Source organism: Cyanobium sp. ATX 6A2 (assembly GCF_024346355.1).
GTDB lineage: Bacteria > Cyanobacteriota > Cyanobacteriia > PCC-6307 > Cyanobiaceae > NIES-981.
Window position 1 is genome coordinate 1 of sequence record NZ_JAGQCU010000002.1, and the last position, 54,349, is coordinate 54,349.

Here is a 54,349-nt window from a genome sequence, read left to right on the forward strand (position 1 = left end):
CGCTTCTTGGCGGTGGCCTGCTCGTAGTCACCGAATCCGAGCTGCTTGCTGCCCATCATCCCAGTGCGTACCAGCGATTGCAGAGGTATTTTCGCGCGGATGGCGCGGGTTTTCCAGAGCCTCCCTAACAACTGGCACTTTCTCACGCATGCTGACGTGCTGAATCCTGATGGCGCATACTTATGCGAATGGAAGAGGGATAGTCGATGACCTTCTGGCAGAACAAGAGCGTCGTGATCACAGGTGGCGGTTCGGGCATCGGCAAAGCCTTGGGCGCAGGGCTCGCGCAACGGGGCGCCAGGGTCTGGCTGAGCGATGTCAACGGCGACTCCGCAACTGAAGCCGCCAGCGAGATCGGCGGTGACGCGGAGTCCCTGGCACTGGATGTCACCGACGCGGACTCCATGGCAGCGCACATCGATGAAGTCGCACGTGTGCATGGCCGCATCGATGCGGTATTCAACAATGCTGGCATTGGTGTTGGAGGTGACATTCGCGAGTTGAATCTGGCTCACTTCAACCGTTCGATCGACGTGAATATTCGTGGCGTAATCCACGGCATCATGGCTGCCTTCCCTCACATGAAAGCGCAAGGTGGTGGCATCATCGTCAACACGGCCTCGGCCGCTGGCCTTCTGGGATTGCCCCTACTGGCGCCTTACTCCATGAGCAAGCACGCCGTCGTCGGCTTGAGCAGTGCGCTGAGATTCGAGGCGGCCGAGCACGGCATTCAACTGAATGTTCTGTGTCCGATGGCCATCGAAACTCCGCTTCTCGAGACGGATATTTCCCGCGATCTCGGTGCGTCGTGGCGCCCCGACATCAGGTCGTACCTCACTCAAGTGGGTGGGCCGCCCTACCCTGTCCACAAGTTCATCGACTATGCGTTACGACAGATCGAAAAGAACAAGGGCATTGTCGTTGCGCCTTTCGGGGGTCGGGTGCGCGTCGCCCTCAGCAAGGTGCTGCCCGGTGTCATTGAGCATCTCACGAGGAAAGCCTATTTGGAAGCGCTCACGACCCGGCCGAAGGACTCTCCATGATCTCGCCGCGGTGCTCGGAGAGACGTAGCCACCGCCTGGCTTGAGCAGCCACGGCAGATGCCCTTGATCAGCCCTGCCCCGCCGGCTGATCGGCAGGCTCGCCCAGCCGCGGCAGCAGCGCCACCAGGTTGCAGGGGCGGGTGGTGGCGTCGAGCTGGGCGCGGATCAGGCGGTCCCAGGCGGTTTCCACCGCGTCCAGCGAACCGGGCAGCACGAAGATCACCGTGCCGTTGGCCACCCCGGCCAGGCAGCGGCTCTGCAGGCTGCTGGTGCCGATCGTGTCGAAGGAGAGCACCCGGAACAGCTCGCCGAACCCCTCGATCGTCTTGTCCAGCAGAGGGGCCACCGCCTCGGGTGTGCCGTCGCGGCCGGTGAGGCCGGTGCCGCCGCTGCTGATCACCACCTGCACCACCGGATCGGCAATCCAGCGGCTCACCTCCGCCCGGATGCGATAGCGGTCGTCGGGCACGATCAATCGCTCCGCCAGCCCATGGCCGGCCGCCTCCAGCCGCGCCTGCAGGGCAGCGCCGCTGGTGTCATCGGCCAAGGTGCGCGTGTCCGACACCGTGAGCAACGCCACCGTCAGTCCCACCGCTCCGCCGCCGCTGCAGCCATTGTGGGGGCGATCGGCACCGCCACCTCCACGAGCCATGGGCCACACCCCGGAGCTGCGCGTGCTGCTGTTCGCCGCCCTGCGCGAGCGGGCCGGCTGGCGGGAACGCCAGCTCGCCGCGACCCGCGGCGCCACCCCCACCACGGTGTGGGGCCAGTTGGGGCTGGAGCCCGCCGATCCCGCCGCCACCATCCGCGTGGCGATCAACCAGCGCTTCGCCCGCTGGGACTCACCCCTGGCCGGCGGCGATGAGCTGGCCTTCCTGCCACCGATCAGCGGCGGCTGACCCCCCAGTGCCCATGGCCGCGCCGCTGCTCACGATCGAGCTGGACCCCGGGCCCTTCCAGCCACTGGGGGCTCTCGAGGGCTGGCAGAGCCTGGTGTGCTCCCGCCTGGGCGGCCTGCCGGCCGCCGAGAGCAGCTTCGTGGGCCGGGTGCGGCCCCACACCAGCGCCGGCCAGCCCCTGGCCGCCCTGGAGCTCGAGCACTACCCCGGCATGACCGAAACCCAGCTGCAGCGGCTGGCGGCCGCGGCGGCCAGCCCCCCCGAAGTGGCCGCCGTGCTGGTGCGGCACCGGATCGGCCGGGTGCTGCCGGGCGATCCGATCGTGCTGGTGGCCGTGGCCGCCGACCGCCGTGGCCCCGCCCAGCGCTGCTGCCAGGAGCTGCTGGAAGCCCTCAAGCACGAGGCGCCCTTCTGGAAGCGGGAGTGGCTGGCGGATGGCAGCGGCCACTGGCTGGGGGGCAACACGCCGCTCTGAACGCCAGGCTCTGAACGCCAGAGGGAGACACCACTCAGAAGATCGGCAGCCGCAGCAACTGGGCCCAGAGCTCGGTGCCGGCGTCGAGCGCGCCCAGCTCGGCGGGGATCTCCAGCAGCAGGTCGGCCCGGTGCAGCGAGCCGATGCGCGAGGAGGCCTGGGAGCCGCTCACCCGGGCCAGCAGCGCCCCATCGGCAGCCACCACCAGCTGGGCCCGGGCCAGTTCAGGCCGGCCCGCACCGCGACGCAGCGCCTCCTCCAGCCGCACCTTCAGGCGCGGCAGCGGCACCGGCTCAGTCCCCTCCAGCCGCTGCAGCGCCGGCCAGAGCAGCTGCAGCGCCGTGATCGCCGCCGCCACCGGGTTGCCCGGCAGCCCGAAAAACGGCAGCCGCCGCTCCCCCTGCTCCAGATGTCCATAGGCAAAGGGCCGGCCCGGCTTGAGAAACAGCTTCCAGAAGCCCACCTGCCCCAGTTCCGCCACCAGAGCGCGGATCCAGTCGCTGTCGCCGGACGACACGCCGCCGGTGCTCACCACCACATCGCAGCAACCGGCCAGCTCCAGCAGGGCCTGGCGCAGCGCTTCCGGCTGATCGGCCACCACCCTCCGCTGCGCCACCCCGAAGCCGAGCCGCTCCAGCAGGGCGGCCAGCAGGGTGGAATTGCTCTCCCAGATCAGGCCTGGGGCCCGCGGCAGGCCCGGCAGCAGGAGTTCATCGCCGCTGATCAGCAGCCCCAACCGCGGCCGCCGCCACACCGCCAAGCGCTCCACACCACAGCTGGCCAGCCGACCCAGCTCCGCCACCCCCAGCCGCTGGCCCGCCACCACCAGCTCCTGGCCCGCGGCGGCCTCCTCCTCGGGCCCGCGGATCCAGGGGTTGGGGCCGCAGGCGCCCACCAGCTCGATCGCCACGCCGTCGGCCTCCTCCAGGGCGCGCACCAGCTCCTGGGGCAGCACCCGCCCACTGCCCTCCGGCACCACGGCCCCGGTGAGGATGCGCACCGCCTGGCCGGGCTCGAGAGCGCCCGCGAACGGCTCGCCCGCCGCCGAACGGCCCACCAGCCACCAGCGATCTCCCGGCCGAGGCCCCCCCGCACCGGCGATGGCGTAGCCGTCCATGATCGAGGCCCGAAAGCCCGGCACCGCCGTCGCGGCAGGCACCGCCGCAGCGGTGACGCGGCCGGCACAGGAGGCCAGCGGCAGCTCTTCACTCACCCCCAGCGGCTGCAGCGTCTCGAGGATGCGGGTCAGGGCCTGATCGAGCGGCAGACCTTCGCGGCCGTAGGGCTCCTGGGAGGTGGTGTCAGCCATCGGGGTGGCGCCAGTCACCCTGGCGGCCGCCGCTCTTGCGCAGCACCCGCACCGGCCCGATGGTCATGGCCGGGTCCACGGCCTTGAGCATGTCGTAGAGGGTGAGCAGCCCCACCTGCACGGCGGTGAGCGCCTCCATCTCCACCCCCGTCGGACCGGTGGTGCGGGCCTGGGCCCAGAGCCGCAGACCACTGCCATCGGCGGCGGGATGGATCGCCACCTCCACACCCGTGAGCGCGATCGGGTGGCAGAGGGGGATCAGCTCCCAGGTGCGCTTGGCGGCCTGGATCGCCGCCACCCGGGCCACCGCCAGCACGTCCCCCTTGGGGGCCCCACCAGAACGCACCAGGGCCAGCGTCTGCGGCGCCATGGCGATCAGGCCCTCGGCCTCGGCCTCACGCCTGCTGGCCGGGCGATCCCCCACCTCCACCATGTGCGCCTCGCCGGCGGCGTTGAGATGGCTCAGCTCCGGCACTGCAAACCCATCCGCGGCGTGCCTCCAGCATGGTCGACGGCTCCGGCTCTCCAGGCAAGGGGGGTGGCGGCGATGATGCCCTCTCCCCCCCAGTCAGCGCCTGACCATGCCAACCGCCGGCACCAGCTCCGCGGCGCCGGACGCCACCCTGGCCCCGCCCAACTGGGCCGACGACAGCACCCCGCTGGGGCGACTGATCTCGGCCGTGCTGGCGGTGGAGCCCCTGCGCCAGCTGCTGTTTCAGCAGGCCCGCAGCATGATGATCCGCACTGCCGAGCAGCGGGGCATCCCCTGGCGTGCCCGCCGCGACGAGCTGCGCCGCCAGGCCGAACCGCTGCTGGCCGCCTGCACCAACCCGGCCACCACCACCCCCCACTACTACCGGGCCCGCTTCCACGCCTACAACCAGGGCAATCTCTGCTGGCAGGCGGCCTGCGAGGCGGAGCAGGCCACCGCTTCAGTGGCGCTGCGGGTGTGGAAGAACGAACCGCTCACGCCCGAAGCCGCCGAGGCGCGCATGCGCGAAGCGATCTTCGCGGCGATCGCGCCCAGCCTCACCAGCCCGGTGCGGGATGCGCTCGATGTGGGCTGTTCGGTGGGCATCAGCACCCTGCTGCTCAAAACCTGGATCGAGGCCCGCCAGGGCCACCCCGTGCGCGTCAGCGGGCTCGACCTCTCCCCCCAGATGCTGGCGGTGGCGACGGTGCGCGATCACCAACACCGCATCCACGCCTGGCACCACGCCGCGGCCGAGGCCACCGGCCTGCCGCCGGCCAGCGTCGATCTGATCACCCTGCAGTTCGTGTGCCACGAATTGCCGGCCGAGGCCATCGCCGCGGTGCTGCGCGAGGCCGCCAGGCTGCTGCGCCCCGGCGGGGTGCTGGCGATGGTGGATCAGGATCCGCAGTCACCCACCATCCGTGCCATGCCAGCCCCCCTGGCCACCCTGCTCAAGAGCACCGAGCCCTATCTGGCCGAGTACTTCGCCCTCGACATGGAGGCCGCTCTCCGGCAGGTGGGCTTCACGGACATCCGCTGCGTCGCCTCCGACCACCGCCACCGTGTGCTTGTGGCCCGTTGAACCGCCAGTCCCTGACCCTGGCCCAAGGTCAGTCGCGCCGCTCCGCCCTCCTCTGCGCGTTTCTCACGCTGCTCAACGACCGCCTGAGCGAAACGCTGATCTTTCCCCTGCTGCCCTTCCTGCTGGCCGGCTTCACCGGCGACGGGCGCGTGCTGGGCCTGCTCACCGGCAGCTATGCCTTGGCCCAGTTCGCGGTCACCCCCTTGATCGGGGCCCTCAGTGATCGCTTCGGCCGCCGACCGGTGATCTCGGTGTGCGTGGCCGGCTCGGTGCTGGGCATTGGCCTGTTCGCCCTCACGATCACCACCGACTGGCAGAGCCTGCCCTGGGCCGCCGGGTCCAGCCTGCCCCTGGCGCTGCTGTTCGTGGCCAGGCTGATCGATGGTGTGAGCGGTGGCACCGCCGCCACCGCCGGCGCCGTGCTGGCGGACATCTCGCCGCCGGAGCAGCGGGCCCGGGCCTTCGGGCTGATCGGGGTGGCCTTCGGGCTCGGCTTTATCCTCGGCCCGGCCCTGGGGGGCGTGCTGGGGCGGGTGCACGTGAACCTGCCGGTGTTGGTGGCCGTGGCCATCGCCCTGCTGAATCTGGTGCTGGTGCTCACGCTGCTGCCTGAAACCCATCCGATCGATGCCCGCATCCCACTGCCGCGCAAGCGGGAGCTGCAGCCCTTCACCCAGCTGGCCCGGGTGTTCAGCAATCCCCAGGTGCGGCGGCTGTGCGCGGCCTTCTTCCTGTTCTTCCTGGCCTTCAACGGCTTCGCCGCCGTGCTGATTCTTTACTTCAAGCAGCAGTTCGGCTGGGGGCCTGGCCTGGCGGGTGCCGCCTTCGTCGTGGTGGGGGTGGTGGCCACGGTGGTGCAGGGGGGCCTGATCGGTCCACTGGTGACGCGCTTCGGCGAGTGGCGCCTCACCCTGGCAGGGATCGGCTTCGTGATCAGCGGCTGCGCCCTGATCCTGCTGGCCACGGCCGAGACCTCCCGCGCCGTGGTGTTTCCGGCGGTGGCGATCCTGGCCCTGGGCACGGGTCTGGTCACCCCCTGCCTGCGCTCCCAGGTGTCGCGCCGCCTTGATTCCAGCGGCCAGGGAGCGGCCCTGGGCAGCCTGCAGGGCCTGCAGAGCCTGGGCAGCTTCATCGGTCCGGCGCTGGCCGGGCTGGCCTACGAAACCCTGGGACGCACCAGCCCCTTCTGGCTGGGCCTCAGCCTGCTGCTGTGGGTGGCGGCCATGGTGGCCGGCGGCGCCCGGCGCATGGGCGCCGCCCCCTGAGCCCACAGCGGGTTCACACGGCGTCAAGCAAGCGGGGCACCGGACACAGCGCCCGTGATTGCTACGGTCGATCCATGAGTAAAGCCGCCCCCAAGGTCTCCCCCGAGCTCTACATCAACAGGGAGCTCAGCTGGATCGACTTCAACTACCGGGTGCTGGCCCAGGCGCTCGACGAGCACACGCCGCTGCTGGAGCAGGCCAAGTTCAGCGCCATCTTCAGCAACAACCTCGACGAGTTCTTCATGGTGAGGGTGGCCTCCCTGAAGAGCCAGCTGGAGGCCGGCGTCTCCACCCTCAGCGACGACGGCCTCACCCCGCAGCAGCAGCTGGAGGCGATCCAGCACAAACTGCGGCCCCTGCTCGACCTGCAGCAGCAGCACTACCGTCATTCGCTCAAGGGTCAGCTGGCTGACCAGGGCGTTCACCTGATCGATTACGCCAACCTCCAGGAGGATCAGCGGCAGTGGGTGGACGACTACTTCCGCAACGCCGTGTTCCCGGTGCTCACACCGCTGGCGGTGGACCCCTCCCATCCCTTCCCCTACATCAGCAACCTCAGCCTCAATGTGGCGGTGCTGGTGCGCGACCCCGACAGCGGCCGGCAGCAGTTCGCGCGGGTGAAGGTGCCCCAGAAGATCCTGCCCCGCTTCCTGCCCATCCCGCCCAGGCTCAGCGGCCGGAGTCCGGATCCGGTGTTCACGGCCGTGCCGCTGGAGCAGGTGGTGGCCTTCAACCTCAGCCTGCTGTTCCCCGGCATGAGCGTGGAGGGGCACTACTTCTTCCGCGTCACCCGCGACGCCGACCTGGAGCTGCGGGATCTCGAGGCCGACGACCTGATGGAGGCCCTTGAGGCGGGCCTGCGCAAGCGCCGTCGCGGCGGTGAGGTGTTGCGCCTGGAGGTCACCGATGAGATGCCCGAATCAGTGCTCCAGCAGCTGATGGAGGGGGCCGATGTGGAAGTCGATGACGTCTATCGGATCAATGGCCCTCTCGGTCTCGACGACCTCATGGGCCTGCTGGGCGTGCCCCTGGCCCGCCTCAAGGACCAGCCCTTCAAGGGCCGCACCCCGCCCGCCCTGGCGCGCACCCAGAAGAGCCAGCTCCAGGATGGCTCGATCAAGGAGGAGGAGTTCGAGAGCATTTTTTCGGTGATCCGCCGCGGCGATGTGCTGCTGCACCACCCCTACGACCTGTTCGCCGCCTCGGTGGAGGAATTTCTCAACCAGGCCGCCGACGACCCCTCGGTGCTGGCGATCAAGATGACGCTCTACCGCACCTCCAAGGATTCCCCGGTGGTGGCAGCCCTGATCCGGGCAGCCGAGAACGGCAAGCAGGTGATGGCCCTGGTGGAGCTCAAGGCCCGTTTCGATGAGGACAACAACATCCAGTGGGCCCGCCAACTGGAGAGTTCAGGCGTGCATGTGGTGTATGGGGTGATCGGGCTCAAGACCCACACCAAGATCCTGCTGGTGATCCGCCGCGAGAAACGGGGGCTGAACAGCTATGTGCACATCGGCACCGGCAACTACAACTCCAAAACCTCCAGCCTCTACACCGACCTGGGCCTGCTCACGGCCCGTCCCGAATTCGGCGCCGATCTGGTGGAGCTGTTCAACTACCTCACCGGCTTCTCCAAACAGCAGAGTTTCCGGCGTCTGCTGGTGGCCCCGGTAACGCTGCGCAAAGGCATGGAGGATCTCATCCGCCGTGAGATCAGCCACGCCCAGGCCGGCCGTGGCGGCCACATCCGCGCCAAGATGAACGCCCTGGTGGATCCGGCGATCATCGCCCTGCTCTATCAGGCCTCCCAGGCCGGTGTGCAGATCGACCTCGTGGTGCGGGGCATGTGCTGCCTGAGGCCAGCTCTGGAGGGCATCAGCGACCACATCCGCGTGGTGAGCGTGATTGGCCGCTTCCTTGAGCACTCCCGGATGTTCTGGTTCGGCAACGCCGGCGAGCCGGAAATCTTCCTGGGCAGCGCCGACTGGATGCCGCGCAACCTCGACCGACGCGTGGAGGCGGTGGCGCCGATCGATGATCCAGACCTGCGCCGGCAGCTCGAGGGCCTGCTGGATGTCTACTTCAACGACACCGGCGCCTGGCACATGGGTCCGGACGGGCAGTTCAGCCAGCCGCTGCAGGAGGGCGAGCCACAGCTGGTCCAGCAGGAGCTGATGGACCGCTGGCGCGGCGGGTTGGTTGATGCAGGCTGAGGGGGCAACTGCGGCGGCGGTTGGCATCCGTTGACACCAAACTGATGTCCAGCCAGTACCACATAGCTGGCGCCACTGAATCACAGACGATCACCGATCCGGAAACCGTTCAAGATCCGCCTCCTGTAACCATCGAGGGGTGCTACATTCCGCGCACAATTGATTTCGGGAGGCAAGGGTGTGGGGACGCCTGAGCAATCCGCTTCTGGCGTTTCGTCCAACAGCGCCGCGAAGCCTTCCAGCACAGCCAGATCCAGAACAAGCGCTACGCGTGGTGCATCCAGGCCCAGCACGCGCATCAACGCCGATTCCATCGGCTGGTATCTGAGCAACATCGGCCGCGTGCCGCTGCTCACGCCGGCCGAGGAAATTGAGCTGGCCCACCACGTTCAGGCGGGCAAACTGTTGCTGCAGCAGCCGGCCGAGCAGCTCACTCCCCAGCACCGCCGCCAGCTGCGCATGGCCCACCGGGCCCGCGAGCGGATGATGTCCGCCAACCTGCGCCTGGTGGTGAGCGTGGCCAAGAAATACCAGCACCAGGGCCTTGAGCTGCTCGACCTGGTGCAAGAGGGTGCCATCGGCCTGGAGCGGGCGGTCGACAAGTTCGATCCGGCCATGGGCTACAAGTTTTCCACCTACGCCTACTGGTGGATCCGCCAGGGCATGACCCGGGCGATCGACAACAGCGCCCGCACCATCCGCCTGCCGATCCACGTGAGCGAGAAGCTCTCGAAGATGCGGCGGGTGACACGGGAACTCTCCCACCGCCTCGGCCGCCAGCCCAACCGCCTGGAACTGGCCCACGCCCTCGGCATGAAGCTCCAGGAACTGGAGGAACTGATCTCCCAGACCGCTCCCTGCACCTCCCTCGATGCCCATGCCCGCGGCGACGAGGACCGCAGCACCCTGGGCGAACTGATCGCCGATCCGGCCAGCAATCAGCACTTCGATGCGATGGATCGCCATCTGCAGAAGGAGCACCTGGGGGCCTGGCTGTCCCAGCTCAACGAGCGCGAGCAGACGATCATCAAGCTGCGCTTCGGCCTGGAGGGCAGCGAGCCCCTCACCCTGGCCGAGATCGGGCGCCTGATCAACGTGTCGCGGGAGCGGGTGCGGCAGCTGGAGGCCAAGGCGATCATGAAGCTGCGGCTGCTCAGTAACGTGCACAAAGTGGCCTGACGGGCTTCTGGTTGCGGCGTTGACAGGGCCCGGGCTGAACTGGCCCCAGCAAGCCATCGGGGTGGCGGCGGTGGCCACGTGGCTGGCGTTGCTGGCAGCTGCGGCTGTGGCCGTGCGGCGGCGCTGGAACGGCGCCGACAGCCCGGCCCGGCGGGAATGGAGCCGCAAGCTGGTGCACATCGGCAGCGGCGCTGTGGTGCCGATCGCCTGGGCAACCGGTATCGACCGCCTGCTCGCCCTGCCGGCCGCCGCGGCCATCACCGTGGTGGCGGCCCTCAACCATCGGCTGCGGCTGCTGCCGGCAGTGGAAGACGTGGGCCGCCCCAGTTACGGCACCGTGGCCTATGGCGCCTCGATCACCCTGCTGCTCTGGCAGTACTGGCCCCAACAGCCGGCCCCGGTGGCGGCCGGGGTGCTGGTGATGGCCCTGGGCGACGGTCTCGCGGGCCTGGTGGGGCCTCTGGTGGCCAGCCCCAGCTGGCACGTGCTGGGCCAGCGCCGCTCCCTGGTGGGCACAGCCGTGATGGCCGGCGCCAGCCTGCTGATGCTGGTGCTGCTGCGCCTGGCCCTGATGGCGCTTGGCCCCGGCCTGGCAGCCCCCCCCTGGCCGTCCCTGGTGGCCATCGCCGCCGCCGCCACCCTGCTGGAGCAGGTGGCCATCGGCGGCATCGACAACCTCAGCGTGCCGCTGGGGGTGGCCTGGCTCTGGCAGCAGTTCAGCTGAACCACCAGCCACCGGCCCTAGGCCCGCAGCAGCTGCTCGCAGCGCCGCTCCCAGTCGTGGGGGGTGCCCAGACCGGCCACCAGCAGCCGGTCGTGCGGCTCGTGGTGCAGCCGCAGCTGCCATTGGCGGATCACGTCGGCCCGCTCCATCCAGGCCTCGATCACGGCCTGGTGGATCACCTCCAGATCCCAGTGCCGCTGCCGGCCGATGGCCTGGGCCCAGCCCAGCAGTCGATCGAGCTGAACGGGCCGGAAACCGGCGAAGGCCGGGCCCTCGCTCTGCTCGAGATAGAACAACTGCAAGGGATCCGAAAGACCACAGAACTGCAGGAGATAACTCATCACGCACCTTGGATTGATGTGCGATGACCCTATGAAGACCCCACAAGAATGCTGTTCAGAAAGAACAGTTCGTTGCAGGAAGTTGTCGTCTTCGTTGATTGGCACTCGAAGCACTCGAGTGCAAGAGGCTCATACCGTCAGGGCCATGCTGCCGGCGGTGACGCGCACCGCATCGGCCAGCACAGCCAGCACCTCAGCCGTGGTGGCCAGATCGATGCAGGCATCGGTGATGCTCTGGCCGTAGGCGAGCTGGCTGAGGTCGGCGGCAAGCTTCTGGTTGCCGGCCACCAGGTGACTCTCGAGCATCACCCCCATCACATGGCGTGAGCCGGCTCGCACCTGCCGTGCCACCTGGTCCGCCACCTCCGCCTGGCGGCGGAAGTCCTTGTTGGAATTGCCGTGGCTGCAGTCCACCATCACGCGGCTGGGCAAGCCCGCCGCCGCCAGATCGCTAGCCGCCTGTTCGATCGCTTCGGGGTGGTAGTTGGAGCCGTGCTTGCCGCCGCGCAGCACCAGATGGCCATCGGGATTGCCAGTGGTGGTCACGATCGAGGCGTGGCCGTCGCTGTTGATTCCGAGGAAGTGGTGGGGCCGGGCCGCGGCCTCCACGGCATTCACGGCCGTGGCGATGCTGCCGTCGGTGCCGTTCTTGAAGCCGATCGGCATCGACAGGCCCGAGGCCATTTCCCGGTGGGTCTGGCTCTCGGTGGTGCGGGCGCCGATGGCCGTCCAGCTGATCAGGTCGGCGATGTACTGGGGCACCACCGGATCCAGCAGTTCGGTGGCCGCCGGCAGGCCCAGTTCCGACACGTGCAGCAGCAGCGAGCGGGCCAGCCGCAGCCCGGTGTTGATGTCGTAACTGCCATCGAGGTGGGGGTCGTTGATCAGGCCCTTCCAGCCCACGGTGGTGCGTGGCTTCTCGAAGTACACGCGCATCACCACCTCGAGTTCGGCCGCGTGGCGCTGGCGGGCCTCGGCGATGAAGCCGGCGTACTCCTTGGCCGCCGCCACGTCGTGCACCGAACAGGGGCCCACGATCACCAGCAGGCGCTCGTCGCGGCCGTGCAGGATGTCCTGGATGCGCAGGCGGGTCTGCTGCACGGTGTCGGCGGCACGGCCGCTGATCGGCAGGTCGCGGCGCAGCAGGGCGGGCGGCACCAGGGGCCGCGTCTCCACCACATGGAGATCGCTGGTGGTGGCGTGCATGGGAAACAGGCTGCCTTGGCTGCCGCGCTCAGCCCATCAGCCTAGTCAGGGTGCCATCTGCTTCCCACTCTGCCCCGTTGCACTCGGTGGGATGGGGTGATGGCAGCGATCGCCACCAACAACCTGGGCCGCGGCCGAGAACAATGGGGGCAACGTGCAACGATCCGCGATGAACGCCACCACAGCCCTCGCCGACTACCGCGCCGCCGCGGCCGAACGCGAGGTCCTGGGAGTTCCGGCCCTGCCGCTCACCGCCGAGCAGACCGCCGCCCTCACCGAGCTGCTGGCGGCGCCCCCGGCCGGCGAGGAGGCTTTTCTGAAGCATCTGCTGAGCGAACGCATCCCCCCCGGGGTGGACGAGGCGGCCTACGTGAAGGCCAGCTGGTTGCTGGCGGTGGCCAAGGGGGAAGCCACCAGCCCCCTGGTGAGCGCGCTGGAGGCGGTGCGGCTGCTGGCCACCATGATCGGGGGCTACAACGTGGGGGCGCTGATCGAGCTGCTGGACAGCCCCGAACCCGCCATCGCCGAGGCGGCTGCGGCCGGGCTGAGCGGCACCGTGCTGGTGTACGACGCCTACCACGACGTGCTCGAGCTGGCTGAGTCCAACCCCTGGGCCCGCCGGGTGGTGGACAGCTGGTCGGCCGCCGAGTGGTTCACGGCTCGCCCCGAGCTGGCCGAGGAGATCACCGTGACCGTGTTCAAGGTGGAGGGCGAGACCAACACCGACGACCTCTCACCCGCCACCCACGCCACCACCCGGCCTGACATCCCCCTGCACGCCATGGCGATGCTGGAAACCCGCATGCCCGGTGGCCTGGAGCTGATCGCCGAGCTCAAGGGCAAGGGCCACCCGCTGGCCTACGTGGGCGACGTGGTGGGCACCGGCAGCTCGCGCAAATCCGCCATCAACTCGGTGCTCTGGCACATCGGCACCGACATCCCCCACGTGCCCAACAAGCGCGGCGGCGGTGTGATCCTGGGGGGCAAGATCGCCCCGATCTTCTTCAACACCGCCGAGGATTCCGGCGCCCTGCCGATCGAGTGCGACGTCACGGCCCTCAGCAGCGGCGATGTGATCACGATCCGCCCCACCGCCGGCACGATCGAGCGCGCCGCCGGGGAGCCCGACGCCGGCACGATCGTGGCCCGCTTCGAGCTCAAGCCCAGCACCATCGCCGATGAAGTGCGGGCCGGCGGCCGCATTCCCCTGATGATCGGCCGCGCCCTCACGGACAAAGTGCGCGCCCAGTTGGACCTGCCCGCCTCCGATCTGTTCATCCGGCCCACCCCGCCGGCCGACACCGGCAAGGGGTACACCCTGGCCCAGAAGATGGTGGGCAAGGCCTGTGGCCTGGCCGGCGTGCGCCCCGGCACCAGCTGCGAACCGCTGATGACCACCGTGGGCAGCCAGGACACCACCGGGCCGATGACCCGCGACGAGATGAAGGAGCTGGCCTGCCTGGGCTTTTCCGCCGATCTGGTGATGCAGAGCTTCTGCCACACCGCCGCCTACCCCAAGCCGGTGGACCTCAAGACCCACGCCGAGCTGCCCGACTTCATGGCCTCGCGGGGCGGCGTGGCCCTGCGCCCCGGCGACGGCATCATCCACAGCTGGCTCAACCGCATGCTGCTGCCCGACACGGTGGGAACCGGCGGCGACAGCCACACCCGCTTCCCCCTGGGCATCTCCTTCCCGGGCGGTTCGGGGCTGGTGGCCTTCGCCGCCGCCATCGGCGCCATGCCGCTGGACATGCCCGAATCGGTGCTCGTGCGCTTCAGCGGTTCCCTGCAACCCGGCGTCACCCTGCGCGATGTGGTCAACGCCATCCCCTGGGTGGCCATCCAGAAGGGCCTGCTCACGGTGGCCAAGGAGGGCAAGCAGAACGTGTTCAACGGCCGCATCATGGAGATCGAGGGGCTTCCCGATCTCAAGCTGGAGCAGGCGTTTGAACTGACGGACGCCACGGCGGAGCGCTCCTGTGCCGGCAGCACCATCAAGCTCTCGGTCGACACCATGAGTGAATACCTGCGCAGCAACGTGGCGCTGCTCAGGAACATGATCGCGCGCGGTTATGGCGATGCCCGCACCATGGCCCGCCGCATCCAGGCGATGGAAGCCTGGCTGGCAGATCCGGTGCTGATGGAAGCCGACGCCGACGCCGAGTACGCCGAGATCATCGAGATCAACCTCGATGCGATCACCGAGCCGATCCTGGCCTGTCCCAACGACCCCGACAACGTCAAGACCCTCAGCGAGGTGGCCGGCGCGCGGATCGATGAGGTGTTCATCGGCTCCTGCATGACCAACATCGGCCACTACCGGGCCGCCGCCACCGTGCTCAAGGACCAGGGCGAGAACGCCGCCCGCCTGTGGGTCTGTCCGCCCACCCGCATGGACGAGGAGACGCTCAAGGAGGAGGGCTACTACGCCATCTTCGAGGCCACCGGCGCCCGCATGGAGATGCCCGGCTGCTCCCTGTGCATGGGCAACCAGGCGCGGGTGGAGGACAACACCACCGTGTTCTCCACCAGCACCCGCAACTTCAACAACCGCCTCGGCAACGGTGCCCAGGTGTATCTGGGCAGCGCCGAACTGGCGGCGGTGTGCGCCCAGCTCGGCCGCATCCCCAGCAAGCAGGAGTATCTGGCCATCGCCGCCGAGAAGATCGATCCCTACGGCGACCAGCTCTACCGCTACCTCAACTTCGATCAGATCGAGGGCTTCGAAGACCAGGGCCGGGTGCTCAGCACCGAGGAGGAGGCCCGCATGCTGGCCGAAGTGAGTTGAGCCGGGAGTGATCAGCAAGGCCGGCGCCTCAACCCGGCACGACGAATGGCTGCAACTGCGGGCCATTCGTCAGCTGCTCGAGCAGCGCGGTGTGGTGGTGGTGCTGGGCCTGGCGCTCACGGGCCTGGCAGTGGCCAGCACCGTGCTGCTGTTCACCCTCGGCATCGACGCCCTGGGCAGCTGGCGCATCCGCAGCCTGGAGCGGGCCCCGCACTGGCTGGTGCTCCCCGGCATCGGCGCCGGCGGCGGCCTGCTCGCCGGTCTGCTGATCCAGACCCTGGCGCCGGCGGCGTCGGGGGCCGGCATCACCCAGGTGATGCTGTTTCTGCGCAAGCGGGGAGTGCCGATCGGCCTGCGCATCGCCGTGGTGAAGCTGGTGGCCGGCATCCTGGCCATCGGCAGCGGCTTTCCCCTCGGCCCCTCCGGCCCCGCCATCCAGATGGGCAGCTCCATGGGCTGGAGCCTGGGACGGCTGCTCAAGGCGCCGCGGCCGTTCGTGCGCCTGCTGGTGGCCGCCGGCGGGGGCGCCGGCATCACCGCCGTGTTCAGCGCCCCGATCGCCGGCTTCTTCTACACGCTGGAGGCGCTGCTGCGCGGCGGCCGGCCGGTGGTGATGCTGATCGTGCTGACGCTCACCTTCTGGACCGACATCTGGGCCGATCTGCTGGGGCTGGCCGGCCTGGGGGTGGACAGCACCCGGCTGATCGTGAGCGGCGAACTGCAGCTCAAGCGCACGATCTTCGTGTACGTGCAGGTACTGCCCATTGATCTGATCCTGCTGTTCGGCCTGGGCGGGCTTGTGGCCCTGGTGGGCGAGGCCTACTGCCGCTTTCTGCTCAGCCTGCAGCGGCTCAGCAACCGCTGGCGCAGTTCCCTGGCCCTGAAGCTCTGCGTTGCCGGCGCCCTGCTGGGCCTGATGGATGCCTTCCTGCCGGAGATCTTCATCAACAACGCCGGCGTGCGCCTGGCGGTGGCCAGCGGTGAGGTGGACGTGACCATGGCCATCAGCGTCACCGTGGTGCTGTTCATCACCACCGCCCTGGCCGCGGCGGTGGGAGCGCCGGGGGGCCTGTTCGCGCCCATGCTCAGCCTCGGCGGCGCCCTCGGGCTGGTGGCGGTGCAACTGGTGGAGCTGGTGGGCATCCAGGCCCCCAACACCGCCGTGTTCGCCGGTATGGGGGCCTTTCTCACCGCCACCGCCCGCACACCGATCACGGCCCTGTTCCTGGTGTTCGCCCTGAGCAAGCAGTGGCTGCTGCTCAAGCCGGTGCTCAGTGCCTGCCTGGGCAGCATCCTGGTGGCGCGGCTGCTGGCCAGCGAGTCGCTGTTCGAGCGGCTGATCGAACTGGCGCCTCCGGGCCACCAGGGCTGGGCGGGCGAGCCCCCCACGCCCACGCCAGCGCCCAGCTCGGTGCCGCTGCGGCCCCGGCTCGGCGAGGCTGCCGGCCGGCGGGCCGGCCCCGGGGGAAGCCCCTCCTGAAGTGGAGCCGGGCCTGGTTTCCAGCCCCGGCGCACTGCGGTTTTTTTCAACGCCCCCCTATTCGACTCGACGCCCCTCTGTTACGAAGCCACTTTGTCGTGAAGCGATCGGGACTGGCCACTGTGACCATGACTACCGCAATTCACCCTTGAGCCGGAGGCATCCATGGCTGCACTTCAACAGGCACGACGGCGGGCGGGCCGGCTGATTACGGCCGGCCTGGCCCTGACGGTGGCCGGAGGCCTCACCCTCAGCGGCTGCGCCCAGATGGGCCAGCGGGTTGACGACGCCGCCACAACCACGACCCAGGCCGCCCTCACTCCCACCGTCAATCCGGTGCTGGATCTGCTGCGTCAGGGCCAGAGCCAGGCGGAGGCGGGCAACCTCACCGGGGCCGTGGCCTCGATGAGCGGGTTCCAGACGCTCTGGTCCAACGCGGCGCCGATCATCCGTCCCGTTGCCGGTGACAAGTGGCCGGCGATCGAGGCGGCGGCGAACACGGTGCTCGAGACCTTCGGCGCCGAGAAGCCCACGCTGGATGAGGCCGGGAGCGCCATCGGCGGCCTTCTGGGCCCGCTCTCCGCCCTGGTCGGCCAGTAGGCCCCCAACCCGGCAGCCGGGTGAGACGCTGGAGGGACAGCCGTCCCCTCCCACTCCCCTGAACCAGGAAACCCTGCTGTTTGAGCCGGCCCAGCCCCAGGCCGGGGCGCTGCGGACTGTGCTGGCCTTCCCCAGCACCTACTCGGTGGGGATCACCAGCCTGGGCTATCAGGTGGTGTGGGCCACGCTCGCCCAGCGGGCCGACGTGGATGTGCGGCGCCTGTTCACCGACCAGGGCGATCCGCCGCACCGTGACTGCGACCTGTTCGGGCTGTCGCTGAGCTGGGAACTGGACGGCCCGGTGCTGCTGGATCTGCTCGAGCAGCAGCGCATTCCGATCTGGACCCACGAGCGCGGCGACGCCGACCCGATCGTATTCGGCGGCGGCCCGGTGCTCACCGCCAACCCCGAGCCCCTGGCGCCCTTTTTTGATGTGGTGCTGCTGGGCGATGGCGAGCTGCTGCTGCCCGCCTTCATCGATGCCCTGCAGGCAGGCCGCGGCGCCCCCCGCGCCGAGCGCCTGGGCCAGCTGGCCCAGCTGCCAGGGGTCTACGTGCCCAGCCTCTATGCCCCCCGCTACGACGCCGATGGCGGACTGCTCGGCGTTGAACCCAGCGAGTCCGGCATCCCGGCCACCGTGGCCAAGCAGACCTGGCGCGGCAACACCCTCAGCCACTCGGCGGTGATCACCCCGGATGCGGCCTGGCCCTCAATCCACATGGTGGAGGTGGCGCGCAGCTGTCCGGAGCTGTGCCGCTTCTGCCTGGCCAGCTATCTCACCCTGCCGTTTCGCACCCCTTCGCTCGACGACGGCCTGATCCCGGCGGTGGACAAGGGCCTCACCGCCACCCACCGCCTGGGTCTGCTGGGGGCCTCGGTGACCCAGCACCCCCAGTTCGCCGACCTGCTGGCCTGGCTGGATCAGGATCGCTTCGACGGCACTCGCGTCAGCGTGAGCTCCGTGCGGGCCGCCACGGTGACCCCCGAGCTGGGCCGGATCCTGGCCAAGCGGGGCAGCAAATCGCTCACGATCGCCATCGAGAGCGGCAGCGAGCGCATGCGCCAGGTGGTGAACAAGAAGCTCGCCACCGAAGAGATCTACGCCGCCGCCCGCTACGCCAAGGAGGGAGGCCTCACGGGCCTGAAGCTCTACGGCATGGTGGGCCTGCCCACGGAAGAGGAGGCCGATGTGGAGGCCACCGCCGCGCTCCTGCTGGCCCTCAAGAAGGCCACCCCCGGCCTGCGGCTGAGCCTGGGCGTGAGCACCTTCGTGCCCAAGGCCCACACGCCGTTCCAGTGGCAGGGGGTGCGCCCCGAGGCCGACAAGCGCCTCAAGCTTCTGGCCAAGCGCCTCAAGCCCAAGGGCATCGAGCTGCGCCCCGAGAGCTACGGCTGGAGCGTGATCCAGGCCCTGCTGTCGCGCAGCGACCGACGCCTGGCCCCGGTGATCGCCGCCGCCCGCGGCCGCCACGAGAGCCTGGGGGGCTGGAAACAGGCCTACCGCGCCGTGCTGGCGGGCGAGCACGATCCCGCACCGTCCCGCACCGCGGACACTCCTCTGCCGCCGCCCCCCCCCCCCTGGGAGGAGGTGGTCCACGCCACCTGGAGCGGCGAGCGGGTGCTGCCCTGGCGGCACCTGGAGGGAGGCTTGCCGGAGAGCACGCTGCTCCGGCACCGGCAGGAGGCCCTGGCGGCGGATCAAACCGGGGCGGCCCTGGGCTGAGCCTCAATCAAACACCGCCGTGCGGCCGCGATACACCATCACCTGCCGGCGCAGGTGCAGGCGCAGGGCCCGGGCCAGGGCCAGGCGCTCGGTATCACGGCCCTTGCGGATCAGGTCTTCGACCTCGTCGCGGTGGCTCACGTGCACGGTGGCCTGCTCGATGATCGGCCCGGCGTCGAGCTCCTCGGTCACGTAGTGGGCCGTGGCGCCGATCAGTTTCACCCCCCGCTCCCAGGCGCGGTGGTAGGGCTGGGCTCCCTGGAAGGCAGGCAGGAACGAGTGGTGGATGTTGATCACCGCGTGGCCCGAGGCGCCGGCGGTGCCCCTGCCGCGGCCGGCAACGTGAAAACGCTCGAGGAAATCGCCGCTCAGCACCTGCATGTATTTGGCCAGCACCACCAGCTCGATGCCGTGCTCAGCCAGCAGCCGCAGCTGCTCGGCTTCCACCTCCGCCTTGGTGCCGGGACTCACCGGCAGATGCGCGTAGGTGGCCCCGAAATCCTCGGCGGTGGCCTGCAGCTGTGGATGGTTCGACACCACCAGCGGCACGGTCATCGGCAGCTCGCCGGCGCGGGTGCGCCAGAGCAGGTCCACCAGGCAGTGATCCTGGCGGCTCACGAAGATCGCCACCCGCGGCAGCTCGTCGGAGAAATGCACCTGGCCCTCACCGCCGAGGCGCTCGGCCAGGGCGGTCACGGCCGGGGCGATGGCCGCCCGCGGCAGCCCGAAGTGCTCCAGCTGCCATTCGATGCGGCTGAGGAAGAGGCCGGCACCGGCGTCGGTGTGGTGATCGGCGTGACGGATGTTGCCACCATTGGCCGCCACCCAGCCCGACAGTTCGCTCACCAGGGCGGGGCGATCCGGGCAGATCACCTGGAGGATGGCAGTGGCAGGCGGCATCGCAGCAGGGGCCGGCAGGGACTCAGAGCATGTGCATGCGTAGCACCTGACGGTTGGCGCGCCGCACCCGGGCGCGGATCGTGGTGAGGCCGAGACGCTCATGGGCTGCCACCCGGTGGCAGCCGTTGAAGCCCCACAGTTCCCCCTCCACCTCCAGCACGTCGATGGGCTCCTTCTGGCCCTCGGCGGCGATGGCCTCCATCAGGTCACGCACCTTGGCCTCATCGAGGACGCGCTCCAGGGGCCGGCGGATGGCAGCCAGGGGCAGCACAGCTTCCCGCATCCATCCATCGCATCCTCATACCGTTTTAAGGCCGCACGGCGGAAGAGGTTGCGAGCGGCGACAACCGCGGCAACCGGGCCCCGGAGCACCGATACAGTCAGCCCCTGCCACTGCCGCTGCGCCCCGCCGATGGCCCCTGCCCAGGTCTTCACGCCGCTGCCTTCCACGCAGCTCTCCACCCTGCTGCAGCAGCTGCGCCGGCTGCTGTCCGTCGCCCTGGCGGCAGTGCTCTGCTTCAGCCTCGCCGCCTGCGGCGGCGCCAAGGCCCAGCCACCCACCCTGAGCGCCGAGGACATCACCTACATCGAACGGCAGGCCGAGGGCTTCCTGGCCGCCCGTGATCGCCTGCCCGAGCTGGCCGATCTGGTGAACCAGCGCGACTGGACCTTCACCCGCAACCTCATCCACGGCCCGATGCAGGAAGTGGGCCGTCACATGCTGTACATCAACCGCCGCCTGCTGCCAGACGACCAGGCGGAAGCCACGCGGCTGGCCGATCAGCTCAAGCGCTCCCTGGCCCAGCTCGATGAGGCCGCTCGCCTGCAGGACGCCGACGCCCTGCGCAAGACCTACATCTCGGTGGCCAGCGGCTTCGGCAAGTACGCGCAGATCCTGCCCGCCCAGGTGCAGGAAGACCTCAAGCAGATCTGAGCCACCGGCTTGCGCTGACGCCAGGCGAGCCGGGCAAGCCGGCTGACCCGGTGCTCGTGCTGGGGGCAGGCCTGGTGGGACTGGCCAGCGCCTGGCTGCTCCAGCGCCGCGGCCATCCCGTGGTGCTGGTGGATCCCGCAATCGATGGGCCGCCACCAGCCGGCGGCGGCAGCTGGGCCGCCCTCGGGGTGCTGATGGCCCAGGTGTTCCATCGTTCCAGCGGCCGGGGCTGGCGGCTGCGCCAGCGCAGCCACGCCCTCTGGCCCCAGTGGCTTGACGCCCTCGAGGCCGAGGGCCATGCCGTGGCCCGGCGTGCGGGACTGCTGCTGCTGGCCTCCGGTGATGCCGAGCTGGCCCGCCAGCAGCGGCTCGCCGCCGAGCGCCAGCGCCGCGGTGTGTCCCTCGGCCTGTGGTCACCCGAGCGGCTGCGGGAACTGCGGCCCCAGCTGCCGGCCGCCGCCCTGGGGGGCCTGCATTCCCCGGGTGATGGCCAGCTCGATCCGGGCCAGGCCATGGCCGCCCTGCTGGCCAGCGCCCGCGCCGGGGGGCTCACCTGCCTGCCTGAAGCCGCCAGCCGGCTGGAGCGCACCGGGCAGGGGGCTGGCGGGGGTTGGCGCCTGATCGGCAGCGCCGGCAGCAGCGTGGAAGCGCCCTGGCTGGTGCTCTGCACCGGAGTGGCCACGGCAGCGCTGCTGGAAAGCCTGGGTCACAGCCTGCCCATGGAACCGGTGCTGGGTCAGGCGCTCGAGCTGGAGCTCAACGGCCAGCCCGCCTGGAGCGCCCCGGACAGCGGCTGGCCCGGCGCGGTGGCGTGGCGCGGCATCAACCTGGTGCCGCGGCCCGACCTGCCCGGTGGGCGGCGGCTCTGGCTGGGGGCGACCCTCGAACCCGGTTGCCGGCCCAACCCCGAAGCCCTGAGCGATCTGCGCGGCTGGGGAGAGGCGGGGCTCGACTGGCTCGGCAGCGCCACCGTGACCCGTCACTGGCAGGGCCAGCGCTGCCGGCCCTGCCAGCAGCCCGCCCCGGTGCTGGAGGTGCTGGAGCCCGGCCTGGTGGTGGCCAGCGGCCACTACCGCAACGGTGTGCTGCTCGCACCGGCCACGGCGGAATGGGTGGCCAGCCGAATCACGACCGGTGTCGGAGCATGAAAAAAGCCCCCGGACGGGGGCTGGGGAGCAGCAAGGGCTCGGGGCTCAGGCGCTGGCGGCTTACTTGCTCTCGGTGAATTCGGCGTCGATCACATCGTCGCTACCGGCTCCACCGGCCGCCTCGGCCCCGGAGCCGCTGCCGCCGGGGGCTCCGGCAGCGGCGGCATCGGCACCGGCCGCCTGCTGGTACACGGCGGCACCGGCGGCATAGAGGGCCTGCTGGAGGGTTTCCAGTTCGCTCTTGATGGTGTCGAAGTCTTCCTTCTGCAGGGCCTCCTTGAGCTTGGCGCTGGAGGTCTCCACCTTGGCCTTGTCCTCTGCGCCCACCTTGTCACCCAGTTCGCCGAGCTGCTTCTCAGACTGGTAGATGAGGGTCTCGGCCTGGTTCTTGAGGTCGATGCGCTCGCGCTTCTCCTTGTCGGCGGCAGCGTTGCTCTCGGCGTCCTTGACCATCTTGTCCACCTCGTTTTCGCTGAGGGTGGAGGCACCGGTGATGGAGATGCTCTGCTCCTTGCCGCTGCCCTTGTCCTTGGCGGTCACGCTGAGGATGCCGTTGGCGTCGATGTCGAAGGTCACTTCGATCTGGGGCACGCCGCGGGGAGCCGGGGGGATGCCATCGAGGCGGAAGGTACCCAGCGACTTGTTGTCGCTGGCCATCTCGCGCTCACCCTGGAGCACGTGGATCTCCACGTTGGTCTGGCCATCCACCGCGGTGGAATACACCTCCGTTTTCTTGGTGGGGACGGTGGTGTTGCGGGTGATCATCTTGGTCATCACGCCGCCCAGGGTCTCCACCCCCAGCGACAGCGGCGTGACGTCCAGAAGCAGGATGTCCTTCACCTCGCCGGCGAGCACGCCGCCCTGGATGGCGGCGCCCACGGCCACCACTTCATCGGGGTTCACGGTCTGGTTGGGGTCCTTGCCGGTGATGCGCTTCACCAGCTCCAGCACCGCCGGGATACGGGTGGAGCCACCCACCATCACCACTTCATCGAGCTCGGCGGAGGCGAGCTTGGCGTCCTTGAGGGCCTGCTCCACCGGCACGCGGCAGCGGTCGATCAGGCTGGAGGCGAGCTCTTCGAACTTGGCCCGGGTGAGGGTGAGATCCAGGTGCTTCGGACCCTCGGGAGTGGCCGTGATGAAGGGCAGGTTGATCTCGCTCTGGGTGGCGCTGGAGAGCTCGATCTTGGCCTTCTCGGCGGCCTCGGTGAGGCGCTGCAGAGCCTGCTTGTCCTGACGCAGATCGATGCCCTCGTTGGCCTTGAAGCTGTCGGCCAGATGGTCGACGATCACCTTGTCGAAGTCGTCACCGCCCAGGTGGGTGTCGCCGGAGGTGGAGAGCACCTCGAACACGCCGTCGCCCACCTCCAGCACCGACACGTCGAAGGTGCCGCCACCGAGGTCAAACACCAGGATGCGCTCGTTGCTCTTTTTATCCAGGCCGTAGGCCAGGGCCGCGGCGGTGGGCTCGTTGATGATCCGCAGCACCTCGAGGCCAGCGATCTTGCCGGCGTCCTTGGTGGCCTGGCGCTGGGAGTCGTTGAAGTAGGCAGGCACGGTGATCACCGCCTGGGTCACCGTTTCACCGAGGTACTTGCCGGCGTCTTCGGCCAGCTTGCGCAGCACCTGGGCGCTCACCTCCTCGGGGGCGAACTGCTTGCCGAGCACCGGGCACTTCACCTTGACATTGGCACCGGATTTCTCCACCCCATAGCTCACTTCCTTCGACTCCTCGTTCACCTCATCCACCCGGCGGCCGATGAAGCGCTTCACGGAATAGAAGGTGTTCTCCGTGTTCATCACCGCCTGACGCTTGGCGATCTGCCCCACCAGCTGATCCTGGTTCTTGGTGTAGGCCACCACCGAGGGGGTCGTGCGGAACCCTTCGGCGTTGGCGATCACCGTGGGCTTGCCGCCCTCCATCACGGCCACGCAGCTGTTCGTGGTGCCGAGATCGATGCCAACAACCTTGCCCATGGATTCCGTCCTCTCTTGGTTAACCGAAGATTTGATGTGTGCATCCTCAGCAGCGAGGCCCTTCCAGGGCGAGGTGTGGTTCCCGAACAGCTGCCGTACCGAGACCTACGGTTCAGCCGTCAGCGCCGCGCCGCCATGGGTTCGCCGATCACCGCCACCACGGCCCTGGTGGGGGTGCTGGGGGATCCGGTGCGCCATTCGCTCTCGCCGGTGATGCACAACGCAGCCCTGGCCGCTCTCGATCTCAACTGGGTGTATGTGGCCCTGCCAACCCCGGCCGGGCAGCTGGCGGTGGTGGTGGAGGGGCTGGCGGCCGTGGGCTGCCGGGGCCTCAACGTGACCCTCCCCCACAAGCAGTCGGTGGCGACGCTGTGCCGGGAGCTGAGTCCCCTGGCCGCCCGGCTGGGGGCGGTGAACACCCTGGTGCCCCATGCCGATGGCGGCTGGCTGGGCACCAACACCGATGTGGAGGGCTTCCTCGCCCCCCTGCGCCGTGGCGGCCCGGAAAGCTGGAGCGAGCGGCGAGCGGTGGTGCTGGGCTGCGGTGGCAGCGCCCGCGCCGTGGTGGCGGGCCTGGCGGAGCTGGGTGTGGGGGCCATTGCCGTGAGCGCACGCCGCAGCGAGGCCGTGGCGGCATTCGTGGCCGGCTGCCGCGGCTGGGCGCCACAGCTGCGCGGGCTGGACTGGTCGCAGCTCGATGGCGCCCTGGCCGGGGCCGCCCTGCTGGTGAACACCACCCCGGTGGGCATGGCCGCCGCCGGCGATCCGGAAGCCGCCGCGCACTGCCCGCTGAGCCCCCGCCAGCTCGATGCCCTGCCGGCCGGTGCCACGGTGTACGACCTCATCTACACGCCGCGGCCCACGGCGCTGCTGCGGGCCGCGGGCGAGCGGGGCTGCCGCAGCCTCGACGGCCTGGAGATGCTGGTGCAGCAGGGGGCCGCGGCCCTGCGCCTGTGGAGTGGCTGCAGCGCGGTGCCTGTGGCCGCCATGCGCGCCGCCGCGGCGGCGGCCCTGGCCGGCTGAGGGCGGCCGCTGCCCTCACTAGCCTGACCGCAGTGACTGCCGCAGCGATGCAAGGCCCTCCGATCTGGCAACGCCTGCTGGCTGCCCTCGCCTACCTGCTGCCCTGGAGCGATGCCCTGGGCTTCGGCCGCAGCCTGTTCGGCCTGTTCCCGGCCCTGCAATGGCTGAGCCTGCCGGCGCTGCCGCTGCTGCTGCTGCAACAGGCGGTGCCCTTCGGGGGCTTCGTGCTGTTCCTGGTGCTGTTCCTGGCGGTGGTGCGCAACAACCGGGTGCCCTACCTGATCCGCTTCAACGTGCTGCAGGCGATCCTCATCGACATCCTGCTCATCCTGCTCACCCTGGCCTTCAGCGTATTGCTGGCCCCACTGGCCGGCGGCTTCGCCGTGCGCACCCTCAGCAACACCGTGTTCCTGGCGGCCCTGCTGCTGGTGAGCTTCGGGGTGGTGCAGAGCCTGCGCGGTCAGGAGGCCGATATTCCCAGCCTCTCCCAGGCCGTGCGCATGCAGCTCAACTGAGAGCTGGGTGGGCGTGCTGCCGGTGCTGGTTGCCGGTGGAAGCTGCCGGCGCTGGGATAAGTTGGTCGATCCGTCGCTGATGGGCCTTGCCCCCATCGGCCCCTCCCCCAGGCGACCATGACGCAGTCTTATTACGAAACCATGTACATCCTTCGTCCGGACATCCCGGAGGAGGAGGTGGAGAGTCATATCACCCGTTACCGCGACCTGGTGATCGAGGCAGGTGGCGAGGTGCTCGACTGCCAGATGCGGGGCAAGCGCCGCCTGGCCTACCAGATCGCCAAGCACCGGGAAGGCATCTACGTGCAGCTCAACCACGACGGCGACGGCCAGCAGGTGGCACCCCTGGAGCGAGCGATGCGGCTGTCGGAGGATGTGATCCGCTATCTCACGGTCAAGCAGGAGGGCCCGATGCCCCCTCCCCGCAGCGTGCCCGCCGGGGTGAGCGAAGCCGGCGAGGTCGAGCGGCAGCCGGCCTGAGTTGTGCTGACCGGAGGCTGCCCCTAGGGTCGAGCCCATGGCACCGGATCCGTCCCCGTCCGCTGGACCCGAGTCCGGCGCCATTCCTCCCCCGCCGCAATGGTGGGATGGTGCCCCGGGTGGGGCTGACGCTTCCGATTCGGTGTTCTCCCCCCATCAGCAGACCTGGAAACGGGAATCACTGCAGCGGGAACTGGCGGCCTGCCGGGAAGAACTGGCCGCGATGCGGACCCTGCTCGACGACCTGCCTCAGATTTTTGAAAGCAAGTTCGAGACCCGCCTGCAGCCGCTGCTGGAGCAGAAACAGCGCCTGCTCGAGGGCAACCAGGGGCTGCGCCAGCAGCTCAGCCAGCTCCAACCCAGCGATGCGCTGATTGCCGGCCAGCTGATGCCTGCGGCTGATCCGCCGGCGTCGCCATCCAGCCGCCGCCGCCAGGCCTGGGGCCGCAGCCTGCGCCATGCCTTCGGGCTCGGCGGCAGGCAGACCGACTGACGACGGCCTGCCTGCCGCGGCTCACTGACGTTGGCTGGCGGCCCACAGCCGCGTGGGCAGCCCCCACACGTAGATGAATCCTTCGGCGGCACGGTGATCAAACTGATCACCGGCGTCGTACGTGGCCATGTGCGGCATGTAGAGGCTGTTGCTGACGCTGCTGCGACCCACCACCGTGGCGTTGCCCTTGTGCAGCTTGATGCGCACCGTGCCGTTCACCGCCCCCTGAGTGCGGTCGATGAAGCCGTCGATGGCGTCCTTGAGGGCACCGAACCAGAGCCCCTGATACACCAGATCGGCCCACTGCATCTCCAGCTGGCGCTTGGCGCGCAGCACGTCGGCGCCCAGGGTGAGACTCTCGAGTTCCTGGTGCGCCTTGATCAGCAGGAGCAGGCCGGGGGTTTCGTAGATCTCGCGGCTCTTGATGCCCACCACCCGGTCTTCGATCATGTCCAGCCGGCCGAAGCCATGGCTGCCGGCGAGCGCGTTGGCGTGGCGGATCAGGCTCACCGGATCGAGCCGCTCGCCATCGAGGCTCACCGGGTTGCCGCCCTCGAAGCCGATCTCCACCACCTGGGGCTGCTGCGGGGCCGCGTCCACGCTCACGGTGAGGGCGAACACCTCCTCCGGCGGCTCCACGTCGGGATCCTCCAGGGGGCCGGCCTCGATCGAGCGGCCCAGCAGGTTGAGGTCGATCGAGTAGGGAGATGCCTTGCTCACCGGCGAGGGGATGCCACAGCGCTCGCCGTAGGCGATCGTTTCCTCCCGGCTCATGCCCCACTCCCGCGCCGGGGTGAGCACCTTCAGATCCGGTGCCAGAGCGCCGATGGCCACGTCGAAGCGCACCTGGTCGTTGCCCTTGCCGGTGCAGCCGTGGGCCACGGCGTCGGCGCCCAGCTCCCGGGCGATCTCCACAAGCCGGCGGGCGATCAGGGGCCGGGCCAGGGCGGTGCTGAGCGGGTAGCGGCCCTGGTACAGGGCGTTGGCGCGAATCGCCGGGAAGGCGAAGTCACGGATGAAGGGCTCGACCAGATCGCCCACCAGCGACTGGCTGGCGCCGGCATCGAGGGCCTTGCGCCGGATCGGCTCCAGCTCATCGCCCTGGCCCAGGTCGGCCGCGAAGGTGATCACCTCATCCACCCCCCATTCCTGGATCAGATAGGGGATACAGACGCTGGTGTCGACCCCGCCGGAATAGGCCAGCACGGCCTTCTTGGCACGCCCCATCAACACAGTCCTTGTGCTCAATCGCCCGATTCTCCCCTGTCAGCGGCGCCGGGGTCCGGCTCCAGGCGCCAGCTGGCCGTCAGCCAGAGGGCCATCAGCAGCGGTGGGCCCAGCACCAGGGCCCACACCAGCCGGCCAGTGGGCACCAGGGGAGCAGGCCAGTGCTGGCCCGCGGCCGCGAGCCCGGCGCTGAGGGCCAGGGCCAGGGCCCACAGGCGCAGCACCGTGCCCACAGCGCCGACGGCGGGCTGGGTCGGCGGCTCCGGCGGGGAAGCGGGTGGGGAGGCGGGCGGTGGCGGGGAGAGCGGCTCGGGCATGGGGGCGCTTGGAGCTGGGGGCTTGGTGGTTAGATTGATCGGTCGCGGTGGGGCTGTTCAGCACGCCAGGCCACCAGGGCCACGCCAGCGGAGCCCACCACCCACAAGCCTGACGAACCCCGGACCGCATGAGCAAGCTCTCCGCCTCCAGCATCAGCCGCCTGGAGAGCGTCAATCCCTCCCTCACCCGCTACGACCGCGACGAGCTGGCCCCGGTGCTGCCGCTGCGCGATGAGCCCGATCTGCTCAGCTGGCTGGAGAGCAGCGGCCGCCTGGTGGCCGAAGAGGAAAGTGCCAGCACCGATGTGAGCACCGTGGAGGAGGAGGAGCTCTCGGCGCTGATGGGCGAGAAGGAGGACTACAACAAGGACGACGAGCAGCAGGACGAAGCCTGGGAAGACTGAGCGGTGGTGCGGGCAGCGGAAGGCAGGGAAGCCCAGGCCCCGCCACGGGACGCACGCCTGGCGGCCGGGTTGCTGACCCTGGCGCTTCTGGCGGCGTGCGGGCTGAGCGACTGGCTGGTGGCCAACTCGATGCTCACCCTGCCCCTGCTGGTGGCGGGGCTGGTGAGCGCTGGCGTCACAGCCTGGGGCGTGCCGCGGCTGCGACAGCTCAAGCTCGGCCAGGTGATCCGCGAGGAGGGCCCCCAGGCCCACCACAGCAAGGCCGGCACGCCCACCATGGGGGGGCTGCTGGTGGTGCCGGTCGGTGTGATCGTGGGCGGCCTGGTGAGTCCGGCTGATCCGCGCCTGCTGGCGGTGGCGACCGTCACCCTGGCCTTCATGGCCGTGGGCGCAGTGGACGACTGGCGCAGCCTCACCCGCCGCACCAACACCGGCCTGACGCCGCGGGGCAAGCTCCTGCTGCAGGCCGGCGCCGCCCTGCTGTTTCTGATCGGGGCGGCCAGCGGCGGCTGGCTGGGGGGGGCCAGCCCGGGCGATGTGGTCCTGCCCCTCGGCTGGATCCTGCCCCTGGGTCTGCTGATCTGGCCCCTGGGCCTGTTCGTGTTCCTGGCCGAGAGCAACGCCACCAACCTCACCGACGGCCTGGACGGCCTGGCGGCCGGCTGCGGCGCCGTGGTGTTCACCGGCATGGGGTTGCAGCTGATGCTGCGCGGCCACGAGGGCGACCCGGCCCTGGCGGCCTTCTGCACCGCCATGGCCGGCTGCTGGCTTGGGTTTCTGGCCCACAACCGCAACCCGGCCCGCCTGTTCATGGGCGACACGGGCTCGCTGGCGATGGGGGCGGCGCTGAGCGCGGTGGCCCTGCTCTCCAACAGCCTCTGGCCGCTGCTGGTGATGGGCGGGGTGTTTCTGGCCGAATCGCTGTCGGTGATCGTGCAGGTGTGGGTGTTCAAGGCCACCAAGGGGGCCGACGGTGTCGGACGCCGGGTGTTGCGCATGGCGCCCCTGCACCACCACCTGGAACTGGGGGGCCTGCCGGAGATCCAGGTGGTGAACCGCTTCTGGATCACCAGCCTGCTACTGGTACTCCTGGGCCTGGTGCTGCTGCCCTGATCCCGGCATCGACGCTGGTCAGGAATCCAGCCCCGCGCGCACTCCCACCACCTCGCCTTCACACCGCCCCATGGCCCATTTCACCTGGAGGGAAACCGGCCTCACCTCCGACTGCGCCAGCCTGGAGGCGATGGCGGCCCGCTTCGAGGAGGCGGCGGCGCTGATGCGCCGGATGGCCGGCGAGGGGTTTCAGCTCGAGCGCTGCAGCGCTGGCCAGCGCATCACTCACCCGGATCCGGCGGTGTTCGAGGCCTACGGGTTTGTGAGCGAAGAGCCGCCGGTGCGCCAGCTCACCCTGCTCAGTTCCGACGACGACTCCTCACCCTGAGCTCAGCGGCTGCGCACGTAGCCCACCACCCACACCACCACGAACACCAGCGACGACAGACCCAGGTAGAGCAGCACGTAGGTCTGCAGGGTGCTGATGTCGAGGCCGAAGGGCAAGCCCGCGGCCGCATCGCTGGCGGTGCTCAGGGCCAGCACCGGCGACGGCGACGGCAACGGCAGTTCCCCTGTCAATGGCAGGCCCTGTGTCAGTGGCAGGCCCTGATCATGGAGGCCCGGATCCAAGAGCCCTGGCATCGACGGTGTGGCGCCTCGACCCTCTCTAGCAGGCTGTGACGGAGCTGCGGGAGGATCTCCGCTGCCGTAACGCCGTTCGCCATGCCAGCCGTCTTTCCCCGCACCCTGATGCTGCTGGGCAGCGGTGAACTGGGCAAGGAGGTGGCGATCGCCGCCCAGCGGCTGGGCTGCCGGGTGATCGCTGTCGATCGCTACGCGGGCGCTCCGGCGATGCAGGTGGCTGACGCCTGGGAGGTGATCGCCATGACCGATGCCGACGCCCTCAAGGCGGTGGTGCGCCGGCACCGACCCGATCTGGTGATCCCCGAGATCGAAGCCCTGGCGGTGGACGCCCTGGCGGAGCTGGAAGCCGAAGGCATCACCGTGATCCCCACCGCCCGGGCCACGGCGGTGACCATGAACCGCGATCGCATCCGCGATCTGGCCGCCAGGGAGCTGGGGCTGCGCACCGCCCGCTTCGCCTACGCCGAAAGCGCCGCGGAGCTGGCGGCCGCGGCCGCGCCCCTGGGCTGGCCGGTGGTGGTGAAACCGGTGATGAGCTCCTCGGGCAAGGGCCAGAGCGTGGTGCGGGAGCCCGAAGGGATCGCCGCTGCCTGGGAGGCGGCGATGGCCGGGGCCCGAGGAGCCGGAACGCGGGTGATCGTGGAGGAATTCCTGCGCTTCGAGCTGGAGATCACCCTGCTCACCGTGAAGCAGTGGCAAGCGCCCACCCTGTTCTGCCCGCCGATCGGCCACATCCAGGAGCGCGGCGACTACCAGTGCAGCTGGCAGCCGGCCGCCATCGGCGCCACCCAACTGGCGCAGGCCCAGGCCATGGCCCGGGCGGTCACCGACAACCTGGGTGGAGCGGGCCTGTTCGGGGTGGAGTTCTTTCTGTGCGGTGCTCCGGGGGCCGAGGAGGTGGTGTTCTCCGAGCTCTCGCCCCGCCCCCACGACACCGGCCTGGTGACCCTGATGGGTCAGAACCTGAGCGAGTTCGAGCTGCACCTGCGGGCGGTGCTGGGGCTGCCGATTCCCCGCATCGAGAGCAGGGGGCCGGCGGCCAGCCGCGTGATCCTGGCCGAGCGGGCAGCCGATCAGGTGGCCTTCACGGGAGTGGCCGAGGCCCTCAGCGAGCCCGACACCGAGGTGCTGCTGTTCGGCAAGCCCGACGCCCGGCCCAACCGGCGCCTGGGGGTGGCCCTGGCCCGGGGCGCCAGCGAGGCCGAAGCCCGCCGCCGCGCCGATGCTGCCGCCGGCCAGATCCGGGTAGTGGCCACCTGACCCCTGGCCGGGCAGGCTTTCGCCTCTTAAGGTGCGCCCACCAGGGGTGGGCATGGGCCAGCAGCAGCAGCCAAAACGAGCTCCTTCCGGCGCCCGGGTCAGGGGCCGCCGCCTCACGCTGGTGCCGTTCGCCATGGGCCTGGCGCTGGGCTACGGCCTCTCGGGCCCCCTGCCGGGCCTTGTGAATGGAGCGGTGGCGGCCCTGAAGGGCGGCTCCGACTACCTCTCGGACACCATCAGTCCGCTGGCCGGCCAGTCGATCCTCGTGATGGGGATCGACAAGGTGGGCGACAACACCGATGTGATCTTCACGGTGGAGATCGGGGACGGCACCACCCGGGTGACCCAGGTGCCGCGGGACACCTACGTGGAATCTGAGCACTACGGCGTGCTCAAGGCCAATGCCCTCTACGCCTTCGGCGGCATGGACGGCGCCCGCCGAGAACTGAGCGGCCTGCTGGACGATCCCATCCAGCGTTACTTGCTGGTGAATCTCAGGTCTGTGCAGCGTGTGGCCGACGCCCTGGGGGGCGTGGAGGTGGATGTGCCCCGGCGCCTGTACTACGTGGATACCGCCCAGGGCCTGTACATCGACCTCTATCCCGGCCTCCAGGTGCTCAGGGGTGAGGACCTGGAGGGATTTCTGCGCTTCCGCAACGACCCCGAAGGCGATCTGGGCCGCATGGAACGCCAGCGGATGGTGCTCGATCAGGTGTTCAGCAAACTGGCGCAGCCCGCCATGCTCACCCGGCTGCCGGAGCTGCTGAAGATCGCCGGGGAAGACATCCAGACCAACCTCACCGCCCTGGAGTTCAGCCAGCTGCTGACGGCCATGGCCAGCACCGACCTGGTGGCCGACCAACTGCCGGGGCGTCTGTACTGGTACAACGACCTCAGCTTCTGGATGCCCGACAGCAACCCCGATTACGGCCGCACTCCCGAGCAGCTCGCTGCCGAGGACGACGGCGGACGGGAGCCGGAGCCCTGGGACGATCAGCCCGGCTGGGCCGGGGAGAGCGGCCTTGAAGCCCAGGGCCAGCCCATCTACCGCCTCTACTGACCACAGGCGCTAAGGATTAGCTGGGCTAAGCACCACGCCGAACGAAGCGGTGGTGATCCAGCCCCTCGAGCAGCCCCCAGGCCTGGGGGCGGGTGGAGAAGAACACCCGGCGGTGTCCGCGCAGCCGATCCAGTGACCGGTCATGGTCCAGCGGCACCACGCCCAGGGACAGCCCGCGCAGCAGATCCCCATCCCCCTGCTGGCTGGCCTCCACCAGGAGGGCATGGAGCGGCAGCCGCCAGCGCAGTGCCAGGTAGCGCAGCGCCTCGGTCTTGGAGGCCGTCAGCGGCAGCACGTCCAGAAAGCAGTGATGGAAGAGGTGCGGGCGCGCCATCAGCGCGCGGCTGCGCAGGGTCTGGCGCACCAGGGGCAGGATTCCCTGGTCGGCCTCGCTGAGCATGTAGCTCACCTTGAAAGGCCCCTGATCAGGGTCGCTCTGGCGGCGCAGGCGCGGCTCCAGCGCCGCCATCGCCGCCTCCACCCCAGCCCGGTCCCAATCCCGGGCGATGTGCTCCTGCCAGCGGCGGTCCACCCCACAGGCCGCCTCGGCGCCGTAGTGAATCTCCGTGCCGGCTCCGCTGATCCACACGCATGGGCGCGGCAGGTGCAGGGCGTCGTAGGCGATCCTGGCCGGATCAAAGCCGCGGCCAGACACCACAGCAATGCCCAGCCGAGGGTCGCTGCCCAAGCGGCGGCGCAACTCCACCAGGCTGGGCTCGTCGGCGGCGGCCAGGCTTGCGTCCAGGTCGAGCGCCAGCAGCCGCTGCGGGGCTGGGGGGAACGCCGGTTCGCCGCCGGGTTCAGCGGTGCCGCCGACGGACGGGCGCGCCACGGCCCGCTGATACCAGAGGGGGGGCAGCTGCCCTGCCGCCTCCCGGGTGGCGGGCACCGCCTCAGCCAGATAGTGGCTGACATGCGCATCCCAGCTGTAGTAGCGGCTCACGGCCTCGATGCCGTTGTCGCGCCAGCGGCGCCAGCGCTCGGGCTGGGCCAGGGCGTCCTCCACCGACGTCTGCAGGGCGTCGAGATCGGACACGTCCACCAGCAGACCGTTGTGGCAGCGGCCGAGAATCTCCCGGGGTCCGCCGTCGTCGGTGGCCACCGCCGGCAGGCCACTGGCGGCGGCCTCCAGCAGGGTGAGGCCGAAGGGCTCGGTGAGCGCCGGGTTCACGAACACGCCGCCGAGGCGCGCCGCCCAGCGGTAGATCTCCGGAATCTGGTGGCGCCGATGTTGCTTCGGATAGGCGATCTGGCCGTAGAGATCAAAGCGATCCACCAGCTCGAACACCTGCTGGAACACCTCCCGCTGCTGGCGGTCGAGCTGACGGGGATCATCGCGGCAGCCGAGCACCAGCACCAGGTTGTGGTGGCGGCGCAGGTGCTCGGAGCGGCCGAACACCTCCACCAGCGCGGGGATGTTCTTGCGGTAGTCGGCCCGGCAGATGGCCAGCACCGGCGGCTGGGACGGATCGCGCAGAAACGGGGCCATCAGCTCCTGCACGGCCAACTCCCGCTCCCCGGCCCGGGGCGCAAAGAACTGAAGACAGTCGACGCCGGGGGGGATCACCCGGGCCCGGTCGGCACGAAAGCGGCCATAGCGGGCATATTGCTGCTCGCATTCCTGGCGCGTGCTGGTCACCACCAGCTGGGCATGGGCCAGGGCCAGTTCCTCGGCGTCGATGCGCTGGGCCATGGCGTACTGGGCATCGATCTGGCCAGCCTCCAGGCCAGCGGCCAGCAGGCGGCGGCGCTTCTCGCGGCCGAGGGAATGGCCGGTGAACACCAGCGGGATCCCCAGCCGGCGCTGCAGCAGGGCACCCACGTAGCCGGCGTCGGCGTAGTGCGCGTGGATCCAGTCCGGCAGGCGGGGCTGGGTCGACAACCGCTCGGCAAGGGCGTCGGCCAGCTCGTCGAGATGGGGCCAGAGCAGCTCCTTGCGCAGGTAGCGGGGCGGCCCGAAGGGCAGGCGCAGGATCGTGGCGCCGGGAGCGATGCGCTCCTCGGCCCAGGTGTAGTCGCCCGACAGGCGCCGGTCGCGAATCAGCCGGGTGACCACCTCCACCCGCTCCACCTCGGGGCGGGCCGCCAGGGCTCGGGCCAGTTCCAGCACATAGGTGGTCTGGCCGCCGGTGTCGGGATCACGGCCGAGCTCCAGATCACGGGATCGGAACAGGCCGTGCAGGTGGAGGTGGAGGATGGAAAAACCGGGCTGGGCGGTGCTGTCCATGGCCTCGGGATCAACACAACCTGGATTTGTCCTAGCCCGGAAATGGTGCTGCGTCCCGTTCAGCAGTTGCCGAACAGGGCGGCCTCCAGGTCGCGGAAGCAGCGGTAGGCGTCGGCGCAGTCGAGGCCGCTGACGGCGATGGCCACGGTCTGGCGCAGGGGATTGCAGGTCACACTCAGCGACACCGGCAGGTCGCGGTGATCCACGTGATACGTGGCACTGCGGCCGCCGTCGCCGTAGTGGGTTTCCGGATCCCGGCTGAATCCCTGGGCCCGGCTGAGCCGGGTGATGCCGTCCAGCGACGCCGTCAGATCGGCACTGGTGTGGATGGCGGCGGTGTGCACGTAGGGGCCGGGTTCCACTGCCGCCAACGGCTCCAACACCAGCAGATCAGCCAGCCGGCGCAGCCTGGGCAGCAGCCCGCCACCCACGGTGGCAGGCGCGGAGGTGGGGGGCTGCTCGGGCGAGGCCACCGGCAGCTGGGGGACCAGCAGCTGGGGGAGTAAGGCCGTGGGACGCAGTGCGGGCCGAGGGGCTGGTGGGCGGGCTGGAGAATCGGTGGGCATCGGGAGCTGGAGTCAGGCGGAGCCGTGACGACGTCCTGCCCAGACCTTAAGCGCCAACACCAGCGGTGGAGTGCTCATTGTGAGCAGCACACCAGCCCTGGCCATGGGCCTCAAGCCGCCAGGGGCACCGGTGGATGCTGCGCCAACACCTGCTTGAGATACCGGCCCGTGTGGCTGGTGGGATGGGCCGCCACCTCCTCGGGAGTACCACAGGTCACGATCGCGCCGCCCCTGTCGCCGCCCTCGGGGCCCAGGTCGATGATCCAGTCGGCGCAGCGGATCACATCGAGGTTGTGCTCGATCACCAGGATCGAGTTGCCCTTGTCCACCAGCCGCTGCATCACCTCCATGAGCTTGTGCACGTCGTAGAAGCTCAGGCCCGTGGTGGGCTCATCGATCAGATAGAGGGTTTTGCCGGTGGCCCGGCGGGAGAGCTCGGTGGCGAGCTTCACCCGCTGGGCCTCGCCGCCGGAGAGGGTGGGGGCGGGCTGGCCGAGCTTGATGTAGCCCAGGCCCACGTCCACCAGGGTGCGCAGCCGGTCGGCCGCCTGGGGAATGGAGGAGAACACCTCGGCGGCCTGCTCCACCGTCATCTCCAGCACATCGGCGATGGTGTGGCCCCTGAACGTCACCTGCAGGGTTTCGCGGTTGTAGCGGGCGCCCTTGCACACGTCGCACTGCACGTACACGTCAGGCAGGAAATTCATCTCGATCACATTCACCCCCTGGCCGCTGCAGGCCTCGCAGCGCCCCCCCTTGACGTTGAAGCTGAACTGGCCCACCTGGTAGCCGCGGGCCTTGGCCTCCACCGTGGCCGCAAACACCTGCCGGATCGGATCGAAGGTGCCGGTGTAGGTGGCGGGGTTGGAGCGTGGGGTGCGGCCGATCGGGCTCTGGTCGATCACGATCACCTTGTCGATCGCCTGGATGCCGCGCAGCTCGCGCACGCCGGCCGGGAACGGCACCTTCAGGCCCAGCTGATGCTCCAGGGCCGGGTGCAGCAGCTCATTCACCAGGGTGCTCTTGCCGCTGCCGCTCACCCCCGTCACGCACACCAGCCGGCCGAGGGGAAACTCCACGTCGAAGCCGGCCAGGTTGTTGCGCTCGCAACCCAGCAGGCTGAGCCGCCGGGAGCCGGCGCAGCGCCGTTCGGCCGGGGTGGGGATGGCGCGGCGGCCGCTGAGGTAGGCCCCGGTGAGGGAATCGGAGGCGTTCAGCAGGTTGTCGAGGCTGCCCTCGGCCACGATGTGACCGCCGTGCACGCCTGCTCCGGGACCGATGTCCACCAGGTGGTCGGCGGCGCGGATGGTGTCCTCGTCGTGCTCCACCACGATCAGCGTGTTACCCAGATCACGCAGCTTCAGCAGGGTGGCCAGAAGCCTGTCGTTGTCGCGCTGGTGCAGGCCGATGCTGGGCTCATCGAGCACGTACAGCACCCCGGTGAGACCGGCTCCGATCTGGGTGGCCAGGCGGATGCGCTGGGCCTCGCCGCCGCTGAGGGTCATCGCCGGCCGGTCGAGGCTGAGGTAGTCGAGCCCCACATCGAGCAGGAACTTCAGGCGCATGCGGATCTCCCGCAGCACCAGCTCGCCGATCTGAATCTGGCGGGCCGTGAGCAGCGGGTCGGCGCCCTCGCTCTCACCCACCCCCATCAGGGCCTCGATGCGTCGCAGGCTCTCGCCCACGCTGGTGGCGGTGAGCTCATGGATCCGGTAGGGCCCCACCCGCACCGACAGGGCCTCCGGCTTGAGCCGCAGCCCGTGGCAGCTGGCGCAGGGCACCAGCTCCAGATACTTCTCCAGCTTCTGGCGCACGGCCTCACCGCTGGCATCGCGCAACTGGCGCTCGAGGATCGGCAGGATGCCCTCAAACGGCCGCACGTAGGTCTCCGCCTTGCGGTAGCGGCTGTCGGCCTGGATCGCAATCGGCTCTTTGGAGCCGTTGAGCAGCACGTCCCGCTGTTCGGGGCTGAGCTGGTTCCAGGGCGACTTGATCTCGAAGCCGAAGGCCTCGCCCACCGAATAGAGCAGTGAGAAGTAATAGGCGTTGTCCTTCTCTGCCCAGGGAGTCACCGCCGCGTACACGGGCAGGGAAGGATCGGGGATCACCCGCTCGGCGGTGAACCGGCGCAGATGACCGATGCCGTGGCAGTCGGGGCAGGCGCCGTAGGGACTGTTGAAGGAGAACAGCCGCGGTGAGAGCTCCTCCATCACCGCCCCGTGCACCGGACAGGCGAAGTTTTCGGAGTAGAGCCGCTCCCGTTCCAGACCCTCCGGCAGCTCCTCGCCGGTTTTGGGCACCAGCTCCACCAGGGCCAGGCCGTCGCCGCGCTTCAGCGCCGTGCGCAGGGAATCGGTGAGCCGCTCCTGGATGCCGTCACGGGCCACCAGCCGGTCCACCACCACCTCGATGTGGTGGGCGTGGTTCTTGTCGAGCTCGATGTTGTCGGCCAGCTCCCGCACCTCGCCGTTGATGCGCACCCGGGCGAAACCTTCGGCCACCAGGCCCCCCAGCAACTTCACGTGGCTGCCCTTCTTGCCGCGCACCACCGGCGCCAGCAGCTGGTAGCGCAGGCCCTCGGGCAGGGTGAGGATCTGGTCCACCATCTCGTCGATGGTCTGGGGTCGGATCGAGCGGTCGCACTGGGGGCAGTGGGGCTCGCCGGCGCGGCCGAACAGCAGGCGCAGGTAGTCCTGGATCTCGGTGACCGTGCCGACGGTGGAGCGGGGGTTGTGGCTGGTGGACTTCTGGTCGATCGAGATCGCCGGCGACAGCCCCTCGATGGCATCCACATCGGGCTTGTCCACCTGGCCCAGAAACTGGCGCGCGTAGGCCGAGAGGCTCTCCACGTAGCGGCGCTGGCCCTCGGCGAAGATCGTGTCGAAGGCCAGGGAGCTCTTGCCGCTGCCGCTCACGCCGGTGAACACCACCAGGCGGTTGCGGGGGATGGTGAGGTCGACGTTGCGCAGATTGTGCTGGCGGGCGCCGCGCACACGGATCACATCCTCGAGGCTGCCGCCGTTGAGGGCCCTGAGGGCAAGGGTCTCGTCGATGGCGGTATGGCGCGGTTGATCCGAGCGGGGCTGCCGGACCGCGGCAGCACTCCCGGCCGCAGGCGACGCCGAGCTCGTGGCAACTGTGCCCTTGGCAGCTGAGCTCCGGCCAGAGGGCATGCGGCATCCTGCAGAACGACTGATCCTAGAAGCGCTGGTGCGGCCGCGAGAGTGGCGCTAAACAAGGTGCAGCGGCTGCAGCAGGCCTGAGGCGCCGCCGGTGACGCTGGTCCATGGGCTCGGTCCTCACTATCCGCCCGCTGGAGCGGCGCCACATCCCGCTGGTGACGGACTGGGCCAGGGCCGAGGGCTTCACGCCGGGGGCAGGCGATGTGGCCATCTACCGCCACACCGACCGCCAGGGGCTGTGGCTTGGCTGGCTGGGCCAGGAGCCGGTGGGCTGCATCGCCGGCGTGCGCTACAACGCCGCCTACGGCTTCCTGGGCCTGTTTCTGGTGAGGCCCGTCCATCGGGGCCGGGGCTACGGCGTAGCGCTCTGGCGGCACGCCCTGGATCACCTGGCCGATTTGCGCTGCATCGGCTTGGAGGCGGCACCGGAACGGGCACACGACTACGCAGGCTGGGGGTTCGCGCCGGCCTCCACCACCACCCGCTGGCAGCTGATCCGCGAGAGCCACCGCAGCGACAGCCACACCGACACCGACACCAGCGGTGGGTTCGGCGGGCCGGAGCCGCGCCTGCTGGAGGGCGCGGCCATCCCGGCGGCGGCGGTGCAGGCCTACGACGCCCAGCGCGAACCCAGCCCCCGACCCCATTTCCTGGCCGATTGGCTCCAGCACCCGGCCGGCACGGTGCTGGCCCTGGTGGATGGCGAGGGCCGCTGCCATGGCTTCGGGCGGATCCGCCCCTGTCTACTGCGGCGGGGCGAGGGCTGGCGCGTCGGCCCTCTGCTGGCCGGCAGTCCGGCCCTGGCGGGCCAGTTGCTGGCGGGTCTCATCCACCGGCATCCGGGGGTGGTGCTGATCGACGCGCCGGGGGCCAACCCGGCGGCGGCGGCGCTGCTGGAAGGGCTGGGCTTCCGGCCCCTCTCACGCACCCTGCGGATGTATCGCGGCACGGCACCGACGGTGCCGCTCAGCGATGTCTACGGACTGGCCTGTCTGGAGCTGGGCTGAACCGGGTCCGGGCCAGACGGGGACGGGGGGTAAGAACACTCATTCGGCCGCAGCGGTGGCCTGCGACACGCTTTCCAACGGCGGGCAACCGCAGGATCGACACCCGGGTCCCCTCGCCAGATGCCGCCATGACGCGCCGCACCAGCCCCGACCCCGATCGCGGCGGCCACACCGCCTTTGGCTACCGCAACGCCCGGGACGTGATGGTGGTGCTGCGCTGCAGCGGACCGGATCAGTTCTTTCTCGAGCGGGTGGTGTTCCCCTTCGAGCTGCTCACCTTCCTGGCACCCCCGGACGCGGAGGTGCGCATCCACGGGCCGGCCGCGGGCGGCATGCGGTTACTGGAAGAGGTGTCCCTCGAGGAGCTGCGACTCGAACCGGTACCGGTGCCCCGCCACCCCCTGGAGCAGCTGAGCATGCGCCATCTGCTCAACGACCTGCAACAGCGCTACGCCAGCGATCCCAGCGACGCCAACCGCATCCGCCTGGTGCAGCAGGAGGAGTTGCTGCGCCGCTGGCTGCCGGGGCAGGCCTGATCAGCGCTCCAGCGCGGGCTCGTAGCCACGGGGCAGCAGGTTCCAGTCGGCGCCATACACATGCACCCGGCGGGTGGAGCGCCCGCCGGCCTCGAAGGGCAACCCGGCATGGGCCCAGGCCAGCACGCTGCCGGCCAGGTTGCGGGCCGAATAGCCCTCCTCGATCAGCTGCCGGGCGTAGAGCCCGCTGCGCACACCGATGGTGCAGTAGGTCACGATCAAACGATCGCGGTGGCGCTCCCGATCGCGCTCGAACGCCTGGCGGCTGATCGCCCCCGGCAGCATCGACACCGCCTGCTCGTGGGGTTCACGCACATCCACCAGCAGGGGCTGCCGGCCGGGCCCTGCTGAGCGACCATCGCTGAGCCATTCGGTCACGCTGATGTCCGGTACGGCGGGGAACAGACGCCGGCGGAAGGCGGCATAGCGGCGCTCCACCTCGGTGGCCAGTTGCTGATCGGAGGCTCCCCGCGGCAGCCGAGGCCCGCAGCCCACCACCGCCAGCAGGGCCAGGGCCAGGGCGAGGGATCGCAGCGGGGAGCTCAGGCCTGCCAACGCATCAGGCCCAGGCGCCGGGCCAGGCCCGCGAACGGCTTGAGGTAGGTGGCCTCATGGGGCTGGGCCTTGAGCATCCGGTTCCAGTAGATCCAGGGGAAGCCGAAGCGCTCCAGCAGCCAGGCGAACCAGCGCTCCTTCACCGGATTCATCAGAAAGCTGCTCACGGGCTGCTTGCTGTAGTCGAACTCCACCATCATCACCGCGTGATCGTTGGTGATCAGGGGGCAGGCGCTGTAGCCGTCATAGGCGGGATCAAGGGGCCGGCCCTCCAGCACCGCCAGCACATTGGCCGCCACCACCGGCGCCTGCTTGCGCACCGCCGCCGCCGTCTTGGCGGTGGGGAAGGAGCCCACATCGCCGATGGCGAACACATTGCCGTAGTGCACATGCCGGGCGGTGTGCGGATCCACCTCCACCCAGCCGCCACTCGCGCGCCCAGGGTCACCATCCCTGGGCCGAACGGCCAGGGGGCTGGCGGCCACAACCGGCGGCGCCGACATGGGCGGCACCACGTGCAGGAGGTCGAAGTGAATGGTGTCCATCCGCTCGCTCTGCCCAGGCTCCTGGAGGCGAAAGCTGGCCAGGCCGGCCTCTCCGTCCACCGCCACCAGATCGTGGTGGTAGCGCACCTCGGAGTGGTGGCGGGCGGCGATCTCAACCATCTTGTCGCTGTAGGCCTGCACCGGGAACAGGCTGGCCTGGGCCGTGCAGAACAGGATGCGGCTGTTCACGCCCACGCCGCTGCGCGCCGCGAACTGCTGATGGGCCAGGTGCATGATCTTCTGGGGCGCCCCGCCGCACTTGATTGCCGTGGCCGGCTGGGTGAACAGGGCCGTGCCGCCCTGGAACTCCTCGAAGCAGCGACGGGTGTAGCTGGCCATGGGCCGGCTGTAGATGCTGGTGACGTGGTGATGGCCCAGGGTCTCGGCCAGGCCCCGCACGGCGGTCCAGTTGAGCTCGATGCCCAGGGCCACCACCAGCACGTCGTAACCGAGACGCCGGCCGCCGATCAGGTCCACGGCGTTGTGGTCGGGATCGAAACCCACCACCTTGCTTTGAATCAGGGCCACTCCCTCCGGCAGCACCTCCCGCTCAGCGCGCCTGGTGTCCTCCGGGGCGATGAAGCCTCCGGCCACCAGCACCCAGCCCGACTGGTAGTCGTGGAAGGGCGATGGCTCAACGATGACGATCTCCAGCTGGGGGCTGAGCTTGCGCAGCCAGCTGGCCAGGGTGATGCCACCGGTGCCGCCGCCGGCGATCAGCACCTGAACGTGCGATGCGGGTCGGAGGGGCATGGGGCTCAGGCTCATGAGTATTTCGACATATGATGCTTACGTCATTCCAGAATAGTCCTTGTTTCGCCCCGTGTTGTCCCGTCCTGCTGACTCCCTGTTGTCCTGTCACCGCTCCGGGGACCATTCCCGGCGCTGGGACCAGCGCTATCGCGAGGGCAGCGATGGCTGGGAACTCGGCCAGCCCGCCCCGCCCCTGGCGGAGTTCCTGCGTCACGATCCGCGCCGTCCAGAGCCGGGGGGTGCGGTGCTGGTGCCCGGCTGCGGCCGCGGCCATGAAGCGGCCCTGCTGGCCGAACTCGGCTTCTCGGTGGTGGGCCTGGATTTCAGCGGCGAGGCCCTGCGCGAGGCCCGCAGACTGCACGGTCCCGACCGCCCCGGGCTGCGCTGGCTGCAGGCCGACCTGTTCGACCCGGCGGCGCTGGAGGCTGCCAGGCTTGGGCCCGGCAGCCTGCGGGGTGTGCTGGAGCACACCTGTTTCTGCGCCATCGATCCGCAGCTGCGTGAGGCCTACGGGGCCACCGCGGCGCGCCTGTTGCAGCCGGGCGGCTGGCTGCTGGGCCTGTTCTGGTGCCACAGCCGGCCCGGCGGTCCACCCTGGGGCAGTGATCCCCACGAGCTCGCTCACCTGTGGCGGCAGGCCGCTCTGGTGGAGGTGATCTGGGAGCCGGCCAGCGGCTCGATCGCCAAACGCAGCGACGAATGGCTGGGGCTGTGGCGCAAACCCATCAACCCCGAACGGTCACGCGATCAGGAGGACTCACCATGCTTGATCACCTGAAGCAGCGCATGCAGAGGTGGGGCTTCACCTGGGAGGGGCTGCGCGACAACCGCCGCGGTGAGTGGTGGGTGCTGGCCCAGATGGCCCTGATTGCCGCGCACGCATTGCCGGCGGCACCGGCCCTGAGCGAATTCGGGCTGCACTGGCCGATGGCCCTGCGGCTCAGCGGCGCCATCGTGGTGGTGATTGGCCTTGCCGTTGGCGCCCAGGGTGCGTTGAACCTGGGCGACAGCCTCAGCCCCCTTCCAGAGCCGATCCCCGGAGCGGCCCTGGTCACAGAAGGTGCTTACGGCCGTTGCCGGCATCCCTTGTATCAGTCGCTGCTGCTCTGCTCCCTGGGGGTTGTGCTGCTGCTCGGCAGCCTGCTGCACCTGGGGCTGCTGGTGGCCCTGGCCGTTGTGCTGGGGTTCAAGGCTCGGCGGGAGGAGCAGCGCCTCTGCGAAAGCCATCCCGACTATCCGACGTACCGGCAGAGCACGCCAGCGATCATTCCGCATCTGCCAGGACTGGACTGGAGAGGCTCATAGCTCGCCGGCGCCGTTCCGTCGCGGTGCCTGTTGTCTCTCCTGGCCGCCTGGCCAGCCCTGCCAGGTCACCGCTCATCGAACCTGATATCCAGGCCCTCCAGCAGCGGCGGCACGACGTCGGACACAGCGGCGAAAAGGGTTGGCCGCGGCACCTGGAAGACAGTTGGTCCAGGATCTAGCTGGCACACGCTGCCGTCAGGGAATGGAGCGTCTGAACCTGCCCGGGGGCCAGAGCAAAACTGAGCTCACCCTTTGAACTCGGCACGATCATCTGCATCGCGATGCCATCGTCAGGAATCGGACTGAGGCACCCCGCTTCGTACTGGGCTGAATCGGCCGGGATGGCGCCACCTGCATTGATCAACAACTCCTCGCTGCGATTGGCGAGGCTCCAGGTCTGCTGATTGCCATCAGTGAGTATCAAAGGCAGGGCGTGATCCAGCTTCAGCCCGGAAGACTCAGCATTCAGTCGCAGTCGCAGGCCAGACGGAGCGTTGACATCCGAGCGCTCAAAGAGCATTCCTCCCAGCCGGTGCCCAGAACCGTCGTCAAGAAACCAGTTTCCTGCTGTATCTGCCGAGGCTGCCAACGGGGCGAAGAAAGGTGAAGCCAGAAGGAGCGCCACTGCGAGCATCCCAGCACCTCCAATTGCGAGAATCCGCCGAACTCGCCGCATGATTCCAAGCGTGAATGAAGCAAAAGGAAGACTCATGGCTCTGATTCATCTGTACTCTCTAAGTCTAGTCATGGTTACGGCAGCGTATTCTGAGGCAAGTCAGATTTGATCCTCCACCTGAGGACACCAGCAGTGGTGAGTTGCTTGGCATTCTTCTGTAAAGAAAGACACCGTCAACCCGTCTATCGCCTTATCATTAGCTCACCTATAGTTGAAGTAGATCATGAGGTTGCCCATCCGCCTTTCAGCGTTCCTGCAGAGATCGGCACTCAGCGTTCTGCCCTGTCTGTTGGCTGTTCTGCTGGGAGCTCTTCCTGTCATGGCGGCGGAGAGCTGGTCTCTCCACGATGGGGCTGGCCATCGCCTCAATGCACAAGTCTTCGAGCAGCCGTTCCCGGAGTATCCCGCAGGTCTTCGAATCCGCCTCAATGCGCTGGATGCCAATACAACACTGGATCACCAGCAACAACTGCTGTTGAGCGATTCAACGGGCCAGGAGTGGAGGTTGCCCAACCGCAGTGAAGAACTGGTTCAGAGAGGTCAATCGCCGATTCCATCCGGTTCGGCTCAGTTCGACATCAACGCCTTGCAACCTCGCCCAAGTGAGGCGCTTCCTCTCCATTTCACAGTCCCCACATCCACAGGTATCTTGAACTTCGATCTCACCCCCGATCAGGCCATGGAGCTTCACAGTTTAGAGTCTGTGCAACGGCGTGACGATCAGGGCTGAGCCCTGGCAAGGCCTTCTGACAATGACACGGGCTCTCCAGCTGTTGTCCAGCCAGCAAAGCTTGGTGGAAAGCCCTTCACATCGGTAAAGCCTTGCAGACGAAGCGCCATCACACCCATCGCAGATCGATACCCCGTCGAGCAGTACAACACAACCTCTCGATCAGTCGGGATAGCATCCAGATGCCGGTCGAGCTCTTGAAGGGGGATGTTGATGGCTCCAGCGATATGACCGGCTTTGTACTCGGACGAACTCCGCACATCAATCAGGAAAGGGGTTGAGCCGTCGATCAAGTTTTTCAAGGCGCCAACCGTGCCTAGCGCATAATAGTCAGCCGGGATCGAGCTGAGATAGTGATCAACAGCACGCTCCAATGGGGACACGAGTTCGGGATGAACAAGCGCCTGATCATCAGATTGGGCTGTCCCAATGGTGGCTGCAGCCGCAAACCCTGAGTTCAATCCGATCAGCATATAGATTGCCAGAGCAAAGCCGCAGAGCGACGCTGACATCACGTCCCACAGCTCAGGCAGACTGACCGGATGATGACAACGTCGTTTCAAAGCGCGTACCGAGAGATCTGCTGTTGGGAGGTGTTCACCAGCTCAGGGAGTGGTGGCAAGTGCTTCTTGCAACTCCGGCAAATACACCGCATACATGCCGCGCAGATCACCGGGCTTGAAGTTGAAGGCCTTGTCGTTCGGGTAGTTGGCCTTCACGAAGCCCGGCCGGCTGTCTCTTGTGCCATGGCAGGCCAGGCAACTGGCCTCCACATTGATGCGCCGGTAATAGTTCAGGCCGGCTCCCTGCGCAGCCGTGGCGGGTTCCCACAGGCCCGTGATCTCGGGATGCCTGGCGAAGAGATCGATCACCTGGCTGTCCTGGGGGCCGGCGGGTGCATGGTCGGGGTTGCGGAACTTGGTGGCCACCTGGCGCACCTGCCAGCCGTTGTCCTTGCCGATCGCCATGGCCCGCATGCCCACGGGCTTGCAGACCTCCTTCATTGTTTCGATGGTGGGTTCGTCGCTGACGCCCTCAAGGGTGGAGGCCAGTGCAATGCGCATCTGGTCAAGCTGTTCCACTTCCACCACGGCCTTGGCCAGAGCCGAAGAATCGTGCGGTAGAGGGGCCTCTGCCGCCAGAGCCACAGGGGGCAAGGCTGCCGGCAGCCCGACAAGAGCAACGACCAGAAGCAGGGAGGAGAGGGCCAGCCATGCCAGCCGCGGGAGTTGGAAGATGGAGGTCATGGGTTCAGGCGTTGGTGAACGCTGGCGACGTCCCTGAAGTCAGCAACTTCTGGACGATGGCAATACCGCTGACCGCCTGCCAGCCAAACAGCAGCAGCACCACATTGATCGCCACGTGCAGGGGAAGCAGTGCCCACATCAGCACAGGGTGGACGAAGTTCAGGGCGAAGGGCATAAAGCCTGGCTGGGCGAGGAAAGGGATCCGCGCAGCCGGTATAAACGGAAGGCTCGCCAGGAAACCCATGGGCGAATCGGTAGGAATCCTGGAGATACCAATGGCATCGGCTGGACGGGGTTCAAAGCCGCACTAACCGATCGGCGGAGCACTGAGGGCCATGGGCTCAGACGGCACAGCCGCCAGGTCGAGGGGGAAGTTGTGGGTGTTGCGCTCGTGCATGGCCTCAATGCCCAGACCCCCACGGTTGAGCACATCGGCCCAGGTGTTGATCACACGGCCCTGGTGGTCGAGCACCGAATGGTTGAAGTTGAAGCCGTTGACGTTGAACGAGAAGCTGATCACCGCCAGGGTGGCAAACCAGATCCCCACCACCGGCCAGGCGGCCAGGAAGAAGTGCAGGCTGCGGCTGTTGTTGAAGGACGCGTACTGGAAGATCAGCCGGCCGAAGTAGCCGTGGGCCGCCACGATGTTGTAGGTCTCCTCTTCCTGGCCAAACTTATAGCCGCGGTTCTGGCTCTCGGTTTCGGTGGTCTCACGCACCAGCGAGCTGGTGACCAGGGAGCCGTGCATGGCGGAGAACAGGCTGCCGCCGAACACACCGGCCACGCCGATCATGTGGAACGGGTGCATCAGCACGTTGTGCTCGGCCTGGAGCACCAGCATGAAGTTGAAGGTGCCGGAAATGCCCAGGGGCATGGGGTCGGAGAAGCTGCCCTGGCCGATGGCGTACACCAGCAGCACGGCGGTGGCCGCACCGACTGGGGCGCTGTAGGCCACGGCGATCCAGGGACGCATCCCCAGGCGATAGCTCAGTTCCCACTCCCGACCCAGGTAGGCATAGATGCCGATCAGGAAGTGGAAGATGATCAGCTGGTAGGGGCCGCCGTTGTAGAGCCACTCATCGAGGCTGCTGGCCTCCCAGATCGGGTAGAAGTGCAGACCGATGGCGTTGGAGCTGGGCACCACCGCCGCGGTGATGATGTTGTTGCCGTAGAGCAGGCTGCCGGTGATGGGTTCGCGGATGCCGTCGATGTCAACGGGGGGAGCGGCGATGAAGGCGATGATGAAACAGCTGGCTGCCGCCAGCAGGGTGGGGATCATCAGCACCCCGAACCAACCGATGTAGAGGCGGTTGTCGGTGCTGGTGATCCAGTCCTTGAAGGACTCCCAGGGGTGGCTCCGCTTGGGAGCCAGGGACGTTGAAACCATGACGGGAATGAGAACGGAGAACAGGGGAAGAACGAGCAGGCGGGACCCAGAACCTGCCTGCTCATAACGGTAGCGTTGAATTGAGATAGGCGCGTAGCGCAGGGATGGGTGCTTGTGCTCATTTCCGCAGCCCCGCTGCTCAGACCTGCTGCTAGGCCCAGCTGGGGCGCTCACTCCGCCGGCAGCACCTGGCGGTAGCCATTGGCGCTGCACACCCGCAACGGCGTGGCGAACAGCTCGCTCAGGGGGCCGTCGCGCAGGAGCTCCTCCACCGGGCCGTCGCCCACCACCCGGCCCTCGCGCAGCAGCACAGCGCGGCGGATCTCGGGGATGATCGCCTCGATCTGGTGGGTCACCAGCAACAGAGTGGTGCCGGATCGGGCCAGATCCCGCAGCAGCCCCAGCAGCTGGTGCCTGGCCTGCAGGTCGAGGCCGTTGGTGGGTTCATCGAGCACCAGCACCTCGGGCCCGTGCACCAGGGCCCGGGCCAGCAGCAGCCGGCGGCGCTGGCCATCGGAGAGCTGGCCGAAGGGCCGCTCGGCCAGCTGCGCCAGACCCAGCTGCGCCATCAGGGCCGTTACCCGCTCGGCCATGGCGGTGGTGGGCTGCTGGCTGCGGCCGATCCCCACCGAGCCGAAGAACCCCGAGAGCACCACATCGGCTGCCCTCACCTGGGGCCGGTACTGGGCCTGCAGATCCGGCGACACCAGCCCGATGCGCCCGCGCAGCTCCCAGAGATTCACAGTGGTGCTGCCGAAGATCCGCAGCCACGAGCCTGGCTTCACCACCGGATAGAGCTCGCGGCTGAGCAGCTTCACCAGCGAACTCTTGCCTGAGCCGTTGGGACCGAGGATCACGGTGTGCTCGCCCCGGTGCAGGCACAGGCTGAGGTCGGTGAACACCGGCCTTGGCCCGAGCCAGGCCTCCACGGCCTGCAGCTCGAGGTAGGCGCTGGGATCGCTGGTCGCGGGCATGGCGCTCACCGTAGGCAGGAGCGCCGCTGCCGTCGCTCAGGGGCGCCGGAAGCGGCGCAGCTCCCAGGCCGCCAGCCGCTGATCGCCGTCGAAGCGCAGGCTCACCTGGTGGAAGCGCTCGGCATCGAGGCGGCAACCCACCTGCAGCACGAACGCCCCGGCCGGCAGCTGTTCCGGCAGAGAGCACACCAGGCCATCGGCGAAGCCGGCCGTGCGCTCGTGCAGGGCGAAGTGGGCGGCGCGGAAGGGCGCGCAGGGCTGGGGCGGCGGATCCTCCGCCGGCCAGCGGTGGGGCTCGAGGCGCTCCACGCTCCCCGGCCAGCCCTCCTGCTCCGCCAGCAGCTGGCGCCAGGCGGTGGCGGGCGGGCGCGGAGGATCGGCAGGGCTGGAGAGACTGCAGCGGAAGGCCACCGCCGCCAGCGCATCGAGCTGCCAGCGCAGGGCCTCGCCGCTGCCCACTGGGGCATAGAGCAGCACCAGCATGGAGCGGGAGCGGCGGTGGAAGAGGTTCAGCTCATGGCCGAAGCGCGGCTGGGCGGGGTCCAGCGCCAGGCTCGACTGCCCGCCGGCACCGGCAAACTGCCAGCACATACCGCCACGGTTGTAGGTGGAGCGCGACAGCGGCAACCGCCGGCGCCCGCCGGGGGCCAGCAGCAGGCCGCTGCCATCCCACAGGCCCGTGTCCGCGTCGCTGAAGCTGATGGCGTAGGTGGTGTCTGTGATCGTGCGGCTGGGGTGGGCGAGATCCAGGGGCCCGGCCGCGGCGTCCCCCTCGCGCGGGCGCCGATACCAGTGGCTGGTGCCGCACCAGCGCCCCTGGAAATTGCGGCGGTTGAGCTCCCACTGGCGGTCGTGACCGGTCATGGCGGGGCTGGAGCGGGATTCCTAGGGTCGCCTCTGCGACGCGGAGCGTCGATGCGGATCACCATCCTGGGCTGCGGCTACGTGGGCACGGCCCTGGCTCGCCACTGGCGGCAGCAGGGGCACCACCAGCTGCAGCTCACCACCACCTCGCCACAGCGGCGCGCCGAACTGGCAGCGCTCGCCGATGCGGTGCATGTGCTCGAGGGCGCCGATGCCGCGGGGTTGCAGGCGGCGCTGGAGGGCAGCGAAGTGGCGGTGTTCAGCCTGGCCCCCACCGGCACCAGCCAGGTGGGAGCGGAGGCCTATGAGGCCACCTACCTGCGCAGCTTCGAGGCCCTGGAGCAGGTGCTGCCGCGGCTGCCGCGACTGCGCCAGCTGATCTACACCGGCAGCTGCTCGGTGTACGGCGACGCCGGCGGAGGCTGGGTCGATGAGACCACCCCGCCGGTGCCCCGCGACCGCCATGGCCAGATCCTGCTGGCCAGCGAACAGCGGCTGCAGGCCTGCGGGGACGGGCAGCGGCGCGTGGCCATCCTGCGGCTGGGGGCGATCTATGGCCCCGGCCGGGAGCTGGAGCCGCGCCTGCACCGACTGGCGGGCAGCACGCGGGCGGGGGACGGGGCCAGCTTCACCAGCTGGATTCACCGCGACGACGTGGTGGGCGCCCTGGCCTGGGCCGTGGACAGCGGCCTCGAGGGCATCGTCAACCTGGTGGACGACGAGCCCCTGACGGTGCGTGAGCTCTGCGAGAGGGTGCTCACGGCCGCCGGTCTGGAGCCGGTGCGCTGGGACCCGCAGGCCAGGCCGGAACGGACCCCGGCCAACCGGCGCATTGCCAACCAGCGGCTGCACGACCTCGGCTACCGCTTGCGCCATCCCCGGCTGCTGCCAGCATCGAACGGAAGGCCGGCCAACCCCAGCGCGTGAGCCAAACCCTGTTCCTGGTCCTGGTGATCCCCCTGGCCCTGCTGCTGCTGGGCACCGTGCTGCTGGAGGGCAACCAGGGCCGGCTGCCGGTCTGGCTGGAGAGCCTCAGCCGTCACCAGGGGTGGATCTGGAACGGCGGCATCGGCCTGATCATCGCCCTGTCGCTGCTGCGCTTTCTGCTGGGGCGCTGAGGTGGACCGCTCAGAACTCAGCCTCAGCTCACGGTGTAGCCCCGGCCTTCCAGGCAGGCGGTCACGGCACGGTTGAAGGCCTGGCGGCGGTACTGCAGCAACTGCTGCTGCTCGGCTTCGCGAATCCGTTGCTGCCGCTGCAGGTCGCGGGAGGCCTGCTGGCGGTCGCGACTCTGATCCACCTGCCGTCCAGCTCCGACGATGGCACCACCAGCGGTACCGGCCAGGGCGCCACGCCCGGTGTTCCCCATGATCGCGCCTGCGGCCGTGCCCACCAAGGCACCGCGTGCAGTGGAGCGGGCCACATCAGACGCCCCCTGGTTCCTGGCCCGTGGTTCCGGTGTGATCTGGGAGGGGGTGTCTGGAATTGGAGCGGTGGGATCAAAACCAGTCTGGTCCATCGCCCAGAGCCGGCACTCCAGGCTGTCCTGCCGCTGCTGCTCAGCGCTCTGGCCGCCAGCGGGGTAGATGAACAGGTCCTGGGCTGTGGCGCGGAGCGACAGACCGGCGGCCAGTCCCCCCGAGCAGAGCAGCGTCGCAGCAACCCGGGCTGCACGAGAGGCAACACCAGAACAGTTGGTGAAGTGGCGCTGGGGCAGATCGGGCAACACGGTCAGGGCCTGAGGCAGTTAGGTGGCCATGAGCATGGCAGAGGTGTGCATGGCGCCAGGCGCCTCAGGCCGCCACGGTGATGTCGCCGAGTTCCTGGGCACGGCGCTCCCGGGCCGCCCCGCAGAGCTCCTCGCTCACCTGCCAGAGGCGCTGGCACTGCTGGGAATCAAGGGCCGCCGGAGCCACGCGGGCTTCGCTGGGCCAGCCGCGCATGCCGCCGAACTGATCGGGGCCGTAGTGGCCCCCGGGTTTGGCCTCGGGGGCGGTGGCGGCATGGAGCTGGGGCAGGGCGCCCATGGCCGCGCTCTGAAACAACGGCGCCATCAGCCGGTAGGCGAGGGGTTCAATCCACGACCCGCTTGCAGCCACCGACGCGGGCTGCAGGTTGGTGCGCGCCACCCCGGGATGGGCCGCCAGGGAACGCACCCCGGCATCCTCGGCATCGAGGCGCCGCTGCAGCTCGCGGGCGAACATCACATTGGCCAGCTTGCTCTGGCCGTAGGCCTTCCAGCGGTCGTAGCGGCGCTCACCCTGAAGGTCGTCGTAGTCGATGCGGCCGAAGTACTGGGCGCCGGAGGTCACGGTGACCACCCGGGCATCGGGCCGGCCGCGCAGCAGCGGCACCAGGGCCTGGGTGAGGGCGAAGTGGCCCAGGTGGTTGATGCCGAACTGAAGCTCGAAGCCATCGCGGGTGAGGACCCGGGGAAGCCCCATCACACCGGCGTTGTTGATCAGCAGATCGAGCCGGCCGTAGCGCTCGGCGAGCTCCTGGGCGGCCCTGAGCACCGAGGCCAGATCAGCCAGGTTCACATCGAGCAGATCCACAGCGCCACCATCGGCCACGGCACCCAGGAGCTCCTGGCGGGCGCATTCGGCCCTGGTGCGGGAGCGACAACCCAGAATCACGGTGGCCCCCCTGGCCACCAGGGCACGGGCAGTTTCCAGCCCCAGACCACTGCTGGCGCCAGTGATCAGGGCCAGGCGACCCGATTGATCAGGGATGTCAGCGGTGGTCCAGGGCATGACGACCGTGAGCAGATACCCAGTGAATGTAACGGTGTATGAACAGCCCTTGGGGCGGCTGGCCCGGACCCTGGCCTGGGGGCTGCTGCTGCTGCTCAGCCTGCGGATCTCCTGGCTGATCCGCAGGCTCCTGGCACCACTCCTCCCCCAGGTGCTGTTCTGCGCCCGGGGCCAAGGGGCGGATGGGGCCAGGCGGGTGGCCCTCACCCTCGATGACGGCCCCAGTGGTGCCGGCAGCCTGGAGCTGCTCGATCTGCTGCGCCAGCTCCAGGTACCGGCCACCCTGTTCCTGATCGGCGACCACCTCAACCGGGGCGGCGAGGGTTTCGTGGCGCGGGCCCTGGCCGATGGCCACCAGATCGGCAATCACATGGCGCAAGACAGCATCTCCGCGCGCCTGCCCCCAGAGGGGTTTCTCAACCAGCTGCGCCGCACCGAAGCCGCCCTGCGTGGCGCGGCCGCTCCCCGCTCCCTGGCGCTGCGCTGGTTCCGGCCCGGGGGCGGCCGGTTCCACCGGGCCATGCTCGAGTCCGTCAGCGCCGAGGGCTACCGGCTGGTGCTGGGGTCGGTGTTTCCCTACGACACCAACCAGCCGCCGCTGTGGTTCCTGCGCCGGTTCCTGCTGGCCAACGTGCATCCGGGCGCCATCGTGGTGTTGCATGACCGGCCCGACACCATCGCCGCCACCCTGCACACCCTGCGGGCCGTGGTGCCGGAGCTGCGGCGGCGGGGCTACCGGTTCGTGAGCCTCGATCAGCTCGGCTGACGCTCCAGCAGGCTGGCGGCGTAGGACTGCATGGCGTCTGCGTCGCCCCCGGCCAGCTCGGCCAGTTCGCTCCGGCGGGCGGGTGTGTCCCGCAGGTGGGACACACGGGTATGGGTGTGGCCGTCCACCACCTGCTTGGACACGCGGAAGTGGTGGTCGGCCGCGGCCGCCACCAGGGGCTGGTGGGTGACACAGAACACCTGCCGCCGCTGGGCCAGCCGCTGCAGCAGGGCCGCCATCGCAGCACTGACGCGGCCGCTGACGCCGGCATCGATCTCATCGAACAGCAGGGTGACGTGCGGATCGGCCGCCGCCAGGCAGGTTTTCAGGGCCAGCAGGAAACGGCTCATCTCCCCGCCGGAGGCCACCTCCGCGAGGGGCGCCAGGGGCTGGCCGGGGTTGGCGGAGAACAGGAACCGCACGGCATCGGCCCCCTCCTCGCCGGGTTCGCAGGCCTCGAGTGCCACCGCGAAGCGCACCTGGGCCAGGCCCATGGGCCGCAGGGCCTCCATCAGCTGGGTCTGAAGGGCCTCGGCGGCGGCGGCCCTGGCGGCGCTGAGCACGGCATTGGCCTGGTCACGACGCTCCCGGGCGCTGGCCTCCGCAGCCGCCAGCTGCTCCAGCTCGGCAGCGGTGCCGCCGGGGGCAAGCTCCGCTCGCAGACGATCGCGCAGGCCGATCAGCTCCGCCAGCTCCAGGCCCTGACGGCGCTCCAGAGTGCGCAGATCGGCGATGCGCTGCTGCAGCTGATCGAGGCGCTCGGGATCGCTCTCCAGGCTGCCGCCGTAGCGATCCAGCTCGCGGGCCAGATCCTGCAGGTCGGCAAGCGCCCCGGCCAGCCGCTCCCGCAGCGGCTCCAGGGAGCCATCCAGCCCAGCCATCAGCTGCAGTTCCTGATCACAGGCGGCCAGATGGTCGAGCACCGACGGTGCCGCTTCGGCCCCCTCCTGCAACCGGCCCAGCAGCGTCATCACCCCCTCCTGCAGGCGCACGCCATGGGCAAGGCGGTCCTGCTCCAGCTGCAGCAGCTGGCGCTCCTGGGGGTCATCCAGGGCAGCCGCCTCCAGCTCGGCCAGCTGCTGCTCCTGCTGTGCCCGCTCCCGCTCCAGGTGCTGCCAGTGGGAGCGGGCCTGCCCCAGGGCGCCGGCGGCCGCCCGCCAGGCCCGCCAGCTGAGGGCCGCCGGCTCCAGGGCACGCAGCAGGGCCTCAGCGCCGAAGCGATCGAGCCAGCGCCGCTGCTGACCCGGACGGGCCAGCTGCTGGGTCTGACCCTGCACGGTGAGATCGAGCAGCAGCGGCCGCAACTCCTGAATCTGGGCGCGATTCACGGCCACGCCGTTGAGGCGGTGGCGACTGCTGAGGCGGCCATCCCCCAGCCGCCACTCCCGGCTGAGCACCAGCTCGCCGTCGTCGCACTCCAGCTCCTGCTCCCCCAGCCAGGCCAGCAGCGGCGGCGTGAGCCCGAAGCTGGCCTCGATCCGGGCCTGGCGGCAGCCCTGACGCAGCAGGCGGCTGCCGCCGCCGGGCTGACCGCCGCCCAGCAGGGCATCGAGGGCATCGAGCAGGATCGATTTTCCGGCACCGGTCTCGCCGGTGAGCACCGTGAACCCGGCCTGAAAGTCGAGCTCAAGCCGCTCGATCAGGGCGATGTTCTCGAGGCGCAGTCCGGTGAGCACGGCCGCCGCGGGATAGAACAGGTGTACGCAGCGACCGTAGCGGCAGTTTCTGTCGTTTAGAAGAGGAAACCAGCCCAGCCCCTGGGGCGATGCCGACACCATCGATGACGACACCATGGTGAGCAGTTCCCCCGCCTCCGAGGCCAGCACCAGCATCAAGCCCAACGACACCAGCACCTCCGAGCGCACTGCTCTGGAATCGGCCGCGGCGGCCATGCAGGCCGCTGTGCACCAGACCTCACCCCCCCACCCGTCTGGATCAGCCGGATCTGCTGGTGGCGTGGCTGACAGTGGTGAGCTCACCGATTTCATCGAGGCCTCCGGGCTGCTGGCCTACGACCCGGCGGCCATCACCCGCATCTA

The 54,349-nt window shown here is 69.2% G+C and carries 58 protein-coding genes (1 of these 58 cut by a window edge); 32 read left to right on the top strand and 26 right to left on the bottom strand.

Translation table 11 applies throughout. The features are described 5' to 3' along the window. Window positions 1–206: 206 nt before the first annotated feature. A complete protein-coding gene (locus KBY96_RS02605) occupies window positions 207–1,043 on the top strand; it encodes an SDR family oxidoreductase (RefSeq protein ID WP_254977665.1) in 837 nt (278 codons plus the stop codon). A gap of 67 nt (window positions 1,044–1,110) precedes the next feature. Here KBY96_RS02605 and moaB read toward each other — a convergent pair whose 3' ends face one another. Then, the gene (gene moaB / locus KBY96_RS02610; protein ID WP_254977889.1) at window positions 1,111–1,635 is read right to left on the bottom strand and encodes a molybdenum cofactor biosynthesis protein B; all 525 of its coding nucleotides are present in this window, start codon (window positions 1,633–1,635) and stop codon (window positions 1,111–1,113) included. 58 nt (window positions 1,636–1,693) lie between these two features. Here moaB and KBY96_RS02615 point away from each other — a divergent pair, with 58 nt between their 5' ends. Together KBY96_RS02615 and KBY96_RS02620 are read left to right on the top strand one after the other, a co-directional pair. After that, window positions 1,694–1,942 carry a MoaD/ThiS family protein gene (locus KBY96_RS02615; protein ID WP_254977666.1) on the top strand — a complete coding sequence of 83 codons (249 nt, stop codon included), beginning with the start codon at window positions 1,694–1,696 and terminating at the stop codon, window positions 1,940–1,942. A 13-nt stretch (window positions 1,943–1,955) separates the two neighbouring features. After that, entirely contained in the window at window positions 1,956–2,417 is a 462-nt protein-coding gene (locus tag KBY96_RS02620; RefSeq protein ID WP_254977667.1) for a molybdenum cofactor biosynthesis protein MoaE, read from the top strand. A gap of 34 nt (window positions 2,418–2,451) precedes the next feature. On the opposite strand, the gene KBY96_RS02625 is transcribed toward KBY96_RS02620, so the two are convergent. Both KBY96_RS02625 and moaC read right to left on the bottom strand, forming a co-directional pair. Next, window positions 2,452–3,726: a molybdopterin molybdotransferase MoeA gene (locus tag KBY96_RS02625; RefSeq protein WP_254977668.1), complete on the bottom strand. Its 1,275-nt coding sequence runs from the start codon at window positions 3,724–3,726 to the stop codon at window positions 2,452–2,454. Next, on the bottom strand, window positions 3,719–4,201 hold the full coding sequence (gene moaC, locus KBY96_RS02630) for a cyclic pyranopterin monophosphate synthase MoaC (RefSeq protein ID WP_254977669.1): 483 nt from the start codon (window positions 4,199–4,201) through the stop codon (window positions 3,719–3,721). Before moaC ends, KBY96_RS02625 begins: the two co-directional genes overlap by 8 nt. Window positions 4,202–4,307: 106 nt before the next feature. Between moaC and KBY96_RS02635 the strand changes: the two genes are divergently transcribed. The 5 genes from KBY96_RS02635 (at window position 4,308) to KBY96_RS02655 (ending at window position 10,663) form a co-directional block, all read left to right on the top strand. Next, on the top strand, window positions 4,308–5,282 hold the full coding sequence (locus KBY96_RS02635; RefSeq protein ID WP_254977670.1) for a class I SAM-dependent methyltransferase: 975 nt from the start codon (window positions 4,308–4,310) through the stop codon (window positions 5,280–5,282). Beyond that, window positions 5,279–6,547 (top strand): MFS transporter, encoded by a 1,269-nt coding sequence (locus tag KBY96_RS02640; protein ID WP_254977671.1) that lies wholly within the window; start codon window positions 5,279–5,281, stop codon window positions 6,545–6,547. Before KBY96_RS02635 ends, KBY96_RS02640 begins: the two co-directional genes overlap by 4 nt. Window positions 6,548–6,621: 74 nt before the next feature. Continuing rightward, window positions 6,622–8,760 carry a polyphosphate kinase 1 gene (gene ppk1, locus KBY96_RS02645; protein WP_254977672.1) on the top strand — a complete coding sequence of 713 codons (2,139 nt, stop codon included), beginning with the start codon at window positions 6,622–6,624 and terminating at the stop codon, window positions 8,758–8,760. 180 nt (window positions 8,761–8,940) lie between these two features. Continuing rightward, window positions 8,941–9,939 (top strand): sigma-70 family RNA polymerase sigma factor, encoded by a 999-nt coding sequence (locus KBY96_RS02650; protein ID WP_254977673.1) that lies wholly within the window; start codon window positions 8,941–8,943, stop codon window positions 9,937–9,939. A gap of 70 nt (window positions 9,940–10,009) precedes the next feature. Further along, window positions 10,010–10,663: a diacylglycerol/polyprenol kinase family protein gene (locus KBY96_RS02655; protein WP_254977674.1), complete on the top strand. Its 654-nt coding sequence runs from the start codon at window positions 10,010–10,012 to the stop codon at window positions 10,661–10,663. Window positions 10,664–10,680: 17 nt separating this feature from the next. Here the strand turns inward: KBY96_RS02655 and KBY96_RS02660 are convergent, their stop codons facing one another. Then, window positions 10,681–11,004, bottom strand: a complete 324-nt coding sequence (locus KBY96_RS02660) for a hypothetical protein (protein ID WP_254977675.1) — start codon at window positions 11,002–11,004, stop codon at window positions 10,681–10,683. A gap of 129 nt (window positions 11,005–11,133) precedes the next feature. Then, the gene (locus KBY96_RS02665; protein ID WP_254977676.1) at window positions 11,134–12,210 is read right to left on the bottom strand and encodes a 3-deoxy-7-phosphoheptulonate synthase; all 1,077 of its coding nucleotides are present in this window, start codon (window positions 12,208–12,210) and stop codon (window positions 11,134–11,136) included. Between the two features lie 169 nt (window positions 12,211–12,379). Between KBY96_RS02665 and acnB the strand changes: the two genes are divergently transcribed. The 4 genes from acnB (at window position 12,380) to KBY96_RS02685 (ending at window position 18,801) form a co-directional block, all read left to right on the top strand. After that, window positions 12,380–14,998: a bifunctional aconitate hydratase 2/2-methylisocitrate dehydratase gene (gene acnB, locus KBY96_RS02670; RefSeq protein WP_254977677.1), complete on the top strand. Its 2,619-nt coding sequence runs from the start codon at window positions 12,380–12,382 to the stop codon at window positions 14,996–14,998. Between the two features lie 7 nt (window positions 14,999–15,005). Next, a complete protein-coding gene (locus KBY96_RS02675) occupies window positions 15,006–16,478 on the top strand; it encodes a chloride channel protein (RefSeq protein WP_254977678.1) in 1,473 nt (490 codons plus the stop codon). Window positions 16,479–16,643: 165 nt separating this feature from the next. Further along, window positions 16,644–17,078, top strand: a complete 435-nt coding sequence (locus KBY96_RS02680; RefSeq protein WP_254977679.1) for a hypothetical protein — start codon at window positions 16,644–16,646, stop codon at window positions 17,076–17,078. Between the two features lie 118 nt (window positions 17,079–17,196). Beyond that, window positions 17,197–18,801 carry a radical SAM protein gene (locus KBY96_RS02685; RefSeq protein ID WP_254977890.1) on the top strand — a complete coding sequence of 535 codons (1,605 nt, stop codon included), beginning with the start codon at window positions 17,197–17,199 and terminating at the stop codon, window positions 18,799–18,801. Between the two features lie 3 nt (window positions 18,802–18,804). Here KBY96_RS02685 and purU read toward each other — a convergent pair whose 3' ends face one another. Then, the gene (gene purU / locus KBY96_RS02690; RefSeq protein WP_254977680.1) at window positions 18,805–19,701 is read right to left on the bottom strand and encodes a formyltetrahydrofolate deformylase; all 897 of its coding nucleotides are present in this window, start codon (window positions 19,699–19,701) and stop codon (window positions 18,805–18,807) included. A 22-nt stretch (window positions 19,702–19,723) separates the two neighbouring features. Next, window positions 19,724–19,984 (bottom strand): sulfiredoxin, encoded by a 261-nt coding sequence (locus KBY96_RS02695; RefSeq protein WP_254977681.1) that lies wholly within the window; start codon window positions 19,982–19,984, stop codon window positions 19,724–19,726. A gap of 129 nt (window positions 19,985–20,113) precedes the next feature. Between KBY96_RS02695 and psbQ the strand changes: the two genes are divergently transcribed. Together psbQ and KBY96_RS02705 are read left to right on the top strand one after the other, a co-directional pair. After that, the gene (gene psbQ / locus KBY96_RS02700; RefSeq protein WP_396122231.1) at window positions 20,114–20,635 is read left to right on the top strand and encodes a photosystem II protein PsbQ; all 522 of its coding nucleotides are present in this window, start codon (window positions 20,114–20,116) and stop codon (window positions 20,633–20,635) included. 50 nt (window positions 20,636–20,685) lie between these two features. Beyond that, complete coding sequence (locus tag KBY96_RS02705; RefSeq protein ID WP_254977682.1) at window positions 20,686–21,783, top strand: FAD-binding oxidoreductase; 1,098 nt, start codon at window positions 20,686–20,688, stop codon at window positions 21,781–21,783. Between the two features lie 60 nt (window positions 21,784–21,843). Here the strand turns inward: KBY96_RS02705 and dnaK are convergent, their stop codons facing one another. Continuing rightward, window positions 21,844–23,760 (bottom strand): molecular chaperone DnaK, encoded by a 1,917-nt coding sequence (gene dnaK / locus KBY96_RS02710; protein ID WP_254977683.1) that lies wholly within the window; start codon window positions 23,758–23,760, stop codon window positions 21,844–21,846. 135 nt (window positions 23,761–23,895) lie between these two features. On the opposite strand from dnaK, the gene KBY96_RS02715 reads away from it, so the two are divergent. The 4 genes from KBY96_RS02715 (at window position 23,896) to KBY96_RS02730 (ending at window position 26,271) form a co-directional block, all read left to right on the top strand. After that, the gene (locus tag KBY96_RS02715; RefSeq protein WP_254977684.1) at window positions 23,896–24,783 is read left to right on the top strand and encodes a shikimate dehydrogenase; all 888 of its coding nucleotides are present in this window, start codon (window positions 23,896–23,898) and stop codon (window positions 24,781–24,783) included. 47 nt (window positions 24,784–24,830) lie between these two features. Next, complete coding sequence (locus tag KBY96_RS02720; RefSeq protein ID WP_254977685.1) at window positions 24,831–25,298, top strand: Tic20 family protein; 468 nt, start codon at window positions 24,831–24,833, stop codon at window positions 25,296–25,298. A gap of 117 nt (window positions 25,299–25,415) precedes the next feature. Further along, entirely contained in the window at window positions 25,416–25,778 is a 363-nt protein-coding gene (gene rpsF, locus KBY96_RS02725; protein WP_254977686.1) for a 30S ribosomal protein S6, read from the top strand. Between the two features lie 142 nt (window positions 25,779–25,920). Beyond that, window positions 25,921–26,271 (top strand): hypothetical protein, encoded by a 351-nt coding sequence (locus KBY96_RS02730; protein ID WP_254977687.1) that lies wholly within the window; start codon window positions 25,921–25,923, stop codon window positions 26,269–26,271. Window positions 26,272–26,292: 21 nt separating this feature from the next. On the opposite strand, the gene KBY96_RS02735 is transcribed toward KBY96_RS02730, so the two are convergent. Both KBY96_RS02735 and KBY96_RS02740 read right to left on the bottom strand, forming a co-directional pair. After that, complete coding sequence (locus KBY96_RS02735; protein ID WP_254977688.1) at window positions 26,293–27,498, bottom strand: argininosuccinate synthase; 1,206 nt, start codon at window positions 27,496–27,498, stop codon at window positions 26,293–26,295. 17 nt (window positions 27,499–27,515) lie between these two features. Beyond that, the gene (locus KBY96_RS02740; protein WP_254977689.1) at window positions 27,516–27,815 is read right to left on the bottom strand and encodes a hypothetical protein; all 300 of its coding nucleotides are present in this window, start codon (window positions 27,813–27,815) and stop codon (window positions 27,516–27,518) included. 128 nt (window positions 27,816–27,943) lie between these two features. On the opposite strand from KBY96_RS02740, the gene KBY96_RS02745 reads away from it, so the two are divergent. From KBY96_RS02745 to KBY96_RS02755, 3 genes are all read left to right on the top strand, one after another. Beyond that, the gene (locus KBY96_RS02745; RefSeq protein WP_254977690.1) at window positions 27,944–28,219 is read left to right on the top strand and encodes a DUF3134 domain-containing protein; all 276 of its coding nucleotides are present in this window, start codon (window positions 27,944–27,946) and stop codon (window positions 28,217–28,219) included. Between the two features lie 6 nt (window positions 28,220–28,225). Then, the gene (gene mraY, locus KBY96_RS02750; protein ID WP_254977691.1) at window positions 28,226–29,332 is read left to right on the top strand and encodes a phospho-N-acetylmuramoyl-pentapeptide-transferase; all 1,107 of its coding nucleotides are present in this window, start codon (window positions 28,226–28,228) and stop codon (window positions 29,330–29,332) included. 70 nt (window positions 29,333–29,402) lie between these two features. Beyond that, window positions 29,403–29,660 (top strand): hypothetical protein, encoded by a 258-nt coding sequence (locus tag KBY96_RS02755; protein ID WP_254977692.1) that lies wholly within the window; start codon window positions 29,403–29,405, stop codon window positions 29,658–29,660. Window positions 29,661–29,662: 2 nt separating this feature from the next. Here KBY96_RS02755 and KBY96_RS02760 read toward each other — a convergent pair whose 3' ends face one another. Next, window positions 29,663–29,833 carry a cytochrome B6 gene (locus tag KBY96_RS02760; RefSeq protein ID WP_254977693.1) on the bottom strand — a complete coding sequence of 57 codons (171 nt, stop codon included), beginning with the start codon at window positions 29,831–29,833 and terminating at the stop codon, window positions 29,663–29,665. 162 nt (window positions 29,834–29,995) lie between these two features. On the opposite strand from KBY96_RS02760, the gene purT reads away from it, so the two are divergent. Both purT and KBY96_RS02770 read left to right on the top strand, forming a co-directional pair. Continuing rightward, entirely contained in the window at window positions 29,996–31,177 is a 1,182-nt protein-coding gene (gene purT / locus KBY96_RS02765; RefSeq protein WP_254977694.1) for a formate-dependent phosphoribosylglycinamide formyltransferase, read from the top strand. A gap of 121 nt (window positions 31,178–31,298) precedes the next feature. Continuing rightward, on the top strand, window positions 31,299–32,237 hold the full coding sequence (locus tag KBY96_RS02770) for an LCP family protein (protein ID WP_254977695.1): 939 nt from the start codon (window positions 31,299–31,301) through the stop codon (window positions 32,235–32,237). A 25-nt stretch (window positions 32,238–32,262) separates the two neighbouring features. On the opposite strand, the gene KBY96_RS02775 is transcribed toward KBY96_RS02770, so the two are convergent. From KBY96_RS02775 to uvrA, 3 genes are all read right to left on the bottom strand, one after another. Next, window positions 32,263–34,464, bottom strand: a complete 2,202-nt coding sequence (locus KBY96_RS02775; protein ID WP_254977696.1) for an HAD family hydrolase — start codon at window positions 34,462–34,464, stop codon at window positions 32,263–32,265. 59 nt (window positions 34,465–34,523) lie between these two features. Continuing rightward, window positions 34,524–35,030 (bottom strand): hypothetical protein, encoded by a 507-nt coding sequence (locus KBY96_RS02780; protein WP_254977697.1) that lies wholly within the window; start codon window positions 35,028–35,030, stop codon window positions 34,524–34,526. A gap of 110 nt (window positions 35,031–35,140) precedes the next feature. Next, a complete protein-coding gene (gene uvrA / locus KBY96_RS02785) occupies window positions 35,141–38,203 on the bottom strand; it encodes an excinuclease ABC subunit UvrA (protein ID WP_254977698.1) in 3,063 nt (1,020 codons plus the stop codon). Between the two features lie 113 nt (window positions 38,204–38,316). Here uvrA and KBY96_RS02790 point away from each other — a divergent pair, with 113 nt between their 5' ends. Then, window positions 38,317–39,219, top strand: a complete 903-nt coding sequence (locus tag KBY96_RS02790; protein ID WP_254977699.1) for a GNAT family N-acetyltransferase — start codon at window positions 38,317–38,319, stop codon at window positions 39,217–39,219. A 128-nt stretch (window positions 39,220–39,347) separates the two neighbouring features. Continuing rightward, complete coding sequence (locus KBY96_RS16495) at window positions 39,348–39,755, top strand: DUF1830 domain-containing protein (protein ID WP_396122232.1); 408 nt, start codon at window positions 39,348–39,350, stop codon at window positions 39,753–39,755. Here the strand turns inward: KBY96_RS16495 and KBY96_RS02800 are convergent, their stop codons facing one another. Together KBY96_RS02800 and KBY96_RS02805 are read right to left on the bottom strand one after the other, a co-directional pair. After that, the gene (locus tag KBY96_RS02800) at window positions 39,756–40,310 is read right to left on the bottom strand and encodes a rhodanese-like domain-containing protein (protein ID WP_254977700.1); all 555 of its coding nucleotides are present in this window, start codon (window positions 40,308–40,310) and stop codon (window positions 39,756–39,758) included. Further along, window positions 40,298–41,608: an FAD/NAD(P)-binding oxidoreductase gene (locus KBY96_RS02805; protein WP_254977701.1), complete on the bottom strand. Its 1,311-nt coding sequence runs from the start codon at window positions 41,606–41,608 to the stop codon at window positions 40,298–40,300. Before KBY96_RS02805 ends, KBY96_RS02800 begins: the two co-directional genes overlap by 13 nt. 97 nt (window positions 41,609–41,705) lie before the next feature. Here KBY96_RS02805 and KBY96_RS02810 point away from each other — a divergent pair, with 97 nt between their 5' ends. Further along, window positions 41,706–42,386 (top strand): methyltransferase domain-containing protein, encoded by a 681-nt coding sequence (locus tag KBY96_RS02810; RefSeq protein ID WP_254977702.1) that lies wholly within the window; start codon window positions 41,706–41,708, stop codon window positions 42,384–42,386. After that, complete coding sequence (locus tag KBY96_RS02815) at window positions 42,371–42,913, top strand: isoprenylcysteine carboxylmethyltransferase family protein (protein WP_254977703.1); 543 nt, start codon at window positions 42,371–42,373, stop codon at window positions 42,911–42,913. Before KBY96_RS02810 ends, KBY96_RS02815 begins: the two co-directional genes overlap by 16 nt. A 175-nt stretch (window positions 42,914–43,088) precedes the next feature. On the opposite strand, the gene KBY96_RS02820 is transcribed toward KBY96_RS02815, so the two are convergent. Next, window positions 43,089–43,625 carry a DUF3122 domain-containing protein gene (locus KBY96_RS02820; RefSeq protein WP_254977704.1) on the bottom strand — a complete coding sequence of 179 codons (537 nt, stop codon included), beginning with the start codon at window positions 43,623–43,625 and terminating at the stop codon, window positions 43,089–43,091. Between the two features lie 253 nt (window positions 43,626–43,878). Between KBY96_RS02820 and KBY96_RS02825 the strand changes: the two genes are divergently transcribed. Continuing rightward, on the top strand, window positions 43,879–44,319 hold the full coding sequence (locus KBY96_RS02825; RefSeq protein ID WP_254977705.1) for a DUF3122 domain-containing protein: 441 nt from the start codon (window positions 43,879–43,881) through the stop codon (window positions 44,317–44,319). Here KBY96_RS02825 and KBY96_RS02830 read toward each other — a convergent pair. The 6 genes from KBY96_RS02830 to KBY96_RS02855 form a co-directional block, all read right to left on the bottom strand. Next, the gene (locus KBY96_RS02830; protein WP_254977706.1) at window positions 44,310–44,831 is read right to left on the bottom strand and encodes a rhodanese-like domain-containing protein; all 522 of its coding nucleotides are present in this window, start codon (window positions 44,829–44,831) and stop codon (window positions 44,310–44,312) included. The genes KBY96_RS02825 and KBY96_RS02830 overlap by 10 nt on opposite strands. A gap of 93 nt (window positions 44,832–44,924) precedes the next feature. Beyond that, window positions 44,925–45,566: a DUF3365 domain-containing protein gene (locus tag KBY96_RS02835; RefSeq protein WP_254977707.1), complete on the bottom strand. Its 642-nt coding sequence runs from the start codon at window positions 45,564–45,566 to the stop codon at window positions 44,925–44,927. Between the two features lie 4 nt (window positions 45,567–45,570). Further along, entirely contained in the window at window positions 45,571–45,810 is a 240-nt protein-coding gene (locus tag KBY96_RS02840; RefSeq protein WP_254977708.1) for a hypothetical protein, read from the bottom strand. A gap of 63 nt (window positions 45,811–45,873) precedes the next feature. Continuing rightward, window positions 45,874–46,953 carry a photosystem II q(b) protein gene (gene psbA / locus KBY96_RS02845; RefSeq protein WP_254977709.1) on the bottom strand — a complete coding sequence of 360 codons (1,080 nt, stop codon included), beginning with the start codon at window positions 46,951–46,953 and terminating at the stop codon, window positions 45,874–45,876. Window positions 46,954–47,123: 170 nt separating this feature from the next. Next, entirely contained in the window at window positions 47,124–47,927 is an 804-nt protein-coding gene (locus KBY96_RS02850) for an ABC transporter ATP-binding protein (RefSeq protein ID WP_254977710.1), read from the bottom strand. 36 nt (window positions 47,928–47,963) lie between these two features. Continuing rightward, window positions 47,964–48,791: a hypothetical protein gene (locus KBY96_RS02855; protein WP_254977711.1), complete on the bottom strand. Its 828-nt coding sequence runs from the start codon at window positions 48,789–48,791 to the stop codon at window positions 47,964–47,966. A gap of 51 nt (window positions 48,792–48,842) precedes the next feature. Here KBY96_RS02855 and KBY96_RS02860 point away from each other — a divergent pair, with 51 nt between their 5' ends. After that, on the top strand, window positions 48,843–49,718 hold the full coding sequence (locus KBY96_RS02860) for an NAD-dependent epimerase/dehydratase family protein (RefSeq protein WP_254977712.1): 876 nt from the start codon (window positions 48,843–48,845) through the stop codon (window positions 49,716–49,718). Then, on the top strand, window positions 49,715–49,909 hold the full coding sequence (locus tag KBY96_RS02865; RefSeq protein ID WP_254977713.1) for a hypothetical protein: 195 nt from the start codon (window positions 49,715–49,717) through the stop codon (window positions 49,907–49,909). Before KBY96_RS02860 ends, KBY96_RS02865 begins: the two co-directional genes overlap by 4 nt. A 23-nt stretch (window positions 49,910–49,932) precedes the next feature. Here KBY96_RS02865 and KBY96_RS02870 read toward each other — a convergent pair whose 3' ends face one another. Together KBY96_RS02870 and KBY96_RS02875 are read right to left on the bottom strand one after the other, a co-directional pair. After that, window positions 49,933–50,517 (bottom strand): hypothetical protein, encoded by a 585-nt coding sequence (locus KBY96_RS02870; protein ID WP_254977714.1) that lies wholly within the window; start codon window positions 50,515–50,517, stop codon window positions 49,933–49,935. A gap of 67 nt (window positions 50,518–50,584) precedes the next feature. Continuing rightward, on the bottom strand, window positions 50,585–51,544 hold the full coding sequence (locus KBY96_RS02875; protein WP_254977715.1) for an oxidoreductase: 960 nt from the start codon (window positions 51,542–51,544) through the stop codon (window positions 50,585–50,587). Window positions 51,545–51,551: 7 nt separating this feature from the next. Between KBY96_RS02875 and KBY96_RS02880 the strand changes: the two genes are divergently transcribed. Further along, window positions 51,552–52,310 (top strand): polysaccharide deacetylase family protein, encoded by a 759-nt coding sequence (locus KBY96_RS02880; RefSeq protein ID WP_254977716.1) that lies wholly within the window; start codon window positions 51,552–51,554, stop codon window positions 52,308–52,310. Here the strand turns inward: KBY96_RS02880 and recN are convergent. Further along, window positions 52,298–53,986 (bottom strand): DNA repair protein RecN, encoded by a 1,689-nt coding sequence (recN, locus tag KBY96_RS02885; RefSeq protein ID WP_254977892.1) that lies wholly within the window; start codon window positions 53,984–53,986, stop codon window positions 52,298–52,300. The genes KBY96_RS02880 and recN overlap by 13 nt on opposite strands. Before the next feature lie 115 nt (window positions 53,987–54,101). Here recN and KBY96_RS02890 point away from each other — a divergent pair, with 115 nt between their 5' ends. After that, window positions 54,102–54,349, top strand: partial view of an AarF/ABC1/UbiB kinase family protein gene (locus tag KBY96_RS02890; protein WP_254977717.1) — the beginning only. It continues 1,816 nt past the right edge of the window; only the first 248 of its 2,064 coding nucleotides appear in the window; the start codon lies at window positions 54,102–54,104; its stop codon lies beyond the right edge, outside the window.

Excerpts from the sequence above, each read along its gene's own strand:
- psbA (WP_254977709.1), bottom strand. The coding sequence starts at position 46,953 with ATGGTTTCAACGTCCCTGGCTCCCAAGCGGAGCCACCCCTGGGAGTCC.
- KBY96_RS02740 (WP_254977689.1), bottom strand. The coding sequence starts at position 27,815 with ATGCCCGAGCCGCTCTCCCCGCCACCGCCCGCCTCCCCACCCGCTTCC.
- purT (WP_254977694.1), top strand. The coding sequence starts at position 29,996 with ATGCCAGCCGTCTTTCCCCGCACCCTGATGCTGCTGGGCAGCGGTGAA.
- rpsF (WP_254977686.1), top strand. The coding sequence starts at position 25,416 with ATGACGCAGTCTTATTACGAAACCATGTACATCCTTCGTCCGGACATC.
- dnaK (WP_254977683.1), bottom strand. The coding sequence starts at position 23,760 with ATGGGCAAGGTTGTTGGCATCGATCTCGGCACCACGAACAGCTGCGTG.
- KBY96_RS02775 (WP_254977696.1), bottom strand. The coding sequence starts at position 34,464 with ATGGACAGCACCGCCCAGCCCGGTTTTTCCATCCTCCACCTCCACCTG.
- KBY96_RS02815 (WP_254977703.1), top strand. The coding sequence starts at position 42,371 with ATGCTTGATCACCTGAAGCAGCGCATGCAGAGGTGGGGCTTCACCTGG.
- KBY96_RS02620 (WP_254977667.1), top strand. The coding sequence starts at position 1,956 with ATGGCCGCGCCGCTGCTCACGATCGAGCTGGACCCCGGGCCCTTCCAG.
- ppk1 (WP_254977672.1), top strand. The coding sequence starts at position 6,622 with ATGAGTAAAGCCGCCCCCAAGGTCTCCCCCGAGCTCTACATCAACAGG.
- KBY96_RS02830 (WP_254977706.1), bottom strand. The coding sequence starts at position 44,831 with ATGTCAGCGTCGCTCTGCGGCTTTGCTCTGGCAATCTATATGCTGATC.
- psbQ (WP_396122231.1), top strand. The coding sequence starts at position 20,114 with ATGGCCCCTGCCCAGGTCTTCACGCCGCTGCCTTCCACGCAGCTCTCC.
- KBY96_RS02695 (WP_254977681.1), bottom strand. The coding sequence starts at position 19,984 with ATGCGGGAAGCTGTGCTGCCCCTGGCTGCCATCCGCCGGCCCCTGGAG.
- KBY96_RS02790 (WP_254977699.1), top strand. The coding sequence starts at position 38,317 with ATGGGCTCGGTCCTCACTATCCGCCCGCTGGAGCGGCGCCACATCCCG.
- KBY96_RS02805 (WP_254977701.1), bottom strand. The coding sequence starts at position 41,608 with ATGCCCCTCCGACCCGCATCGCACGTTCAGGTGCTGATCGCCGGCGGC.
- KBY96_RS02780 (WP_254977697.1), bottom strand. The coding sequence starts at position 35,030 with ATGCCCACCGATTCTCCAGCCCGCCCACCAGCCCCTCGGCCCGCACTG.
- KBY96_RS02820 (WP_254977704.1), bottom strand. The coding sequence starts at position 43,625 with ATGAGTCTTCCTTTTGCTTCATTCACGCTTGGAATCATGCGGCGAGTT.
- uvrA (WP_254977698.1), bottom strand. The coding sequence starts at position 38,203 with ATGCCCTCTGGCCGGAGCTCAGCTGCCAAGGGCACAGTTGCCACGAGC.
- KBY96_RS02850 (WP_254977710.1), bottom strand. The coding sequence starts at position 47,927 with ATGCCCGCGACCAGCGATCCCAGCGCCTACCTCGAGCTGCAGGCCGTG.
- KBY96_RS02835 (WP_254977707.1), bottom strand. The coding sequence starts at position 45,566 with ATGACCTCCATCTTCCAACTCCCGCGGCTGGCATGGCTGGCCCTCTCC.
- KBY96_RS02840 (WP_254977708.1), bottom strand. The coding sequence starts at position 45,810 with ATGGGTTTCCTGGCGAGCCTTCCGTTTATACCGGCTGCGCGGATCCCT.
- KBY96_RS02615 (WP_254977666.1), top strand. The coding sequence starts at position 1,694 with ATGGGCCACACCCCGGAGCTGCGCGTGCTGCTGTTCGCCGCCCTGCGC.
- KBY96_RS02735 (WP_254977688.1), bottom strand. The coding sequence starts at position 27,498 with ATGGGGCGTGCCAAGAAGGCCGTGCTGGCCTATTCCGGCGGGGTCGAC.
- KBY96_RS02755 (WP_254977692.1), top strand. The coding sequence starts at position 29,403 with ATGGCCCATTTCACCTGGAGGGAAACCGGCCTCACCTCCGACTGCGCC.
- KBY96_RS02680 (WP_254977679.1), top strand. The coding sequence starts at position 16,644 with ATGGCTGCACTTCAACAGGCACGACGGCGGGCGGGCCGGCTGATTACG.
- KBY96_RS02635 (WP_254977670.1), top strand. The coding sequence starts at position 4,308 with ATGCCAACCGCCGGCACCAGCTCCGCGGCGCCGGACGCCACCCTGGCC.
- KBY96_RS02660 (WP_254977675.1), bottom strand. The coding sequence starts at position 11,004 with ATGAGTTATCTCCTGCAGTTCTGTGGTCTTTCGGATCCCTTGCAGTTG.
- KBY96_RS02625 (WP_254977668.1), bottom strand. The coding sequence starts at position 3,726 with ATGGCTGACACCACCTCCCAGGAGCCCTACGGCCGCGAAGGTCTGCCG.
- KBY96_RS02860 (WP_254977712.1), top strand. The coding sequence starts at position 48,843 with ATGCGGATCACCATCCTGGGCTGCGGCTACGTGGGCACGGCCCTGGCT.
- acnB (WP_254977677.1), top strand. The coding sequence starts at position 12,380 with ATGAACGCCACCACAGCCCTCGCCGACTACCGCGCCGCCGCGGCCGAA.
- KBY96_RS02715 (WP_254977684.1), top strand. The coding sequence starts at position 23,896 with ATGGGTTCGCCGATCACCGCCACCACGGCCCTGGTGGGGGTGCTGGGG.
- KBY96_RS02665 (WP_254977676.1), bottom strand. The coding sequence starts at position 12,210 with ATGCACGCCACCACCAGCGATCTCCATGTGGTGGAGACGCGGCCCCTG.
- KBY96_RS02720 (WP_254977685.1), top strand. The coding sequence starts at position 24,831 with ATGCAAGGCCCTCCGATCTGGCAACGCCTGCTGGCTGCCCTCGCCTAC.
- KBY96_RS16495 (WP_396122232.1), top strand. The coding sequence starts at position 39,348 with ATGACGCGCCGCACCAGCCCCGACCCCGATCGCGGCGGCCACACCGCC.
- KBY96_RS02855 (WP_254977711.1), bottom strand. The coding sequence starts at position 48,791 with ATGACCGGTCACGACCGCCAGTGGGAGCTCAACCGCCGCAATTTCCAG.
- KBY96_RS02605 (WP_254977665.1), top strand. The coding sequence starts at position 207 with ATGACCTTCTGGCAGAACAAGAGCGTCGTGATCACAGGTGGCGGTTCG.
- KBY96_RS02875 (WP_254977715.1), bottom strand. The coding sequence starts at position 51,544 with ATGCCCTGGACCACCGCTGACATCCCTGATCAATCGGGTCGCCTGGCC.
- purU (WP_254977680.1), bottom strand. The coding sequence starts at position 19,701 with ATGCCGCCTGCCACTGCCATCCTCCAGGTGATCTGCCCGGATCGCCCC.
- KBY96_RS02745 (WP_254977690.1), top strand. The coding sequence starts at position 27,944 with ATGAGCAAGCTCTCCGCCTCCAGCATCAGCCGCCTGGAGAGCGTCAAT.